Origin of the sequence: Pseudomonas sp. SWRI92 (assembly GCF_014268685.1) — a bacterium.
Taxonomy (GTDB): domain Bacteria; phylum Pseudomonadota; class Gammaproteobacteria; order Pseudomonadales; family Pseudomonadaceae; genus Aquipseudomonas; species Aquipseudomonas marvdashtae.
Genome location: NZ_JABWQY010000003.1, coordinates 286,927 through 341,971 on the forward strand (window position 1 = coordinate 286,927; position 55,045 = coordinate 341,971).

General features: G+C 59.9%; 59 protein-coding genes and 2 tRNA genes (1 of these 61 cut by a window edge). 38 read left to right on the top strand and 23 right to left on the bottom strand.

The features are described from left to right. Positions 1-34 precede the first annotated feature (34 nt). The 6 genes from ispF (at position 35) to rpoS (ending at position 5,163) form a co-directional block, all read left to right on the top strand. A complete protein-coding gene (gene ispF / locus HU762_RS07855; RefSeq protein WP_186611212.1) occupies positions 35-508 on the top strand; it encodes a 2-C-methyl-D-erythritol 2,4-cyclodiphosphate synthase in 474 nt (157 codons plus the stop codon). Beyond that, positions 505-1,563, top strand: a complete 1,059-nt coding sequence (truD, locus tag HU762_RS07860) for a tRNA pseudouridine(13) synthase TruD (RefSeq protein ID WP_186635058.1) — start codon at positions 505-507, stop codon at positions 1,561-1,563. Before ispF ends, truD begins: the two co-directional genes overlap by 4 nt. Next, on the top strand, positions 1,551-2,300 hold the full coding sequence (gene surE / locus HU762_RS07865) for a 5'/3'-nucleotidase SurE (protein WP_186635061.1): 750 nt from the start codon (positions 1,551-1,553) through the stop codon (positions 2,298-2,300). Before truD ends, surE begins: the two co-directional genes overlap by 13 nt. 41 nt (positions 2,301-2,341) lie before the next feature. Next, on the top strand, positions 2,342-2,977 hold the full coding sequence (locus HU762_RS07870) for a protein-L-isoaspartate(D-aspartate) O-methyltransferase (RefSeq protein ID WP_161796107.1): 636 nt from the start codon (positions 2,342-2,344) through the stop codon (positions 2,975-2,977). A 226-nt stretch (positions 2,978-3,203) separates the two neighbouring features. Continuing rightward, complete coding sequence (locus HU762_RS07875) at positions 3,204-4,049, top strand: peptidoglycan DD-metalloendopeptidase family protein (protein WP_186635064.1); 846 nt, start codon at positions 3,204-3,206, stop codon at positions 4,047-4,049. Between the two features lie 106 nt (positions 4,050-4,155). Next, a complete protein-coding gene (gene rpoS, locus HU762_RS07880; protein ID WP_186611216.1) occupies positions 4,156-5,163 on the top strand; it encodes an RNA polymerase sigma factor RpoS in 1,008 nt (335 codons plus the stop codon). A gap of 491 nt (positions 5,164-5,654) precedes the next feature. Here rpoS and fdxA read toward each other — a convergent pair whose 3' ends face one another. From fdxA to HU762_RS07895, 3 genes are all read right to left on the bottom strand, one after another. Then, a complete protein-coding gene (gene fdxA, locus HU762_RS07885) occupies positions 5,655-5,978 on the bottom strand; it encodes a ferredoxin FdxA (protein WP_030139464.1) in 324 nt (107 codons plus the stop codon). A gap of 144 nt (positions 5,979-6,122) precedes the next feature. Beyond that, positions 6,123-8,690 (bottom strand): DNA mismatch repair protein MutS, encoded by a 2,568-nt coding sequence (gene mutS / locus HU762_RS07890; protein ID WP_186635492.1) that lies wholly within the window; start codon positions 8,688-8,690, stop codon positions 6,123-6,125. Between the two features lie 259 nt (positions 8,691-8,949). After that, complete coding sequence (locus HU762_RS07895; protein ID WP_186611217.1) at positions 8,950-9,117, bottom strand: hypothetical protein; 168 nt, start codon at positions 9,115-9,117, stop codon at positions 8,950-8,952. Between the two features lie 568 nt (positions 9,118-9,685). Between HU762_RS07895 and HU762_RS07900 the strand changes: the two genes are divergently transcribed. The 18 genes from HU762_RS07900 (at position 9,686) to HU762_RS07985 (ending at position 23,498) form a co-directional block, all read left to right on the top strand. Then, positions 9,686-10,420, top strand: coding sequence for an XRE family transcriptional regulator (locus tag HU762_RS07900; RefSeq protein WP_186635495.1), 735 nt, complete (start codon positions 9,686-9,688; stop codon positions 10,418-10,420). A 453-nt stretch (positions 10,421-10,873) separates the two neighbouring features. After that, the gene (locus tag HU762_RS07905; protein ID WP_186635067.1) at positions 10,874-11,389 is read left to right on the top strand and encodes a hypothetical protein; all 516 of its coding nucleotides are present in this window, start codon (positions 10,874-10,876) and stop codon (positions 11,387-11,389) included. 130 nt (positions 11,390-11,519) lie between these two features. Then, positions 11,520-11,870 carry a phage holin family protein gene (locus HU762_RS07910; protein ID WP_186611220.1) on the top strand — a complete coding sequence of 117 codons (351 nt, stop codon included), beginning with the start codon at positions 11,520-11,522 and terminating at the stop codon, positions 11,868-11,870. Between the two features lie 36 nt (positions 11,871-11,906). Then, on the top strand, positions 11,907-12,419 hold the full coding sequence (locus tag HU762_RS07915; RefSeq protein WP_186635070.1) for a hypothetical protein: 513 nt from the start codon (positions 11,907-11,909) through the stop codon (positions 12,417-12,419). 3 nt (positions 12,420-12,422) lie between these two features. Next, positions 12,423-13,034: a phage baseplate assembly protein V gene (locus HU762_RS07920; RefSeq protein ID WP_186635073.1), complete on the top strand. Its 612-nt coding sequence runs from the start codon at positions 12,423-12,425 to the stop codon at positions 13,032-13,034. A 10-nt stretch (positions 13,035-13,044) separates the two neighbouring features. Then, positions 13,045-13,377 carry a phage baseplate protein gene (locus HU762_RS07925; protein WP_186635076.1) on the top strand — a complete coding sequence of 111 codons (333 nt, stop codon included), beginning with the start codon at positions 13,045-13,047 and terminating at the stop codon, positions 13,375-13,377. Continuing rightward, entirely contained in the window at positions 13,374-14,369 is a 996-nt protein-coding gene (locus HU762_RS07930) for a baseplate J/gp47 family protein (protein WP_186635079.1), read from the top strand. The genes HU762_RS07925 and HU762_RS07930 overlap by 4 nt, the downstream gene beginning before the upstream one ends. After that, complete coding sequence (locus HU762_RS07935; protein WP_186635082.1) at positions 14,366-15,001, top strand: phage tail protein I; 636 nt, start codon at positions 14,366-14,368, stop codon at positions 14,999-15,001. Before HU762_RS07930 ends, HU762_RS07935 begins: the two co-directional genes overlap by 4 nt. Next, on the top strand, positions 15,002-16,549 hold the full coding sequence (locus tag HU762_RS07940) for a phage tail protein (RefSeq protein WP_186635085.1): 1,548 nt from the start codon (positions 15,002-15,004) through the stop codon (positions 16,547-16,549). A gap of 81 nt (positions 16,550-16,630) precedes the next feature. Beyond that, positions 16,631-17,068 (top strand): phage tail protein, encoded by a 438-nt coding sequence (locus tag HU762_RS07945; protein WP_186635088.1) that lies wholly within the window; start codon positions 16,631-16,633, stop codon positions 17,066-17,068. Positions 17,069-17,167: 99 nt separating this feature from the next. Then, positions 17,168-17,377, top strand: coding sequence for a hypothetical protein (locus HU762_RS07950; RefSeq protein WP_186635090.1), 210 nt, complete (start codon positions 17,168-17,170; stop codon positions 17,375-17,377). Positions 17,378-17,379: 2 nt separating this feature from the next. After that, entirely contained in the window at positions 17,380-18,546 is a 1,167-nt protein-coding gene (locus HU762_RS07955; protein WP_186635093.1) for a phage tail protein, read from the top strand. Beyond that, on the top strand, positions 18,546-19,052 hold the full coding sequence (locus tag HU762_RS07960; RefSeq protein ID WP_186635096.1) for a phage major tail tube protein: 507 nt from the start codon (positions 18,546-18,548) through the stop codon (positions 19,050-19,052). Before HU762_RS07955 ends, HU762_RS07960 begins: the two co-directional genes overlap by 1 nt. 79 nt (positions 19,053-19,131) lie before the next feature. Further along, complete coding sequence (locus tag HU762_RS07965) at positions 19,132-19,707, top strand: phage tail assembly protein (RefSeq protein ID WP_186635099.1); 576 nt, start codon at positions 19,132-19,134, stop codon at positions 19,705-19,707. Between the two features lie 212 nt (positions 19,708-19,919). After that, positions 19,920-21,884 (top strand): phage tail tape measure protein, encoded by a 1,965-nt coding sequence (locus tag HU762_RS07970; RefSeq protein WP_346656846.1) that lies wholly within the window; start codon positions 19,920-19,922, stop codon positions 21,882-21,884. Then, positions 21,884-22,267: a phage tail protein gene (locus tag HU762_RS07975; RefSeq protein WP_186635104.1), complete on the top strand. Its 384-nt coding sequence runs from the start codon at positions 21,884-21,886 to the stop codon at positions 22,265-22,267. The genes HU762_RS07970 and HU762_RS07975 overlap by 1 nt, the downstream gene beginning before the upstream one ends. Continuing rightward, positions 22,260-22,472 (top strand): tail protein X, encoded by a 213-nt coding sequence (locus tag HU762_RS07980; RefSeq protein WP_186635107.1) that lies wholly within the window; start codon positions 22,260-22,262, stop codon positions 22,470-22,472. Before HU762_RS07975 ends, HU762_RS07980 begins: the two co-directional genes overlap by 8 nt. A 9-nt stretch (positions 22,473-22,481) precedes the next feature. Beyond that, positions 22,482-23,498, top strand: coding sequence for a contractile injection system protein, VgrG/Pvc8 family (locus tag HU762_RS07985; protein ID WP_186635110.1), 1,017 nt, complete (start codon positions 22,482-22,484; stop codon positions 23,496-23,498). Between the two features lie 82 nt (positions 23,499-23,580). Here HU762_RS07985 and HU762_RS07990 read toward each other — a convergent pair whose 3' ends face one another. Beyond that, positions 23,581-24,390, bottom strand: a complete 810-nt coding sequence (locus HU762_RS07990) for a lipopolysaccharide biosynthesis protein (RefSeq protein WP_238340367.1) — start codon at positions 24,388-24,390, stop codon at positions 23,581-23,583. Positions 24,391-24,453: 63 nt separating this feature from the next. Between HU762_RS07990 and HU762_RS07995 the strand changes: the two genes are divergently transcribed. The 5 genes from HU762_RS07995 to recX all read left to right on the top strand — a co-directional run bounded on the left by HU762_RS07995 (position 24,454) and on the right by recX (position 27,695). Beyond that, positions 24,454-24,999, top strand: coding sequence for a glycoside hydrolase family 19 protein (locus HU762_RS07995; protein ID WP_186635113.1), 546 nt, complete (start codon positions 24,454-24,456; stop codon positions 24,997-24,999). Then, positions 24,996-25,511 carry a lysis system i-spanin subunit Rz gene (locus tag HU762_RS08000; RefSeq protein ID WP_186635117.1) on the top strand — a complete coding sequence of 172 codons (516 nt, stop codon included), beginning with the start codon at positions 24,996-24,998 and terminating at the stop codon, positions 25,509-25,511. Before HU762_RS07995 ends, HU762_RS08000 begins: the two co-directional genes overlap by 4 nt. Before the next feature lie 71 nt (positions 25,512-25,582). Further along, positions 25,583-26,083, top strand: coding sequence for a CinA family protein (locus tag HU762_RS08005; RefSeq protein WP_186635119.1), 501 nt, complete (start codon positions 25,583-25,585; stop codon positions 26,081-26,083). 83 nt (positions 26,084-26,166) lie between these two features. Beyond that, positions 26,167-27,219, top strand: coding sequence for a recombinase RecA (recA, locus tag HU762_RS08010; protein WP_186635122.1), 1,053 nt, complete (start codon positions 26,167-26,169; stop codon positions 27,217-27,219). An 8-nt stretch (positions 27,220-27,227) separates the two neighbouring features. Then, positions 27,228-27,695, top strand: coding sequence for a recombination regulator RecX (gene recX, locus HU762_RS08015; protein WP_186611241.1), 468 nt, complete (start codon positions 27,228-27,230; stop codon positions 27,693-27,695). Positions 27,696-27,741: 46 nt separating this feature from the next. On the opposite strand, the gene HU762_RS08020 is transcribed toward recX, so the two are convergent. Continuing rightward, positions 27,742-28,860: a TIGR00730 family Rossman fold protein gene (locus tag HU762_RS08020; protein ID WP_186635125.1), complete on the bottom strand. Its 1,119-nt coding sequence runs from the start codon at positions 28,858-28,860 to the stop codon at positions 27,742-27,744. Positions 28,861-29,322: 462 nt separating this feature from the next. Then, positions 29,323-29,745 (bottom strand): quorum-sensing-regulated virulence factor family protein, encoded by a 423-nt coding sequence (locus HU762_RS08025; RefSeq protein ID WP_186611243.1) that lies wholly within the window; start codon positions 29,743-29,745, stop codon positions 29,323-29,325. A 183-nt stretch (positions 29,746-29,928) separates the two neighbouring features. On the opposite strand from HU762_RS08025, the gene HU762_RS08030 reads away from it, so the two are divergent. The 3 genes from HU762_RS08030 to HU762_RS08040 all read left to right on the top strand — a co-directional run bounded on the left by HU762_RS08030 (position 29,929) and on the right by HU762_RS08040 (position 31,975). Beyond that, on the top strand, positions 29,929-30,672 hold the full coding sequence (locus HU762_RS08030) for a tRNA-uridine aminocarboxypropyltransferase (protein WP_186635128.1): 744 nt from the start codon (positions 29,929-29,931) through the stop codon (positions 30,670-30,672). 216 nt (positions 30,673-30,888) lie between these two features. Beyond that, positions 30,889-31,542, top strand: a complete 654-nt coding sequence (gene erdR / locus HU762_RS08035; RefSeq protein ID WP_186635131.1) for a response regulator transcription factor ErdR — start codon at positions 30,889-30,891, stop codon at positions 31,540-31,542. A gap of 70 nt (positions 31,543-31,612) precedes the next feature. Continuing rightward, positions 31,613-31,975: a diacylglycerol kinase gene (locus HU762_RS08040; RefSeq protein WP_186635134.1), complete on the top strand. Its 363-nt coding sequence runs from the start codon at positions 31,613-31,615 to the stop codon at positions 31,973-31,975. A gap of 3 nt (positions 31,976-31,978) precedes the next feature. On the opposite strand, the gene HU762_RS08045 is transcribed toward HU762_RS08040, so the two are convergent. Continuing rightward, a complete protein-coding gene (locus HU762_RS08045; protein WP_053214485.1) occupies positions 31,979-32,905 on the bottom strand; it encodes a LysR family transcriptional regulator in 927 nt (308 codons plus the stop codon). A gap of 122 nt (positions 32,906-33,027) precedes the next feature. On the opposite strand from HU762_RS08045, the gene fpr reads away from it, so the two are divergent. Further along, positions 33,028-33,807: a ferredoxin-NADP reductase gene (gene fpr / locus HU762_RS08050; RefSeq protein WP_003184787.1), complete on the top strand. Its 780-nt coding sequence runs from the start codon at positions 33,028-33,030 to the stop codon at positions 33,805-33,807. Positions 33,808-33,871: 64 nt separating this feature from the next. Here fpr and tsaA read toward each other — a convergent pair whose 3' ends face one another. The 5 genes from tsaA to rimO all read right to left on the bottom strand — a co-directional run bounded on the left by tsaA (position 33,872) and on the right by rimO (position 37,881). Beyond that, positions 33,872-34,570, bottom strand: coding sequence for a tRNA (N6-threonylcarbamoyladenosine(37)-N6)-methyltransferase TrmO (tsaA, locus tag HU762_RS08055; protein ID WP_186635137.1), 699 nt, complete (start codon positions 34,568-34,570; stop codon positions 33,872-33,874). A 20-nt stretch (positions 34,571-34,590) separates the two neighbouring features. Beyond that, positions 34,591-35,052, bottom strand: coding sequence for a DUF1456 family protein (locus HU762_RS08060; protein WP_186635139.1), 462 nt, complete (start codon positions 35,050-35,052; stop codon positions 34,591-34,593). Positions 35,053-35,109: 57 nt separating this feature from the next. Further along, complete coding sequence (locus HU762_RS08065) at positions 35,110-35,820, bottom strand: rRNA pseudouridine synthase (RefSeq protein ID WP_186635142.1); 711 nt, start codon at positions 35,818-35,820, stop codon at positions 35,110-35,112. A gap of 83 nt (positions 35,821-35,903) precedes the next feature. Then, positions 35,904-36,377 carry a GNAT family N-acetyltransferase gene (locus tag HU762_RS08070; RefSeq protein ID WP_186635146.1) on the bottom strand — a complete coding sequence of 158 codons (474 nt, stop codon included), beginning with the start codon at positions 36,375-36,377 and terminating at the stop codon, positions 35,904-35,906. A 163-nt stretch (positions 36,378-36,540) separates the two neighbouring features. Beyond that, positions 36,541-37,881, bottom strand: a complete 1,341-nt coding sequence (gene rimO / locus HU762_RS08075; RefSeq protein ID WP_186611251.1) for a 30S ribosomal protein S12 methylthiotransferase RimO — start codon at positions 37,879-37,881, stop codon at positions 36,541-36,543. A 285-nt stretch (positions 37,882-38,166) separates the two neighbouring features. Between rimO and HU762_RS08080 the strand changes: the two genes are divergently transcribed. Beyond that, positions 38,167-40,068, top strand: a complete 1,902-nt coding sequence (locus HU762_RS08080; RefSeq protein ID WP_186635149.1) for a potassium transporter Kup — start codon at positions 38,167-38,169, stop codon at positions 40,066-40,068. 190 nt (positions 40,069-40,258) lie between these two features. On the opposite strand, the gene HU762_RS08085 is transcribed toward HU762_RS08080, so the two are convergent. The 4 genes from HU762_RS08085 to HU762_RS08100 form a co-directional block, all read right to left on the bottom strand. Beyond that, entirely contained in the window at positions 40,259-41,548 is a 1,290-nt protein-coding gene (locus tag HU762_RS08085) for a virulence factor family protein (protein ID WP_186635152.1), read from the bottom strand. Then, positions 41,548-44,190, bottom strand: a complete 2,643-nt coding sequence (gene mprF, locus HU762_RS08090) for a bifunctional lysylphosphatidylglycerol flippase/synthetase MprF (RefSeq protein WP_186635155.1) — start codon at positions 44,188-44,190, stop codon at positions 41,548-41,550. Before mprF ends, HU762_RS08085 begins: the two co-directional genes overlap by 1 nt. 151 nt (positions 44,191-44,341) lie before the next feature. Further along, a tRNA-Met gene (locus tag HU762_RS08095) sits at positions 44,342-44,418 on the bottom strand. Positions 44,419-44,636: 218 nt separating this feature from the next. Continuing rightward, positions 44,637-44,713 (bottom strand) — tRNA-Met (locus HU762_RS08100). Positions 44,714-44,997: 284 nt separating this feature from the next. Between HU762_RS08100 and dinB the strand changes: the two genes are divergently transcribed. Then, positions 44,998-46,059, top strand: a complete 1,062-nt coding sequence (dinB, locus tag HU762_RS08105; RefSeq protein WP_186635158.1) for a DNA polymerase IV — start codon at positions 44,998-45,000, stop codon at positions 46,057-46,059. A 49-nt stretch (positions 46,060-46,108) separates the two neighbouring features. On the opposite strand, the gene HU762_RS08110 is transcribed toward dinB, so the two are convergent. From HU762_RS08110 to HU762_RS08125, 4 genes are all read right to left on the bottom strand, one after another. Beyond that, on the bottom strand, positions 46,109-47,062 hold the full coding sequence (locus HU762_RS08110) for a hypothetical protein (protein ID WP_186635161.1): 954 nt from the start codon (positions 47,060-47,062) through the stop codon (positions 46,109-46,111). 17 nt (positions 47,063-47,079) lie between these two features. Then, on the bottom strand, positions 47,080-48,795 hold the full coding sequence (locus HU762_RS08115) for a proline--tRNA ligase (protein WP_186635163.1): 1,716 nt from the start codon (positions 48,793-48,795) through the stop codon (positions 47,080-47,082). 130 nt (positions 48,796-48,925) lie between these two features. Next, entirely contained in the window at positions 48,926-50,485 is a 1,560-nt protein-coding gene (locus HU762_RS08120) for an AmpG family muropeptide MFS transporter (RefSeq protein WP_186635166.1), read from the bottom strand. Between the two features lie 44 nt (positions 50,486-50,529). Then, positions 50,530-50,883 carry an MGMT family protein gene (locus HU762_RS08125; RefSeq protein ID WP_186615273.1) on the bottom strand — a complete coding sequence of 118 codons (354 nt, stop codon included), beginning with the start codon at positions 50,881-50,883 and terminating at the stop codon, positions 50,530-50,532. A gap of 156 nt (positions 50,884-51,039) precedes the next feature. On the opposite strand from HU762_RS08125, the gene HU762_RS08130 reads away from it, so the two are divergent. Continuing rightward, positions 51,040-52,047, top strand: coding sequence for a DUF481 domain-containing protein (locus tag HU762_RS08130; protein WP_186635169.1), 1,008 nt, complete (start codon positions 51,040-51,042; stop codon positions 52,045-52,047). 124 nt (positions 52,048-52,171) lie between these two features. Here HU762_RS08130 and HU762_RS08135 read toward each other — a convergent pair whose 3' ends face one another. Continuing rightward, the gene (locus tag HU762_RS08135) at positions 52,172-52,381 is read right to left on the bottom strand and encodes a cold-shock protein (protein WP_002554837.1); all 210 of its coding nucleotides are present in this window, start codon (positions 52,379-52,381) and stop codon (positions 52,172-52,174) included. Positions 52,382-52,732: 351 nt separating this feature from the next. On the opposite strand from HU762_RS08135, the gene dcd reads away from it, so the two are divergent. Together dcd and HU762_RS08145 are read left to right on the top strand one after the other, a co-directional pair. Further along, positions 52,733-53,299: a dCTP deaminase gene (gene dcd / locus HU762_RS08140; protein WP_186615277.1), complete on the top strand. Its 567-nt coding sequence runs from the start codon at positions 52,733-52,735 to the stop codon at positions 53,297-53,299. Positions 53,300-53,402: 103 nt separating this feature from the next. Next, positions 53,403-53,609 (top strand): hypothetical protein, encoded by a 207-nt coding sequence (locus HU762_RS08145; RefSeq protein WP_186635172.1) that lies wholly within the window; start codon positions 53,403-53,405, stop codon positions 53,607-53,609. A gap of 77 nt (positions 53,610-53,686) precedes the next feature. On the opposite strand, the gene pdeM is transcribed toward HU762_RS08145, so the two are convergent. Both pdeM and HU762_RS08155 read right to left on the bottom strand, forming a co-directional pair. Next, positions 53,687-54,343 (bottom strand): ligase-associated DNA damage response endonuclease PdeM, encoded by a 657-nt coding sequence (gene pdeM / locus HU762_RS08150; RefSeq protein WP_186635175.1) that lies wholly within the window; start codon positions 54,341-54,343, stop codon positions 53,687-53,689. Further along, a protein-coding gene (locus tag HU762_RS08155; protein WP_186635178.1) for a ligase-associated DNA damage response DEXH box helicase crosses the window boundary here: on the bottom strand, positions 54,343-55,045 show its end. The gene runs 1,784 nt beyond the window's last position; only the last 703 of its 2,487 coding nucleotides appear in the window; its start codon lies off the right edge, out of view; it ends in the stop codon at positions 54,343-54,345. Before HU762_RS08155 ends, pdeM begins: the two co-directional genes overlap by 1 nt.

The window sequence follows — 55,045 nt, forward strand, 5'->3', positions numbered from 1 at the left end:
AATCACGCCCTGACAAAAATCGGGGCGTTTTTTTATGCGTATTGGCCACGGCTACGATGTTCACCGTTTCGCTGAAGGCGACTTCATTACTCTGGGCGGCGTGCGTATCGCACACGGCTTTGGGCTGCTCGCGCATTCTGACGGTGACGTTTTGCTGCACGCCCTGAGCGATGCATTGCTTGGCGCGGCCGCCTTGGGCGATATCGGCAAACACTTCCCGGACACCGACCCGCAATTCAAGGGCGCCGACAGCCGCGTGTTGCTGCGTCACGTGGTTTCGTTGATCCACGCCAAAGGCTGGAAAATCGGCAACGTCGACAACACGATCGTTGCCCAGGCGCCCAAGATGGCGCCACACATCGAAGCGATGCGCCTGCGGATTGCCGAGGATCTGCAGGTTGAGCTGGACCAGGTGAACGTGAAAGCCACCACCACCGAGAAGCTTGGCTTCGTCGGTCGCGAAGAAGGTATTGCCGTCCATTCCGTTGCGTTGTTGCTGCGCCCATGACCGAACTCGAACTATTGGGCCCGCGGGCCTACGGTGAGTCGCTGGGCAGCGCGGTACTCAAGGCCACGGCGGAAGATTTCCAGGTCGATGAAGTGCTCGATATTCCGTTGAGTGGCGATGGCGAGCATTTGTGGATCTGGGTTGAAAAACGCGGCCTGAACACCGAAGAAGCGGCCCGACGCATTGCCAAGGCTGCCGGGGTACCGTTGCGCACGGTCAGCTATGCCGGGCTCAAGGATCGCCAAGCCCTGACCCGCCAGTGGTTCAGCGTGCAACTGCCAGGCAAGGCCGACCCGGATTTGTCGGCGGCGGAAAATGAAACGCTGAAGATTCTCAAGACCGGTCGCCATCGGCGCAAGCTGCAGCGCGGCGCGCATTCGGCCAATGGTTTCACCCTGCGCCTGACCCAGTTCAAGGGCGACAAAGAGGCTATCGAAGCGCGTCTGCAACAGATTATTCGCCAAGGCATTCCGAACTATTTCGGCGCCCAGCGCTTTGGCCATGACGGTGGCAACGTCGTTGATGCCCGTGCCTGGGCTGCTCGTGGGGCATTGCCGGAGCAGCGCAACGTGCGTTCGCGCCTGCTGTCCACGGCCCGTAGCTTTCTATTTAACAAAGTGCTGGCGGCCCGGGTGGCCGATGGCACCTGGCAAACCGCCCAGGTAGGCGATTTGCTGTCGTTCACTGACAGCCGCAGTTTCTTCCCGGCGGGCGAAGCTGAATGCAGCGATCCGCGCCTGGCAATCCTCGATCTGCACCCGACCGGGCCTCAGTGGGGCGAAGGCCCTTCGCCGACCGCTGGCGCGGTCTTCGAGCTTGAGCAGGCCGTCGCCGAAAGCGAGGCATCGTTGCGAGACTGGTTGATAAACGCGGGAATGAGTCACGAACGTCGCATCCTGCGACTGCCCATCGGCGGGCTGTCGTGGCATTATCCCTCGCCTGACATTCTGCAATTGGAATTCGTCCTGCCGGCCGGATGCTTCGCCACTGTCTTGGTGCGCGAACTCGTCGATCTGGTGCCGGTAGGGCAGACGGACAGCCCATGCGTATTCTGATTTCTAACGACGACGGGGTGACAGCACCCGGCCTTGCCGCGCTTTATGCTGCGCTGGCGGATTTTGCCGAGTGCGTGGTCATCGCCCCGGACCAGGACAAAAGCGGCGCCAGCAGTTCGCTGACGCTCGACCGTCCGCTGCACCCCTGCTATCTGGACAACGGCTTCATCAGTATCAACGGCACGCCGACCGATTGTGTGCACCTGGGCCTTAACGGCCTGTTGGAGCGCGAGCCGGACATGGTGGTCTCAGGTATCAACCTGGGCGCTAATCTTGGCGATGACGTGCTGTATTCCGGTACTGTCGCGGCGGCCCTGGAAGGCCGTTTCCTGAACCATACTTCGTTTGCCTTTTCGTTTGTTTCACGGCAGGTCGATAACTTGCCCACCGCCGCCTACTTCGCCCGTAAACTGGTGCAGGCCCATGGCGAGCTGGACCTGCCGCCGCGCACGGTGCTGAATGTGAACATCCCGAATCTGCCGCTTGACCATATTCGCGGCATCCAACTGACCCGCCTGGGCCATCGCGCCCGCGCCGCCAAACCGATGCACGTCGTCGACCCGCGCGGCAAGGCCGGCTACTGGATCGCAGCCGCCGGCGATGCCGAGGACGGCGGGCCTGGCACGGACTTTCATGCGGTCATGCAAGGCTATGTCTCGATCACGCCCTTGCAGCTCGATCGGACCTTCAACGATGCCTTTCGACATCTCGATGGCTGGCTGGAGGGGCTGCGCTGATGGCTCGCGAACAAGACGATATGCTCCGCCGCGGGATCGGCATGACCTCCCAGCGTACCCGGGAGCGACTGATCCAGCGGCTCTACGAAGAAGGGCTGTCCAACGCCCAGGTGCTGGAAGTGATCCGTCGCACGCCACGGCATCTGTTCGTCGATGAGGCCTTGGCCCATCGTGCCTACGAAGACACCGCGTTGCCGATCGGCCACAACCAGACCATTTCCCAGCCTTATATGGTCGCTCGCATGAGCGAGTTGCTGCTTGAGGCGGGGCCGTTGGACAAGGTGCTGGAGATCGGCACGGGGTCGGGTTACCAGACCGCGGTATTGTCGCAGCTGGTGGAACGGGTATTTTCCGTGGAGCGCATCAAGGTGCTGCAGGATCGCGCCAAGGAACGCCTGGTGGAGTTGAACCTGCGCAACGTGGTGTTTCGCTGGGGCGATGGTTGGGAAGGCTGGCCGGCGCTGGCGCCTTATAACGGCATCATTGTCACGGCCGTTGCCACGGATGTGCCGCAGGCCTTGCTGGATCAACTCGCACCCGGCGGGCGCCTGGTCATTCCGGTAGGCGCGGGCGAAGTCCAGCAACTGATGTTGATCGTTCGCGAAGAGCACGGTTTTTCGCGACACGTCCTCGGGGCAGTGCGTTTTGTGCCGTTGCTCAATGGACCGTTGGCCTGAGCATTTATAAACGAGCGCTGAATTCCATGGCATGGGCTGTGTCTTACGGCTGCACCGGTCAGTCGAGCACTGGCCTGTCAAACAGCGTTCAACAGCGTCGAGCAAACGTGTGCGGCGGCCTTTCGCGCTTCCTTTATAAAGGAGCGGTATCGGTCAGCCACGGGGCAACAGGTCTGCCTGGACAGGCAGCTATCCATTTCTTCAGCCACCACAAAGGGAGCGGCGGGTGAGTCTCACAGTCATTGCGCAGCGTATGGGTATCACGAGCTTTAAGCGCCTGGTGACTGGCCTTCTCTTGAGTACCTTGCTGGTCGGTTGTTCCAGTACGCCATCGGGTAACGTCCGGGTGGTCGATCGCAACAATGCGACGCCACAACGTCCTACAGTGACGACCGGCCAGTATGTAGTCCGTCGCGGCGATACGCTGTTTTCCATCGCTTTTCGCTACGGCTGGGACTACAAAGCCCTCGCGGCTCGTAACAACATTCCTGCGCCTTATACGATCCATCCGGGTCAGACAATTCGCTTTGACGGTCGCAGCGGTTCAACGCCGACCGCGGTCGTCACGCAGTCGGGTTCGACCCCTTCATCCTCGAGCAAAACCACGGTCATTCGTCGTCCGGCCGGTGCTGCAACGGCGACTGTACCGTCCGTCGCGAACAAGCCGGCGCCCGCGCCGATGCCTCCGGCAGGCCCCGCCCCGACCGGCTGGGGGTGGCCTTCTAATGGCGTTCTCATTGGAAAATTCTCTTCAAACGGTAGTTTGAATAAAGGAATTGATATCGCCGGGGATTTGGGACAGCCTGTTTTAGCCGCGTCTGATGGCACGGTTGTGTACGCCGGGAGTGGTTTAAGGGGCTACGGCGAACTCGTGATCATCAAACACAGCGATACCTACGTCAGTGCCTACGGTCACAACCGCAGGCTGTTGGTTCGGGAGGGGCAGCAGGTCAAGGTCGGACAGACAATTGCCGAAATGGGCTCGACGGGTACGGACCGGGTGAAACTTCATTTTGAGATTCGCCGACAAGGTAAGCCCGTAGATCCGCTGCAATTCCTGCCACGTCGTTGATTCAGTTGTCAGCCTGTTCCGTCACGTAGAGGGAACAGGCTCCAGCGTTGCCAAGGATAAAGGCGTCGCTCGAGCTTGAGGTCGAACTCACCAAAGGACTATAACAATGGCTCTCAGTAAAGAAGTGCCGGAGTTTGACATCGACGATGAGGTGCTCCTGATGGACACCGGCATCGCTATGGATTCGATGTCGAATGATGAAGGGGCGACTCCACCTTCCGTTCGTGCCAAATCCAAACACTCCGCTTCACTTAAACAACATAAGTACATCGACTACACCCGGGCGCTGGACGCCACTCAGCTTTACCTCAACGAAATCGGTTTTTCGCCGCTGCTCTCCCCCGAGGAAGAAGTTCATTTTGCGCGCCTGTCGCAAAGCGGCGACCCTGCCGGTCGAAAACGCATGATTGAAAGTAACCTGCGCCTGGTGGTGAAAATCGCCCGACGTTACGTCAATCGTGGGCTTTCGCTGCTGGACCTGATTGAAGAGGGCAACCTGGGGCTGATTCGCGCCGTCGAGAAATTCGATCCTGAGCGCGGCTTCCGTTTCTCGACCTATGCCACTTGGTGGATTCGCCAGACCATTGAACGGGCAATCATGAATCAGACCCGGACCATCCGGTTGCCGATTCATGTGGTCAAGGAGCTGAACGTGTACCTGCGGGCCGCTCGTGAATTGACCCAGAAACTCGACCATGAACCTTCGCCCGAAGAAATCGCCAACCTGCTGGAAAAACCGGTGGGCGAGGTCAAGCGCATGCTGGGTCTCAACGAGCGGGTTTCCTCGGTGGACGTTTCGCTGGGGCCGGATTCGGACAAGACCCTGCTCGATACTCTCACCGATGACCGTCCGACCGACCCGTGCGAATTGCTCCAGGATGATGACCTGTCCCAGAGCATCGACCAGTGGCTCTCGGAACTCACGGACAAGCAACGGGAAGTGGTCATTCGCCGCTTCGGCTTGCGCGGTCATGAGAGCAGCACGCTTGAAGACGTCGGCCTGGAGATTGGTTTGACTCGGGAGCGGGTCAGGCAGATCCAGGTCGAAGGCCTCAAGCGCCTCCGGGAGATCCTGGAGAAAAATGGGTTGTCGAGCGAATCGTTGTTCCAATAACACCTCACGCAAGCACAGTAGAAAAAGCCCCGACTGGTTCGGGGCTTTTGCGTTTTCCGGCGGCAACTTTTCAAGTCCTACCTAATTTGTAGTTTCGGCTTGTAAGCCTTTGCCTAGTGTTACGTAAGTGTTCGGTTTCCCGCCGATAGGATAGATGACTAACAAGGGCGTAGATTTTTTCTATTTCGTTGTTCTATAAGGATTTATTGTTTGTGACTGAGGCGTTACAGCGGGAAAGGGGACGGACGAGCCCGATTGCACTGGCGCGGCAAAATACTAATATCGGTCCTGTGTCGACGGACAGACACACCCACCAAGGACGATGGGCAGGAAGGACATCGCAGGAGCGATTCATCAGGACGATGAAAAGGATTAAAGGGATTAGGGAAAAAATGTGGGCGGGTCAAACCGCCCCTTTTTTTGTCCGCGATTTGCCATGCTCGGAAAAGCAAAAAGGCCCGCAAGGGGCCTTTTCAGTAAACGCTGGATAATCAGCGTTCCAGATCTGCGATCTTGCCAGTCTTGCCATCCCACTCTTCGGCGTCCGGCAGGGCGTCTTTCTTCTCGGTGATGTTCGGCCAGATGTCCGCCAGTTCGGCGTTCAGCTCGATGAAGTTTTCCATGCCGGCTGGCACTTCGTCCTCCGAGAAAATGGCATTTGCCGGGCATTCCGGTTCACACAGGGCGCAGTCGATGCACTCGTCCGGGTGGATGACCAGGAAATTCGGCCCTTCGTAAAAGCAGTCCACCGGACACACTTCTACGCAGTCGGTGTACTTGCACTTGATGCAGTTGTCGGTGACGACGAAGGTCATTTCTAATTCTCTCCTCAGGCGGCTGCAGCGAAGCCCCTTCACGGCGGGGTCGCAAGGTTTAGGAGCGATAATCTGCAAACCCAGGCTAATAAGGTCGCAGCGTCCCAAACCGCGCGAGATTCTAACAGCTTGAAAGCTTGTGCGTTAGATCCGTGTCTTCAATGTATAGAGTAAATCCAGTGCCCGACGCGGGGTCATGTCATCAAGGTCAAGCTTGGCCAGTTCATCGAGCACCGGGTGCGGCAGGCTGGCGAACATGTCGCTTTGCTGCGGCACGGCTGGTTTGCCTTTGGTTGGTCGAGGTACTTCGTGCGGCAGGCTGGTGGTTTCCAGGCGACTCAGGTGCTCGCGGGCACGGGTAATGACGTCGCTTGGTACGCCGGCCAGCTGCGCTACTGCCAAACCGTAGCTCTGGCTGGCCGGGCCCGGCAGTACGTGGTGCAGGAACACGATGCGTTCGTTGTGCTCGGTGGCGTTGAGGTGGACGTTGGCCACCAGCGGCTGGCTCTCCGGCAACACCGTCAGTTCGAAATAATGCGTGGCGAACAACGTGTAGGCCCGCAACTGGGCCAGGCGTTCGGCCGCCGCCCACGCCAGGGACAGGCCGTCGAACGTGCTGGTGCCACGGCCGACTTCGTCCATCAGCACCAAACTGCGCTCGGTGGCGTTGTGCAAGATGTTCGCGGTTTCGCTCATTTCCACCATGAAGGTCGAACGCCCGCCGGCCAAGTCGTCGCTGGAGCCGATCCGGGTGAAGATGCGGTCCACCAGGGACAGTTCGCAGCTCGCCGCCGGCACGAAACTGCCGACATGTGCCAGCAGCACGATCAGCGCGGTCTGGCGCATGTAGGTCGATTTACCGCCCATGTTCGGACCGGTGATCACCAGCATGCGGGTGTTGTCGTCCAGGCTCAGGTCGTTGGCCACGAACGGCGTGGTTAACACCTGCTCGACGACCGGGTGACGTCCCTGGCTGATGCGCATGCACGGCTCGCTGACGAAGCGCGGGCAGTTGAGGTCCAGGTTCAGTGCGCGCTCGGCCAGGTTGCTCAAGACGTCCAGCTCCGCCAGTGCGCCGGCGGTGTCCTGCAACGGTGGGAGCTGGCTGATCAGGTCTTCGAGCAACGCTTCGTAGAGCATCTTCTCGCGGGCAAGGGCGCGACTCTTGGCCGACAGCGCCTTGTCTTCGAAGGCCTTGAGTTCCGGGGTGATGAAACGCTCGGCGCCCTTGAGGGTCTGGCGGCGAATGTAGTCGGCTGGGGCTTGCTCGGCCTGCTTGCTTGGCAGTTCGATGAAATAACCGTGGATGCGGTTGTAGCCGACCTTGAGGTTGGCGAGGCCCGTTCGGGCCTTTTCCCGAGCTTCGAGGTCGATCAGGAACTGGCCGGCGTTTTCGCTCAACGATTGCAGCTCGTCGAGTTCGGCGTCGTAGCCGGTTTTCAGCACGCCACCGTCGCGGATCACCGCCGGCGGGTTGTCGATAATGGCTTTTTCCAGCAGTGCGGCCAGGTCCGGGTAGGTGCTGGTGGTGCGCGCCAGTTGTTGCAGGTGCGGCGCTTCGAGGTCAGTCATTGCCACCTGAAGTTCGGGCAATGCGCCGAGGGCATCGCGCAAGCGCGCCAAATCGCGGGGCCGGGCGTTGCGCAAGCCGATACGGGCGAGGATCCGCTCGATGTCGCCGATTTCCTTGAGCTGCGGTTGCAACTGCTCGAAACGATAGCGGTCGAGCAGGCAGGTGATGGAGGTCTGGCGCGCCAGCAAAACGGTCAGGTCCCGCAGCGGACGGTTCAGCCAGCGGGTCAGCAGGCGGCTGCCCATGGCGGTCTGGCAGCGGTCGACCACCGATTGCAGGGTGTTGTCGCGCCCGCCGGCCAGGTTGGTGTCCAGCTCCAGGTTGCGTCGGCTCGCGCCGTCCAGCACCACCGTGTCATCCAGGCGTTCGTGACGCAGGCTGCGCAAATGGGGCAGGGCGGTACGCTGGGTTTCCTTGGCGTAAGCCAGCAGGCAACCGGCGGCGCCAATGGCCAAGGTCAGATTCTCGCAACCAAAGCCCTTGAGGTCTTGTGTGGAGAATTGCTGGCAGAGACTTTTCAACGCTGAGTCACGCTCAAAATCCCACGGCGCCCGACGACGTACGCCACGGCGTTTTTCCGCCGGCAGGTCTTTGGGCCAATCATCGGGAATCAACAGTTCCACCGGGTTGACCCGCTCCAGCTCCGCCAGGAGGTTTTCCCAGCCCTTGATTTCCAGCACCGAGAAATTGCCGCTGGTGATGTCCAGCACCGCCAGGCCGAACAGGCGCTCATCGCCCAACACCGCAGCGATCAGGTTGTCCCGGCGTTCATCCAGCAAGGCTTCGTCACTGACCGTGCCCGGGGTGATGATCCGCACGACCTGGCGGTCAACAGGGCCTTTGCTGGTGGCCGGGTCGCCGACTTGCTCGCAGATCACCACGGATTCGCCTAGCTTGACCAGCTTCGCCAGATAACCTTCCGCCGCGTGGTAAGGAATCCCACACATCGGAATCGCCATGCCCGCCGATTGCCCACGCGCCGTCAGGGTGATGTCCAACAGCTTGGCGGCTTTCTTCGCGTCCTCGTAGAAGATCTCGTAGAAATCGCCCATGCGGTAGAACATCAGCTGGTCGGGGTGCTGGTTCTTCAGGCGCCAGTACTGTTGCATCATCGGCGTGTGAGAGGACAGGTCGTTCACGGCGGTATTCATGGGTATCAGGGAAGCTCGTTGAAAGGTGTAGGGCAAAAGGAGGGGCATTGGCCCGGCTTTTCCGCGATGGGCGCAAGGTTAACATGGGGGGTGGGGGGCGACCCAGGGATGAGTGCTTCGATAAGGTTAGTGAAACTGGGCTTTTGTCCTCCAAATTTGCCCTACATGTGGCGAAAAAATATCTGTGAAGCACGAACCAGGCAAAAAAAAGCCCGACGCATGATCGGGCTTCGCTTCAGTCTTGAAATCAGGCTCGTTTCGCCTCGGCCTGCATCATGACCAGGTTTTGCTGCTTGGTAGCTTCCGTCAAAACCTCGCTATAAACACGCTTCTTTTGATCCGATTTCGCGTTACGAATAAAATCGGCGAAGGTGCTTTTGGTTCCTTTGGACAAGCCAAGCTTGATCGAAATCATAGATGCTCTCCTGACGGTGCTTCGAGCAAGGCCTCTAGGTCCGCCCGCGTGTGTTGCTCAGGGATATGGTAGTCAATCTTATCGACACCATAGTCTTGGATCCTTAAGTTGGAGCCGCTACCAATCCGCTACTAAACGAGATGGGTGGCAGCTGTACGCAGGTTAGTAGACCGGGGATCCAAGGAACCGGCGCGCCCGAGGGCGCCCTGCGCACAGCTACCATTGAGCACAGGTAAGAAACACCAGGCTGAATGGAGCAGTGAGCACCTTGGAATACCGAGCTACTAAACCCGATCACTGATGGGCAGTGATGGAGTCAAGGTACCGGTGGGGTCCAAGGCGCACAAGCCGGCGGATTCTGGCGTAGTTGTAGGCAGAGGCGCAAGAAAACGTAGCCTTGCGTCACACATTTGAAGGACGGGGGCGGCGCCTTTTCCTAAGGACTTGTAGGGCGATTCCGTGGAGAGGGAGCAAGCTCCCTCGCCACAGTGAATGCAACTGGCTGGAATTGCATATTTATGCGAATCAGCATTTGTCTTCCGCAAAAAGAACAAGCATTATGCGCGTTATGCAAAAACGCAACGTTTCTATCGTATTAAGAGCATTGCTCGATCAGCACGGGATCTCCCCCACGGAGCTTCACCGGCGTACCGGCGTGCCTCAGTCCACCCTCTCGCGGATTCTCAGCGGCAAGATTGTCGATCCTTCGGATAAACATATCTCGAAGATCGCCGAATATTTCGCTGTGAGCACCGACCAGTTGCGCGGGCGCGCCGACATTGCGTCGGCCGGCGGCAGCCGTCGCGAAGAGCCGCATTCCGAACTCAAGGACATAAGCCTGTGGGACGATGACACGCCCGTCGAGGAAGACGAGGTGTCCGTTCCTTTTCTGCGTGAGGTTGAATTGGCTGCTGGATCAGGAAGATTCGTCATCGAGGAAAGCGAGCGCTCCAGCCTGCGCTTCGGCAAGCGCAGCCTGCGCCATAACGGCGTGCAGTTCGACCAGGCCAAGTGCGTGACCGTGCGCGGCAACAGTATGTTGCCGGTGCTGCGCGACGGTGCGACGGTCGGGGTGAATGCGGGCAAGTGTGGGATCGGCGACATCGTCGACGGTGATCTCTACGCCATCAATCACAACGGCCAGTTGCGGGTAAAGCAGCTTTACCGCCTGCCCACCGGCATTCGCCTGCGCAGCTTCAACCGTGATGAACATCCGGACGAGGACTACACGTTCCAGGAGATGCAAGACGAACAAATCGTCATCCTCGGTCACGTCTTCTGGTGGGGCATGTACGCCCGTTAACCCCTGCGCTGTCAGATAAAACCCGCCACCGTGCGGGTTTTTTTTCGCCTCCTGATAACCCGCGACCCGGTATCTGCAAGGGTCTCATGCATTAGCGCATTCAACATGCATAAATAAATGCATTTACGCATTGACTGTATATGCATCCATGCATATTCTGTGTCCAAGCCGCTCGACAAAGCGGCTGGCAACGAAGCTCTTTAGTTCCACCAACAGGCAGCGATGAACCGGCCTTTAACGGTTCAGAGGGTTGGCAACTGACCCGGGTGTGCAGCGTAAAGCACCAGAAGCAGTTATCCGGCGGGCAGGGGCCGCGGTCGGAGGAACAATTTGAATGGATCCGTACCGCGCCAGTCGCGCCGAAAGATCAAGCGCATTACTGAAAAGCCTGGGCAACCGGGCTTTTTGGAATGCCTCTGCCGCAAGGCACTTCGAATAAGTAAGGAGATTTCTATGCGCTCATTTGAAAGGCTCAGGAGGTGTTCAGATAAAACCAGTATCGAGCTCGCCAAACTCAACTCATTTAAAGGAAGAAAACAGATGAAAAAAATAGCCAGCGTATTGATTGCAACAATCCTGGCCACCCAGGCGATCCAAGCCATTGCCGAAACCTCACCTGTCGGTTCCTGGCAATTCGCTTACTACCACGTTCCGGGCGGTGGTTTTTATGCCAACCAAACGATCTGTTTCAAAGCAGACAATACCTGGTACTCAAGTTCGCAGGCCGGCTGGAAGGGTGCATGGTTCCAGAATGGGGACGATCTCCAATGGAATGGGAGTGTGCCAATGCCGGGTGCAGGGAGCGCCAACAATCTCGCGACCATTGCCATGGGTAAGTTAGCTGTCGCTGGTTCGATGTCGGGTAACTACGCGGAATGGGCCGCACCCAGCGCGCTACCGCTGTCTTGGGACAGGCACTACACCTACACCATGACTTACAAAGGCGCGACTTGCGCTGCGCCAAAGTGACGTCAGCTTTCAATGACCTGACAAACGTTTGAACGCCGTCTCTAGCAACTTAATGGGTTGCATCGACCCACATCTCATTCAACTTCAAACAACTTACCCGCCCAATCTTAATCACTCCAGGAAACGAGACATGACAAACGAGCAACAAGCGTTGCTGGACATGCCGATCTGGCTGGTCATCGTGCTCGCCCTGGTGGGCGGGGTGTCCGGCGAGATGTGGCGTGCCGACAAGGAGGGCGCCCGTGGCTGGCCGTTGCTGCGCCGCGTGGTTCTGCGCTCCGGCGCCTGCGTGGTCTGCGGCGTATCGGCAACCATGCTTTTGTACGCCCTCGGGATGTCGATCTGGAGCGCGTGCGCCCTGGGTTGCCTGACCGCCATGGCCGGTGCCGATGTGGCCATCGGTCTTTACGAGCGCTGGGTCGCCAAGCGAATCGGCATCGGCGAAGTCCCCCCGCGGGACGTTCCTCCCGACCACTCGTGAACCCACATCGCTGATCCATAAAAAAGGAGGCGATCTATGGCCGCCCTTATCGAAAAACCATCGCAGCTATTCTTCGCCATTGCCCAGACGCTGCGCATCACCTATCCCACCTTGAAAGTCGGCAGCCCCCAGGAGTTCGATGGCACTGACGACCAACCCTGGGTGCTGATTGCGATTGAGCGCGATGCACCCGGCCACCGTTCCAACAACGGGCGTATCGCCCATGTTCTGACGGTGTCACTGCAAGTGGTCATGGCCGTTCCGGGATGGGACGCCTGCGACTTGGCCGCTGAACTGAAGCACTTGGTCATGGATAACCGTTGGGGCCTGTCAGGCGATCAATGCGACCTGCCCGCAGAGGGCGACTGCCTGCCATCCACCTTCATCAATCCGGCACGGGCCTACACCGCCTGGACCCTTTCATTCACCCAGACCCTGTATCTAGGCCCGATGTTGCTGGAGGACCCGCTGGGCATCCCGAAATTTGCCTGCACCTGGGAAGTGTCGAACATCGACGACCCGGACCAATACACCGCACTCGAGGGTTGAGCCATGTTCGATGCGTTTCTACGGATGCAATTGGGGCCGATCATCGAGCGCCTCGCGCAGATGGAAGCCGAGCTCGAGGACTTGCATCGGCGCGCCGACGGCGTTTGTCGCATCGGTGTCTGCCAGGAAGTCGATGCGGCTAGCAACACCTGCAAGGTCAGCCACGGCGGGCTGCTGACCCCGGCGATCCGCTTTTTCAACCCGAGCGCCGGCGCCCAGAGCGAGTCGCGGATTCCTTCCGTGGGCGAGCAATGCCTGCTGTTGAACCATGGCGGCGGCGATGGCGGCGGGCAGTCTGTGGCGCTGTTCGGCCTTAACGGCGGCCAGTTCCCGCCCGTCTCGACCGAGGCTTCGCTGACGCGTCGCCTCTACCAGGACGGTACGGAAAACGGCTACGACCATGCCAGCCATGTCCTGCATTGGATGAACGGCCCGGCGACGTTCAGCGGTTCCCGTGAATCGCTCCAGTTGAGCGTTGGCCCATCGAGTCTGGTGATGACGCCGCAAACCATCGAACTAAAACTGGGCGCCGTCGGCGTTCGGCTCGACGCCGCTGGTGTGCACCTGAGCGGCCCGGTGGTGGATCACCAGGGGCGCGTCATCAGTACCGCATAAAGGATTTCCCATGATTGGAATCGATCGCAATACCGGCGCGACGGTCGACGACTGGCTGCAATTTGTGCAGCGCGCCACCCGCGCACTTACCACGCCGTTGGGCACTCGCCAGAAGCGGCCTTTGTATGGCTGCGCGTTGACCGAGTTGCTCGGGCAGAACCTCGGCGATGACTTGCTGATTCTTGCCCAGAGCCACGCCGCCCAAGCGTTCTACAACCCGCACAACGGCATCGACGATTTTGAGCCGCAGGTCATCGTCGCCAGCCGGCACGGTGCCGGATTGCTGCTGCGTTTCGCCGGCACCTGGAAAAACCGCAAACAGACTTTCGAGGTGGTGACATGAGCATGTTGATACCCGGCCAGAACCAACTGGCCGAACCAGCCATCGTTACCGTAGAAGCGTTCGAGGACTTGCTCGCAGAGTTCAAGACCTTCGTGGTCGAGTACGTCGCCGCACGCTCTCCTGCAAGCGCCGCCAAACTGGTGGACAGTCTCGAGAACGAAAGCGAACTGCTGACCCTGGCCCTCGAGGCGTTCTGCGTCCGGCTGCAAACCCACGAACGCAAATACAACGCCCGCATCAAGCAGATGCTGGCGTGGTGGGCGACGGGAACCAACCTCGACGCGCGCCTCGCGGACATGGGGCTGGAACGCCAATTGCTCGACCCCGGCGACCCAGCGGCATTTCCGCCCATCCCTCCGATGTACGAAAGCGATGATGATGCGCGGTTGCGCTACTACCTGGCGCCGCACGCCCCGGCGGCCGGTTCGCGCATGCAGTATCGGCGGGAGATTTTTACCTTGGGTGAACGGCCAGTGGTGAACGTCGAAAACGCTTCGGCGGGTGAGGTGACGGTCACCTACACCTTCGCACCGGATGGTCATGCGGCGCAGATCAAGGACGGCAACGGTCGCCGTACGGCGCCCGGCGAAGTCACGGTCACGGTGCTCTCCCGAGAGGGCAATGGCACGCCATCCGAGGCGCTGCTCGACGGCGTCCGCGAGCACTTCGCCCGGCCTGATGTGCGACCGGAAACGGATCGGGTCATCGTGCAGGCCGCGCAGATCAAGAACTACAAAATCCGCGTCGTGGCGAAGATCAATCCCGGCCCTGACTCCGGTCTCACCCAGGCTGCCGCACAGCGGCAATTGCAGGAATACGCCGAGGCGTGCCATCGCTTGGAAGGCCGGGTGGACCCGAGCTGGATCGACTACACGCTGCACAGCGCCGGCGCGGTTCAGTTGCAGATTCTCGAACCGCTTGCGCCGATTGTGACGACGGCTTTCCAGGCGCCGTACTGCACGGGCGTCGAGGTCGAGGTGGATACGTTATGAATGACGATCAACCTCGCTTGAGCCTGTTGCCGGTGAACAGTTCGCCGCTGGAAAGAGCGCTGGACCTGGGCTTCGCCCGGTTGCTCGAGCGCATTGATCCGCCGTTTCCCGAGTTGATGAATCCGCTGGGAACGCCTTTGGGGTTCCTGCCGTATTTGGCGGCGGATCGTGGGGTCAAGGAATGGAGTACCGACGCGGCCGAGGCGGAGAAGCGCCTGACCGTCGAGCTCGCCTGGCCCACCGCGCGACAAGCCGGCACGCGAAAGGCGCTGGAAAACGCCGCCAAGGGTTTGCGACTGACGCCCGAAGTGCGCGCCTGGTATGAGCAAACGCCACCTGGCCCGCCCTACAGTTTTTCGGTCCGGGCGTTTACCGAGCAACCCTACAGCGAAGAAATCGACGCCCGTCTCGACCGGCGCCTGGCCGATGCGAAAAGCGAGCGCGACACCCTGACGGTTTCGGTGGGCTTGAGTGCCTTCGGCCGTCACGTCATCGGCGCCGCGACGCTGTGCGGCGAGCTGACCACGGTTTATCCGATTGTCATCGAAGGGCTGCAAGCCTCGGGCCGGGCCTTCCTGGCTGCCGGGCTCTACAGCGTCGAAACCTCCACTATTTATCCACAGGGGTCCTAAATGGCCGACTACTACACCCTGCTCACCGATGCGGGGATTGCCTACGAAACCGCCTGCAAGGCAGCGGGCCTACCGATCAAGCTATCGCAGATTTCCGTCGGTGACGGCGGCGGCGCCGTCTACAACCCGGCGGCAACCGCCACGGCACTCAAACGCGAAGTCTGGCGCGGGCCGCTCAACGCATTGTTCCAAGATGAAAAGAACCCGAGCTGGCTGCTAGCCGAGGTCACCATCCCGTCCGATGTGGGCGGCTGGTATGTGCGCGAGGCCGGGATCTGGACCGATACCGGCATTCTCTATGCGATTGTCAAATATCCGGAGTCGTTCAAACCGGTGCTGGCGACATCTGGCTCGGGCAAAGAGTTCTACATTCGGTCTATTTTCGAGACCAGCAATGCTGAGCTGGTGACGCTGTTAATTGACGATACGGTGGTCAAGGCAACCCGGGCTTGGGTGACCGGTTACGTGGCTGACGAACTCGCCAAGCTCGACAGGAAGCAGTCGGTGCGAGTGGCGACGACGGCCAACATTGTCTTGAGTGGCGCGCAGGCCATCGATGGTGTTGCGGTGGTTGCCGGAAATCGGGTTCTGGTCAAGTCACAGACTTTGGCGAAAGACAACGGTATCTACGTTGCCGCCAACGGCGCTTGGGTTCGGGCAAAGGATGCCGATGCGAGTGTCGAAGTGACTTCGGGGCTGATTGTCTCGGTGGAGGAGGGGACGACGGTTGCCAACACGATCTGGCAGTTGATTACTGATGGGGCGATTGTACTGGGCACTACGGCGTTGGCGTTTCAGAACATCACGCAGGGGTTCGCGCCGCTCAACTCTCCAGCTCTACAAGGAACACCTACAGCTCAAACAGCGGCTCAGTTTGATAACACGAACAAGCTTGCTACGAATCTGTTCGTGCAACGGGCTTTGGGTAATCTTAGTGCCGCTATAGCTATTACCGATACGACCAGTCTGACGGCTGCGCATTGTGGCTTCCTACTGGTAGGGTCCGTTGGACTTCTTGGCAAAACTGTTACGTTGCCACCCATCAGTGGCCTGCCTACCGGCGCGACGATCCATTTTTCTGCCGGTGTGGCTGATACCACTATTGCGGCGGCAGGGTCCGACATCATAGGTCCGAACGTAGGTGCGACGGGTTCAACCATCACATCGTTTTCAATTGACGCGCTTGATTCAATCACTCTTGTGAACGTCGGGTCGGGTTGGCGGATGGTTGGCGGTTCTCACCTTAACAAACACAGCAGCCAGTTTGGCGCTAGTCTTGTTGCCAATGGCTATCAAAGACTTCCGAGCGGTCTGATCATCCAGTGGGGCACTGCCGGGAATACAAACGGACTCGGAACATGGACTTACCCGATAGCTTTCCCAAACGCAGTTTTTCGTGTGTTTGCCAGTAACGACGCCACGGCCTCTGGTGCCAGCATGTACGCATGTGGTGCCCATCCCTCTGGAACTCCTAAAGTATCAGCCACCATCGCGAGTCAGCTGGCGACTGGGGGGGACGCCATCTTCCTGTTTGCTATCGGTTACTGACATTCAGAATAAGGAACTCCTACCAAAATAGAATTACTTCATCAGTCCCGGATACTGGGACTGTGAATTTGAGGTGAGAAAATGACTCTTTTTTCAAGCAAGACAACGGGTGGTTTCTATGATGATTCCATTCACTCTGCTGCGCAGATCCCCGAAGATGTGGTTGAAATAACCCAAGAGCGACATGCGGAGCTTCTTGAGGGACAGTCCATAGGAAGGCGGATTTCAAGCGGCGAAGACGGTTATCCAATACTTATCGATCCACCTGAGCAGTCGCCTGAGTCTTTCGCGGCGATGGAACGTATATGGCGTGACAGCCAACTTGTCATGACCGATGGCATGGTCGCCCGGCATCGGGACGAGTTGGAGGGGGGCTCAGAGACCACTCTTTCTGTCGAACAATACTTGGAGCTCCAAGGTTATCGGCGAGCGCTACGCAGTTGGCCGGCGGGGAAGGACTTCCCGCTGCTCGATCACCGTCCGATAGCGCCGTCCTGGCTGCTCAAACATCCCCAATAAACGCCCCGCACCGACGGGGCGTTTTCTTTCCCGCAATACATCACAAACCTGACAAAAGCCCCGAACACACGGGGCTTTTTCGTATCCGGAGAAACCCATATGGCACTACGCCAAACCTACACCGTGCTCCTCCCATTCCCCACCGGAGGCGGTCACTGGTCGACCACCGGCCAGGAACTGGACCTGCTCGACGTCGAGGCCAACGCCTTGCGCAGCGCCGGTCGCCTGGCGCTGAAGAAAAACGAAGCCGGCGAACCGGCTTCTGCATCCACCCCGGCCAAAAAGGCCACCACCAAAAAGGCTGAATAACCATGGCTGAGGTTTTGAACTTCGAGCACAACGGCATCACCGTCAACGCTACTGAATCCCCTGAGGCCATGGGTGGCCTGGGCGATAACGTCATCGGGTTGGTCGGCACCGCGCCGAACGCCAACGCGCTGATTCCGAAAAACACCCCATTCCGCATCAACAGCTTCACCACCCACGCCCAGTTGGACCCGACCGGTGCCGAGGCGGGGACGTTGTTCCACGCGGTGTACCAGATTCTCAAAGTGGTCAAGGTGCCGGTCTACGTGGTCATCGTCGAGGAGGGCGCGACGCTGGCCGATACGCAGAACAATGTGATCGGCGGCATCGAGGCGCAAACCGGGCGCAAGCTGGGCTTGGCTGCCCTGAGTGGGGTCGCCGAAGACCTGACCATCATCGGCGCGCCGGGCTTCACCGGCACCAAGGCGGTGGCGAGCGAGTTCGCTTCGTTTGGCAAGCGCATCAAGGCCCGTGTGGTGCTCGACGGCAAGGACGTCTCGGTCGCCGATCAAGTGACTTACAGCCAGGAGCTGGGCGGCGCCGACCTCGGTTTTGACCGTTGCCTGGTGGTGCACAACATGCCGGCGGTGTATTCCAAGGCGGCGAAGAAAAACGTCTTCCTGGCGCCGTCGAGCCTGGCCATCGCTGCCCTCGCCAAGGTCAAGCAGTGGGAGAGCCCGGGCAACCAGGTGACCTACGCCGAAGACGTTTCCCGCACCGTCGAATACAACATCCTCGACACCTCAACCGAGGGCGATCTGCTCAACCGCTACGGCGTCAGCTATTACGCCCGAACCATCCTCGGCGGCTTCTCGCTGCTGGGTAACCGCTCCATCACCGGCAAGTTCATCAGCTACGTCGGCCTTGAAGATGCCATCAGCCGCAAGCTGGTGAAGGCCGGCCAGAAAGCCATGGCCAAGAACCTGACCAAGTCGTTCATGGACCAGGAGGTCAAGCGCATCAACGACTGGCTGCAAACCCTGGTCGCCGACGAAACCATTCCTGGCGGCAGCGTGTACCTGCACCCGGAATTGAACAGCGTCGAGAAGTACAAGAACGGCACCTGGTACGTGGTCATCGACTACGGCCGCTACGCGCCAAACGAACACATGATTTATCAACTCAATGCCCGCGATGAAATCATCGAGCAGTTCCTGGAGGACGTTCTCTAATGTTTACCAACCGCGTAAGACAGGCCATCGCGGCCACCCTGCAAGGCCTGCCATTGTCGGCGACCGTGGAAGAATTCACGCCGCCGAAAATTGAATTCGAAATGGAAGAGATGCGCGGCGGGCGCTTCATTGGCGAGGAAATGGCCAAGAGCGGCAAGGCGCTGACCGCCAAGCTGGTGCTGCAAGGCGTCGGCCCGGAAATCATGCTGGCCCTGGGCGTGAGCGTCGGCGATGACATCCTGCTGAATGTGCGCGAAGCCGGGCAGGATCAGGACGGCAACACGTGGTTTACCTACCACACGGTGGGCGGCAAGTTGAAGTCCCTGGACGAAGCTGCGTTGAAGATGAACGACAAACCCACCACCACCCTCGAGCTGGCCTGCCGCACCTATAACCGTCTGGAAAACGGCATCCCGGTGATCGACATCGATGTGCGCACACAGAAGTTCGTGCTCAACGGCGTCGACATTCTTGGCGATGCCCGCCGTGCGGTATTGCTGCCTTAAGCCAGAAACCTGGCGGCTGACCCGATCTGTGGACGCGTGTTCGTCCACGGGTCGCTCGCCATTCAGCAAGGATTAGATCATGTCCTGGACACCTCCTGTTCACGTCCTGTTGTCGCCGATCACGGGTGACGATGGGACGCAAATCGAACAACTGCAACTCAAGCCGCTGTACTACGCGGCGCAAAAAGACGCCCTGGCCCGTGCCGGCGATGACGAAGACGATCAGTTCTTCGAACTGGCCAAGCTGGCGACCGGCCTGTCCCTCAAGGAGCTGGATCAACTCAAGCGCCCGGACTACGTGAGCATCGCGCAATACGTACACGAAATGTCCACGCGCCCGACCTCCCACTTCTTGGAACAGGTGGATGGCGCCCCCGCCGATCCCGACCAGGTGCAACTGCTGCAACCCCTCGACGTCGCGGGCCGCAGCCTGACCTCGTTGACCCTGGAAATGCCCGTGCTGCGGGCCACCAAGGCGATGAAAAAACTGAAGACGGCCAAGGAACGCGCCGAGTTCATCACGGCCCATTGCACTGGCCTGATGCTTCCCGACCTGGCCTCGCTGACCGTGCCCGACTGGACGCAACTTCAGGTACGCATCGACGATTTTTTAAACAAACCGGCGGACTTCTTTCGGAGCGCGACATCGAATTGATCCTCGATGTGGTGCCGCTCATTTACTCGGTGAGTGAAGCGGAAATCCTGGAGTGGGACGCCGGCAAGGCCTTGCGCCGATACGACATCGCGATCACTCGCCTTGGCGTGAAACAGGAGTAGCGCCCAATGGCGGACGATAGATATTCCCTCAGATACGCAGCCTTCGATAAGAGTGGGTTAGCGGCTCCAAATGCCAGCCCCACGAGCAATTTGATTATTTCCGCCGGCGATCGGCTGCCAGGATTCAACCTGGCGCTGGAAAACCTCGGGCTCAAGCTCGGCCTTCTGACCACGGCGGTCGAGTCGCTGACCTTGAAACTCTCGGTGCAGCGCGCCTTCTTCCAGACGATGGGCGCTGGCGCCAAAGGTGAATCGGCCAATGATCCTAAAGGTAAGGCGGGGCGCGGTATCGAACCGCCGGCGCTGTTGAAACCCGCGATTGAAATGGATTCGGCCATGGCCGACCTCAAACAGGCCGGCCAATTCACGCCTCGCCAGATTGCCGAGATGGCTGAGCCAACCCAGCGTATTGCCAGCGCGCCATTGGTGGCGGCCGGCGGAACCACGGCGGTTGAGCTGGTGAGGATGCAAAGCCTGGCCGCCAGGAATGGAATTGGCAGTGAACTGCCCAATGCCTCGGACCGGCAATTGGCACTGTTGCGGTTTGCCAGTGATGCGGGCGTGACCGCCTCGACGTTCAGAATGTCGGCCATGGACGCCGCCGAGATGCTGCTTGGCTGGCGTAATTCCATGAAGCTCAGCGCAGGGAAAGCGTTCGATCTGGCGGACGCGACCAACCACCTAGGCAAGATTAGCGGTGGTGCAAAAGCGAGTGATATCGGCACCGTGTTGCAACGTGACGGTGCGGCGGCGACTTCGGTAGGCCTGCAGCCAGAGCAAGCCGCGGCGTTGACAGCGGCGATTCTCAATACCGGTACGCAACAAGCTGAAGCTGGCGCGGCGCTTGATAGTTTTACGACTGCGCTGGGCAAGGGCAATCAAGTCTCCGCGACCGAACAAGCGGCCTGGAAGCGACTGGGGCTGGATTCCAAAGAGGTGGCGAGCGGCCTGCGCGACAAGGATGCCGCGCCGGGGACGGTGATGTCCGTGCTTGCAGCGTTGAACGCGCAGCCGGCCGACAAACGCGCGAACCTTGCTTCTTCGCTGTTTGGCACCGGGAATGAGGCGGTGCTGCGCATGGCGCAGAAACTGGACGATGTGAATGCAGCCTTCTGGCAGGTGAAAGCTCCAGGCCAATACGCCACTTCACAACTGGGCAATGACGGCTCGGTGAAGCAGGACGCGCTGGCGCTATCGAATACCCTGCAAGGCCGGTTGAACGTCTTTAACGCCAGCAACGAACGGCTGTCGTTGGCCGCTGGCAATGCCGTGGCGCCTGTCATGGACAGCTCGTTGCAATGGCTCGGTTCGCTTAACGACGGCATGAGCGAGTTGGCCGAAACTTCACCCAAAGCCACCGCTGCCATTGTACTGGTCGGTGCGGCGCTCAAACCGCTGGTAGGCGCGCTGCTTAAAGCCATCACCGATGAGCTGAGCAATCGAGCGGCCAAGCGGATATTGGAGCCCGCGAGCGCTGCGAAAGCCGAGGTTGGCGGGAGCGTCGGTCGTTCCCTGCGAGGCATGAATACTTCAGCGCGCTCGTTGCGCTTCATGCCCGGAGCGCCTGTTCTCGGCGCCGTCCCCCTGTTGGTCGAAGGCGCAGTTAACGGCGACGTCCAGATGATTGGCGCAGGCCTGGGAGCTGCAGGCGGCGGCTGGGCCGGAGCTTCGGCAGGTGCAACTGCGGGCGCCACGATCGGCACCTTTTTCGGTCCGGGTATCGGCACCGCCATAGGTGGAGCCCTCGGCGCGATTGTCGGCGGTCTGGCGGGAAGCTGGATCGGCGGTGAGTCGGGTTCCTGGCTGGGCGAGAAGCTCGCCTCGCCCGTCGACAAACTCCCCCCGGCTGATCAAACCACGAGAGGGCTGCCCCAAGCCCAGGCCGCCACCCAGCAAAACGCCCTGACCGCGAACATCTACATCAATGGCCAAGACCAGGCCAGCGCCGCTCAATTGGCGAACCTGGTGGTGCAACAAATCACCAGCCAATTCCGACTCATGCCTAATTCACTTGCCATGCGCAGTGATGCGGCCCTGACTGACGGAGTGACCTGATGCGTCAGCAAATGGCGTTGGGCAGTTTCATTTTCGGGCTGTCTCGCAATTTCGCCTACCACTCCCTGGTTCGTACCTCGGACGGTGGCTGGAAAAGCATCGACATCCTCACCAGCAAACCCAAGTCCAGCCAGGTCGGCCAAGGCCTGCAAGGGCTGACGATTACCGGCAAGTCCATGTACGCGACCGCCATGGATCGACTCGATGAGCTGCGTGCATTGCAAGCGCTGCGCATCCCTTTGCCACTGGTGGACGGCATCGGCCGCAACTGGGGCTTGTGGCAAATCAACAAGGTCTCGGAAACCCAGACCGAGATCATCGACGACGGCACCGCGATGGTGGTTGGCTGGGTGATTGAATTGACGGAGTTCGCCAATGCGTAGGGCTCGAAGCATCGCCGGCGACTCGGTGAATCTGTTGTTGTATCGCGAGCTCGGACGTTGTGATGACGCCGCCGAAGAAGCGCTCTGGCGGCTGAATCCGGGGCTGGCGGAATGGGGCCCGATATTGCCTGCGGGCGTGTGGGTCGTCCTGCCGGAAGTGGAGCTCAAACCGGTTGCAACCCCATCGGTTTCGGCCTGGGATTAAGGAGGCGACATGTCATTGGGTTTTACACCTGCGGTAGAAATTTATGGCGCGAACGCCGCGCTGCTCAACCAGCGATTGCTCAGTTGGACGCACATCGATGCGGCGGGTATCGAGTCCGATCAACTGACGCTCACGCTCAGCCTGGAAGGGCTCGAGGGACTGCCCAGCCTTGAGGGAAAAATCGGCTTGCGGGTCGGTTACCAAGAGTCCGGGCTCTTGGATAAAGGTGAGTTCGTCGTGACCCGGCGCACACCGACATTGTTTCCCCTGCGCCTGACATTGGTGGCGACGGCGGCGCCGTTCAGCGCGTCGGATCAGACCGGTTTCAAGCAGCGCCGATCTGTCAGTCACGGCCCGACGACTCTGGGGACGTTGTTTCGTCAATTGACCTCGAGGCACGGATTTTCCCCTCGCGTCGCCCCCGAGTTGTCGCTGATCAAGATCGAGCACATCGACCAGTCCAACGAAACCGACATGGGATTCCTGACTCGGCTGGCCCATCGTTACGACGCGGTCGCCAAGCCGATCAACGAGTTGTATGTGCTGGCACGTCGCGGCCAGGCGAAATCGTTATCGGGCAAAATCCTTCCGGACACAAAGCTGTCGGTGACGACGAACAATCGTCCAGGTGACCAAGCCTTTATCTCTGCGGTTCTTGATGAAGCGGCCCGGGCGAAATACCAGGGCTGCAAGACGACCTGGTGGGATGCGGTGGCGGGCACGGCGCGTGTCGAAGAAAGCGGTATCGCGCCATTCAAGACGCTGCGTCAGCGCTTCCAAAGCGCAGACGATGCCCGCGCCGCCGCTGAAGGGGAGGTACGCCGGATGATGCGCGAAGCGCTCAAGGTCACCATTGAATGCCCTGGCAATCCGGCGTTATCCGCAGAAGGCATCGTGCTGCTTGACCCAACCTGGCCGGATTTCATGCGCGGCCGCTGGTCGATCGACAAGGTCACCGCCAGCGGCGACCGGGAAAAAAGCTACCGCTGCAAGATCGAGGCGACTTGTCTGGATGCGAGGGGCTGACATTTGTTACCAGTGCACGTCGATCCAGCTAAAACGAACTGCTCGCGGTGTCTGGAGTAATCAAGTGCCGGCTTGGCGGCGTTCACCTATTAAGCATCCGTCGCGCGTCATCAAGGCTGATCTTCTCAATAATATGTCCCGGAACCTTGGAATCCGCGGACAAGTTATAGACCTGAAAGTCGTCGCTGACGATGTGCTCGGACATCAGTTTCAAGGAAGGCAGAATCCGGGTGCCGTAATGCTGGTCCAGTCCGCAAGGCGAGCGTTTGCTTTCCGATGTTTCATAGAATCGGCCAGCCGCCTGATTCAAGTCGAAGCCGACTAGGAAAACCTTGTTGAAACCCAGATGGTAGGCAGTTTGTAGGGCGAGATACATGACCGTTCGAGCATCGAAGCAGCCAAGGGACATGTCTTTGCTGAAGCCAATGTCCTTGCTTCGCTTGCTCAAGAGAAAACTGTCCCTGACAAGCGATTCCTGCGGGTTGAATAACGTTGTAAACATCGAGGCCCTGGGGGCCTTTTTCAAGCCGAAGGCGTTCCCGTTGGGCTTGGTTTGGACGATGTCGAACTGTTCCTCCCACAACGCAACGTTTTCACTGATTTGCATTGCGGTTGCGAAGAGTTCCGGCTGTTGAAGCGGGAAGTTGGTATCCGAGCATATGTAGAAAAAGGGCTTGGTGCCGGCTTGGCTGAACATGGATATAGCGCCGTTCATGGTAATCATCGGCACGGTTGAAAACTCTTCTATCGCGAAGCCTCTCGCCGAGTTGCCTGAGGCGATGATAAAAACCGGGCCACTTTTTATGTTCTTGCATTCACTGAAACTGGTCTGTTTAAAAGATGCAGCTGTTTCTGCGATGAGCGCTTTGCCCAGATTTTTCGCCCTGCTCATGTACGTCCCATTTTGTTATTCAAATGATCGACGATGCCCTTCAACCTCGTTAAGGAAATCGCCATGCCCATCACGCAAGCCCAACTGCTGCGTATTCTTCCAAACGCCGGCGCCAGTGCCGGCGTTTTTGCACCTGTCCTGAACATCGCCATGGGCCGTTACCAGATTATCGGCCTCAAGCGTGTCGCCGCGTTTATCGCCCAGGTCGGCCATGAGTCCGGCCAGCTACGTTATCTACGGGAGCTGGGCAACGATGTTTATTTATCAAAGTATGACACCGGTCGGCTGGCTTCGTGCCTGGGTAATACGCCTGAAGCGGACGGTGACGGTCAAAGGTACCGGGGGCGTGGGCTGATCCAGATTACCGGTCGGGCGAACTACCAGGCTTGCGGTGAGGCGCTGGGCCTTGATCTGGTCGCGGAACCGGCGCTGCTGGAGCAACCCCAGTGGGCCGCGCTTTCGGCTGCGTGGTTCTGGGCCTCACGGGGGCTTAATCCTCTCGCGGACGCCGGCGATTTCGACGCGATCACCCGGCGAATCAACGGCGGCCAGAACGGCGCCGCGGACCGCCAGGTTTTATATGGGCGAGCGCTGCGGGTGCTGGAATGAACCCGGCCCTGCTGAGGTTTCTGCCTCTCACCGCCGTGGTTTTTTTGCTGCTGACGACCAGCGTGACCTGGAAAATCCAGGATTGGCGTTACGGCAAGACGTTGGCCGAGCTGGCCAATTCCCACGCTGAAACCCTGAGAAAGATGAGCGTTGCAGCGGCCGCCTCGCAGCAAAGAGAAACAGAAAGACGCCTCGCCCTCGAACAGCAACTTTCCGCCAGCGAGCAAATCCACTACCGAGCCTTGAGCGATGCCCAACGTGACCAGGATCGCTTGCGCGATCGCCTTGCTACTGCCGATGTCCGGCTGTCAGTCCTCCTCGACGCCGACGATGTTGCCGCCGGCTGTGCAGTGCCTGCCGCCCCCGGCGCCAGCGGCATGGATCATGGTGCCCCACGCGCCCGACTTGACCCGGCGCATGCTCAACGAATTATCGCCATCACCGACGCGGGTGACCGTGGACTGATTGCGCTGCAGGCTTGCCAGGCTTACGTCAGGGCGCTGGGCCGGTGATCTGCCGAGCCTTGCATGCTTCGGATGGTCGTGTACGGTAGGCCCCAATCGCTTCGAATCAGGAGAGCTTCATGGACGACATTACCGAACTGGCCGCTGAATTGGGCAGGCGCCTGCAGCTGCTCAATGCCCATGTCACCACCGCCGAGTCCTGCACCGGTGGTGGGATTGCCGAGGCGATCACTCGGATCCCGGGGAGTTCGGCCTGGTTCGAGGCAGGGTTTGTCACCTATTCCAATCGTCAGAAAACCCAGCAATTGGGCGTGCCCGACGGGCTGTTCGAGAAGGTCGGCGCGGTCAGCCGCGAGGTGGTGGAAGCCATGGCGCGGGGTGCCCAGCAGAAAAGCCTGGCGCGTTTTTCCGTGGCGGTCAGCGGCGTGGCCGGGCCAGACGGGGGCTCGCCGAGCAAGCCGGTGGGCACCGTATGGCTCGCCTGGGGCGTTGGCGAGGCGCTGTTCAGCGAGCAGCGATTCTTTCCAGGCAACCGCGACGAGGTCCGCCGACAAACGGTGAAGGCCGCCCTAGACGGGCTGTTACAACATGCCGCCGCAGAAATCTCAAATCAGGGGTAGGCGATCCTCAATCGCTGTGGAATAATACTGGCTACTTATACAGGTGTTGGCCGTCAGGCCTTATTGATTACGTGAGGACTTTAATGGACGACAACAAGAAGAAAGCCTTGGCTGCGGCCTTGGGTCAGATCGAACGTCAATTCGGCAAGGGTGCCGTAATGCGTATGGGCGATCAGGACCGCCAGGCTATTCCTTCCATCTCCACCGGCTCCCTGGGCCTGGACATCGCGCTTGGCATCGGCGGCTTGCCAAAAGGTCGTATCGTTGAAATCTACGGTCCTGAATCCTCCGGTAAAACCACGCTGACCCTGTCCGTGATCGCCCAGGCTCAAAAAGCCGGCGCGACCTGCGCCTTCGTCGACGCCGAACACGCCCTGGACCCGGAATACGCCGGCAAGCTGGGCGTCAACGTCGACGACCTGCTGGTTTCCCAGCCGGACACCGGTGAGCAAGCCCTGGAAATCACCGACATGCTGGTGCGCTCCAACGCAGTTGACGTGATCATCGTCGACTCCGTGGCGGCACTGGTACCGAAAGCTGAAATCGAAGGTGAAATGGGCGACATGCACGTGGGCCTCCAGGCTCGCCTGATGTCCCAGGCCCTGCGCAAGATCACCGGTAACATCAAGAACGCCAACTGCCTGGTGATCTTCATCAACCAGATCCGCATGAAGATCGGCGTGATGTTCGGTAGCCCTGAAACGACCACCGGCGGTAACGCACTGAAGTTCTACGCCTCGGTTCGCCTGGACATCCGCCGTACTGGCGCGGTGAAAGAAGGTGATGAGGTTGTCGGCAGCGAAACCCGCGTCAAAGTGGTGAAGAACAAGGTGGCATCGCCGTTCCGTCAGGCTGAATTCCAGATCCTCTACGGCAAGGGCATCTACCTCAACGGCGAGATGATCGACTTGGGTGTGCTGCATGGCTTCGTCGAGAAATCCGGCGCCTGGTATGCCTACAACGGCACCAAGATCGGCCAGGGCAAGGCCAACTCGGCCAAGTTCCTGGCGGATAATCCGGAAGTTGCCGCTGCCCTTGAGAAGCAGTTGCGTGACAAGCTGTTGAGCCCGGTTGCCGACGTCAAGTCCGTGGCTAATCGGGAAACTGCAGAGAATCTGGCTGACGCTGACATCTGATCGATCCGATGACCGCCGTACTCGATACCCTCGTCGCGGTGCGGCGAACCGCAATGGACCTGCTCGCCAGACGTGAGCACGGTCGAGTTGAGCTGACGCGTAAATTACGTCAGCGCGGCGCCCCCGACGAGTTGATCGACACGGCCCTCGACCGTTTGACGGAAGAGGGTCTGCTGTCGGAATCGCGTTACCTCGAAAGCTTTGTCTCTTACCGCGCCCGGTCCGGTTACGGTCCGATGCGGATTCGCGAGGAACTTGGCCAACGCGGCTTACAACGTCCGGATATCGAACTCGCCTTGCGCGAAAGCGGTATCGACTGGCAAGAACAACTGACGGACACCTGGCGGCGCAAGTTTTCAGGGCATCTGCCCATTGATGCACGGGAGCGAGCCAAGCAAGGGCGTTTCCTGGCGTATCGAGGATACTCCATGGAAATGATCAATCGCTTGTTCAGCGGTCGCAGCCTGGATGACTAAACAAACGGCCCGCTATCTCGATAGCGGGCCGTTTTTTTTATGGGGTTTAGGAAACCTTGATCGGATCCCAGGTAAGGGGGTGGACCTCGGTGGCGGGCTGGGCCCAGTTTTCTGACAGGTTGATATAATCCACCAGCTCTCTTAACCGGCCGTGATCACGGGCGTTGAAGGTAAATGCCAGTCGGGTCAGATGGCTGAACGGGGCTTCCTCCGGCTCCTCGCCGCTGTAGGCGTGCTGGTGGAAACAGTCGTTCAGGCACAGATCGGCAAAATCAGCCTGCATCCGCTGCAACGCTTGTTCGTTGAGCGGGTGGTGCATACGGATCACGAACTGATGCTTGAGCCAACGGCTGGAGTGGAAGTTGCGGTAGAACTGGTTGATTTCCTCCACGGCGTCCTCGGCATTGTGCACCAGGCGCATCAGCTTCATGTCGGTCGGCAGGATGTAGCGGTTTTCCTCGAGCTGTTCGCGGATGAAATCCAAGGCGCCTTGCCAGAACTTTCCCCCGGGAGCGTCCAGCAGCACCACCGGTACCAACGGGCTTTTACCCGTCTGCACCAGCGTCAACACTTCCAGGGCCTCGTCAAGGGTGCCAAACCCGCCTGGGCAGAGCACCAGGGCATCGGCTTCCTTGACGAAAAACAGCTTGCGAGTAAAGAAGAAGTGGAACGGCAGCAGGTTCTGCGTACCCTCCACGGTGGGGTTCGCGTGCTGTTCGAAAGGCAGGGTAATGTTGAATCCCAGGCTGTGTTCACGCCCCGCACCTTCATGGGCTGCAGCCATGATGCCGCCGCCCGCGCCGGTGATGACCATCATGTCTGACCGAGCGAGCGCCGCGCCCAGCTCCCGTGCCAAGCCATACAGCGGATGTTCGATGGGAGTCCGGGCCGAGCCGAAGACCGTGACTTTGCGCCGACCCTTGAATTGTTCGAGCGTGCGAAACGCATGTTCCAACTCGCGCAACGCCTGGAGCGTGATCTTGGCGTTCCAGCGATTGTGATCTTCCTGGGCCATGCGCAGCACGGTCAGGATCATGTCTCGATAAATGGGCAGGTTAGGGCTGTTGGGTGATACCAGGTTGAGTTGCTCTTCGACCTTGCGGGTGAGGTCGTGGCCATGGTTTTCAAAATGACGACTGAGCAGGTCATTCGGTTTGTACGGCATTCAGTGTCTCCTTCTGAACAGAACCCCCGGCCCGAACGAGAGATTCGCCAGGGCCACGACACGTCCTGTGTCGTTGTCAGTCCGGGCCTGTGCCCGGGCATCAAACTGGCTAGGCGCGATGTGCAGCAAGGCGAGCAAGCCATCCAGCAGATTCTGTTTTCTTCCCTTGGATGAAAAAAAAACACACGTCGGCATCGGTGAGGGCAGCCTCGTTCTGCCCGTCATAAGGCGATACTTTGAATCTAGTCCCTTGTGTCGATCTTCGCTTTCTCGATCATGACGTTCGAAAGTAAAGGTTTGCAACTGACGAATGCTCAACCGCTGGTCAGGTCACCGACCGGATGAGTCTTGAAGAGGAGTATTGCTACCGATTGGAGGGCAAGGAATGGCGCTCGCGCTTTGCAGGCGCTGGTGGCGGAGTTGCGCGCCGACGATGAACAACGGCGCGCTCGCTCGGGTTGATTATTTCTTGGTCTTGGCCGGTTTCGGGCAGTCCGATTCCTGGAAGCGTTCGGTTGCGACCGGGCGGTTGGTTTTCACCTCGGTGAACTCGTAGCGCATGGTTGCGCCCTTGGCCATCAGCTTGCGGAAACCTGGATTGGTACACACGGTGGAGCCCAGCTGGAAATACACGGCCTTGGGGTCTGCGCGCATTTTCTGGGCATGGCTGCTTTGCACGCTGAGGTGATTGACCAACTCGGTGCCTTCGACGGTATACCCTTGGTCGAGAATGTCTTCGTTGATGGCTCGCGGCGTGCCGACGCTGCTTTGCGTGGCTACGTTTTGCAGCATCTTGTTCAGTTCGAGTTCTTTCAGCGACGCGGCCTGAGCGCTGATGGACGTCGCCAGCAAAACGGCAACGGTAGGGACGATAAGGCGCAGCATGAAACTCTCCTGGTTCAGTAACTGGTGGTTCGACCGGTCACGTGACTGTGCGTTCAGTGGCGGCGATTATAGGGGAGCCTGGGTAGACGGTACAGGTTTGCGCGCTCTGGTAGACTGCCGGTCTTCATTGCCCTGCCGAGTGTTGTTCGTGTCGAGTTTTCCTGTCTGTGGGCGTTGCCCGCGATGAACCATGCCCCTAACGCCGTAGCCCGCTTGCGCGACCAGCGCATCGATGAAGGCATCAAGCCGATTCAGGCCCGGGGCTGGCGCGCGCCTCGTTGCAGCGCATGCCGAGTGATCGTAAGCCATTGCTTGTGCGCCTGGCGCCCGAGCGTCGAGACCCGCTCCGGGGTCTGCCTGATCATGACCAACAAGGAAGTCTTCAAACCGAGCAACACCGGTTGGCTGATTGCCGATGTGGTGCATGACAATCATGCGTTCATCTGGTCGCGCACCGACGTCGATGAGCAACTGTTGGCGCTGCTGGGCGATCCGCAATGGCAACCGTACCTGGTGTTTCCTGGCGAATACGTCGAACCGTCGCGAGTCACCCATACGGTTGATCTCGATCACTCCAAGCGTCCTCTTTTCATTCTTCTGGACGCCACCTGGACGGAAGCGCGGAAGATGTTCCGCAAGAGTCCTTATTTTGACCGTTTGCCTATCTTGAGCCTGTTGCCCGACAAGCTGTCGCGCTATCGCTTGCGGCGCTCCACCCGTAGCGAGCACCTGTGCACTGCCGAAGTTGCTGCGCTGTGCCTGGAGTTGGCGGGAGACAGTGACGCGGCGTCGGCCCTGGACGCCTATTTCGATGTGTTCAGCCAGCATTACCTCGGTGCCAAGTGCCAGCAAGAGGTGAACGTATCGACCCCGGCCCATGCCGAGTTGCAGCCCTTTGTCCGTGCGGCTCACGAGGTGTTGGCCTAATAGTGGCCCATACTCGATACAGCAGTGGCCGTGCTGCTTGACCACCCCGGCTTCGCTGGGCATGCTTGGCGCCGACCAGGGTGCGGCCAAAAGTTTGAAACGCTGTGATTGGCGTTGAACGTGCCCCTGTGGATACCGCTGCGTGGTGGTGTCTTGAGTTGTTTGGCGAGGCACGAATGCATCGGGCCTGCCACTAAAAACAGGATCATTTGAAAAATGGCCACATACGAAATCCTGATTGCCGATGATCACCCGCTTTTTCGCAGCGCGTTGCATCAGGCAGTGACCCTGGGCCTTGGCTCGGATGTCCGGTTGACGGAGGTGGCCAGCATCGCGGAACTGGAAACTCGATTGGCTGAGAAGGCCGACTGGGACCTGGTGCTGCTGGATCTGAACATGCCCGGCGCGTATGGCTTCTCTGGCCTGGTGTTATTGCGCGGACAGTATCCGCAGATCCCCGTGGTAATGGTGTCGGCTCAGGAAGAGGCTTCGGTGATGGTCAAGGCCCGCGAGTTCGGTGCCAGCGGGTTCATTCCCAAATCCAGTTCGCTGGAAATGATTCAGGCGGCCGTAAAGGCCGTCCTCGATGGCGATGTGTCCTGGCCGCCGCAGGCGTTCGAAGCGGTGAGCGTGTCGGCGGAAGCCAAGGCTGCCAGCGAAGGGTTGGCCAGTCTGACGCCGCAGCAGTTCCGAGTGCTGACCATGGTCTGCGAAGGCCTGTTGAACAAGCAGATTGCTTATGAATTGAACGTGTCGGAGGCGACCATCAAGGCTCATGTCACCGCCATCTTTCGCAAACTCAACGTGCGTACCCGAACCCAGGCGGCGTTGTTGTTGCAACAACTTGAGTCAATTTCGCCGCAGTCGTAGCGTGGAATTCACGCTTTTTTGACTGGGTTTACACTAGCTTCTCCACTCCTTTCGATCAGTTGCCTACTCTATGTCATCTTTTAAAGGCCAAACCGGCCTGAAACGCATCCTCAATGCCTCCGGCTATTCCCTGGACGGGCTGCGTGCCGCTTTCGTCGGCGAAGCCGCATTCCGCCAACTGGTCCTGCTCAACGTCATCCTGATTCCGCTGTCGTTCTTCCTGAATGTCAGCCGTGTCGAACAAGCGTTGTTGATCGCGGTCTGCCTGCTGGCCCTGATCGTCGAGCTACTCAATTCAGCAGTGGAGGCGGCGATCGACCGTATTTCCCTCGAGCTGCACCCGCTGTCGAAGAACGCCAAGGACATGGGCAGTGCCGCACAGTTTGTCGCCCTGACGATGATTGCGTTGGTGTGGGGCCTGGTACTGCTTTGAGTCTCAGGCGATGGCCGGCAGGACGATTTCGTCGCTGCGCTGGACCCCTGCGGTAAATGCCCGGCACAACTCGAGAAATTCACGCATGGCCGAGGTCTGGTATTTTTGCTTGTGCCAGATGAAGTAGAACTGCCGCGCCAAATCCATGTCCGGCGTTTCCACGGCCACCAGGCTGCCGCGGCGAAAGGCATCACGCAAAGCCAAGCGTGAGATACAGCCGATCCCCAGGCCGGATTCCACGGCGCGTTTTATCGCTTCGGTGTGCTCCAGCTCCAGTCGAATGTTCAACGCGCTGCGGTGGTGGCGCATGGCCTGATCGAAAGTCAGCCGGGTGCCGGAACCCTGTTCACGCAGGATCCAGGCCTCATGGGTCAATTCCTCCATGGTCGCCTGCCCGCGCTTGGCCAGTGGATGCTGGGGCGCGCAGAACACCACCAACTCATCCTCGACCCAGCTCTGCACCTCGATGTCCGGGTGGCTGCAGTCGCCTTCGATTAGACCCAGATCAATTTCGTAGTGGGCAACCTGGTGCACGATGTTGGCAGTGTTTTGTACGTGCAGCTTCACCTGGCTTTCCGGATGGCGCTGCATGAAACCGCCGATCAGCAGGGTCGCCAGGTAATTGCCAATCGTCAGCGTGGCGCCGACCGCCAGTGAGCCGAAGCCGGACTTGCCGTTGAGCAGGTCTTCGATCTCCTTGGCCTGGTCCAGCAACGCCACGGCCTGTGGCAACAGCTGTTTACCCAAGGCGTTGAGGCTCAGGCGCTTGCCGGCGCGGTCGAAGAGTTGGCAGCTGGATTGGCGCTCCAATTCAGTGATGGAGGTGCTGGCAGCCGACTGCGAAAGATTGAGCAGACCCGCGGCACGGGACACGCTCTCTTGCTGGGCGACGGCGACGAAGACTTGAAGTTGACGTAGAGTAAATCGCATATCTATATAACCGATAACCCTTATCTTAATAATCCATTTAACAGATATTGTCGCCGCCATTAGAATGCGATGCAATTGCGCAGATTATCGGCGCAGGCATCATTTCCAGGAGTCCCCCGTACATGAGCAACATGAACCACGAGCGTGTCCTCAGTGTTCATCACTGGAACGACACTCTGTTCAGCTTCAAGTGCACCCGCGATCCGGGCCTGCGCTTCGAGAACGGTCAGTTCGTGATGATCGGCCTGCAGCAGCCCAACGGCCGCCCGCTTATGCGCGCTTATTCGATTGCCAGCCCGAACTGGGAAGAGCATCTCGAATTCTTCAGCATCAAGGTTCCCGACGGCCCGCTGACTTCCCAGTTGCAGCACCTGAAGGAAGGCGACGAGATCATCATCAGCAAGAAGCCTACCGGCACGCTGGTGCTGGACGACCTCAAGCCAGGCAAGCATTTGTATCTGCTCAGCACCGGTACCGGTCTGGCGCCCTTCATGAGCGTCATCCAGGATCCGGAAACCTACGAGCGTTTCGAAAAAGTGATCCTGTGCCACGGCGTGCGTTACGTCAATGAAGTCGCCTATCGCGAGTTCATCACCGAGCACCTGCCGCAGAACGAATTCTTCGGCGAAGCGCTGCGTGACAAGCTGATCTACTACCCAACCGTGACGCGCGAGCCGTTCGAGAATGAAGGCCGCCTGACCGACCTGATGCGCAGCGGCAAGCTGTTCCGCGACATCGGCCTGCCACCGATCAACCCCCAAGACGACCGTGCGATGCTGTGCGGCAGCCCGAGCATGCTCGACGAGACCAGCGAAGTGCTCAACAGCTTCGGCCTGACCGTTTCGCCGCGTATGCGTGAGCCGGGGGATTACTTGATCGAACGAGCGTTTGTGGAAAAGTAAGTCGCAGTCCATAAAAAGCCCGCGCCGCCTGAATAAGGTCGCGCGGGCTTTTTCGTTTCCAGGCTTATTTGCCCGCCGGAACCACTTCCAGCACGCGAATCACGCCGGGCTCCGGGTAATGCCAGCGTACGTCCAGGTCCCAGAACTGCGCGCCATATTCCCGTTCGGCTGTAGGAATCTGGTACGCCGGGCGGGGGTCCTGCGCCAGGCATTGCTCAACCAACTCCACCAACGGCTCGTCGAGGCGCAAGGCGTGATCGCGGGCTTGAAGCAAGGCTGAGTCCGCCCATTGCACTGGGATCAGGCCAGGCGCAGCGCTGGCGATGTCGTTGGAGGCTGAGCCGATGATGTCGGCATAGGGCACGTAGGGCTTGATGTCCAGCACGGGCGTACCGTCCAGCAAGTCAATGCCCGAGATCCACAGCCGGTCGGCTTCTATCCGATCCAACTTCACCACCGACTGGCCGATTCCATTGGGACGATGGGTGGCGCGGGTGGCGAACACGCCCATGGATTTGTTGCCGCCCAGGCGCGGCGGCCGCACTTTCAAGCGTGGCTTGTCCTCCAGGGCCTGGTGGAACAGAAACAGCAGCCAGACATGACTGACCTGCTCCAGGCCCTGCACCGCGTCGCCCTGATCGAACGGCGCCACCAGCTCCAGCACGCCGCGCGCGGCAGGGGCCAGTTGTGGTTGGCGCGGGATGGCGAACTTCTCCTTGAAACAGGAGCGGACGAAGCCGATGGGGGAGACGTTGTAGGTCATGGGTTGGGATCGAAACGGGGTCAACCGCGAACGCGTAGCGTCAGGCCCTTGAGGAAGTTGCGCAGCAACTGGTCGCCACACGGGCGGTAATTGGTGTGGCCGAACTTGCGAAACAGCGCGCTCAGTTCCGGCTTGGACACTGGGAATTCGGCAGCCTTGAGGATGGCGTGCATGTCGTCTTCCTTCAGCTCGAAGGCGACGCGCAGTTTCTTCAGGATGATGTTGTTGGTCACCGGCACTTCGATTGGCTGCGGCGGACGGCTTTCGTCCTTGCCGCGCTTGAAGATCACCAGGCCATCGAGAAAATGCGCCATGACCTCGTCAGGGCAGAACACGAAGCCTTCTTCCTCGTCTTTCTTGAGGTAGCCGGCGAGGTCTTCCAAGGAAACCTCCAGGCCGCCCAGCTTGATGATCTCGATGACTTTCTTGTCGCTGGTGTCGAGCATGTAGCGCACGCTGCGCAGTACGTCGTTGTGAATCATGTGTGCAGTCCTGATCAATCGACAGTGGGCGCCGCGCTTCGCTGCGGCGCCGGAAAATTAGAATTTCTCTTTGGCAGACAGGTAGCGCCACTGGCCCAGCGGCACCTTGCCGATGGAGACGCCGCCGATGCGGATCCGGCGGATGGCGACGACCTTGAGGCCGACCGCCTGGCAAAACAGCGCGATCACGCCCGGTTGCGGGTTCTTCATGGCGAAGCGCAGGCGGTTCTCGTTCTGCCAGCTCGCCTTGACGGCCGGCAGCTCCTTGCCCTTGTAGGTCAGGCCATGGTTCAAGCGATTGAGGCCATGGGCGACCATTTCGCCTTCCACTTCGACCACGTATTCCTGCTCGATCTTGGCCGCGTCGGCGGTGAGCTTGCGCAGGATCTTCCAGTCCTGGGTGAACACCAGCAGGCCGCTGGCCCCAGCCTGCAAGTCGGCGCTGGCGGTCAGGCGCAGGAAATGCCCCTTGAGCGGGCGCTTGCCGAAGCGATGTTCATCGCTCAGGCTCTGCGGTCCAAGGGAGGCCATCGCGGTGTCTACATCCATGCCCACCGGGGCGTTCAGCAGGAGTGTCACTGGCTCCGGCGCGGTAGCCTTGGCCTCGGGGTCGAGTTCGACCTTCTGGGTCGTCACCTTGAACTGCGGCTCATCGATCACTTCGCCATCCACGGTGACCCAGCCGCCCTCAATGAACAGCTCAGCCTCCCGACGGGAACAGCCGACGAGTTCGATGAGGCGTTTGGAGAGACGAATCGGGTCAGTCATGACGGGGGCCGTAACAAAAAGAGGGTGGGCATTGTACCTGCCTGGCGCCGGTTAATCGCGGGTCCATTTGCCTCATGCAACTATTAGCCGCGTCCAGCCCTCAGGCCAGGCTGTTTGTAGCGCATGTGCAGCAGTGGGTAGGGCTGGTTCATGCCATCTCTTGGCGAGCGCCCGACCACTTCGAAGCCTTGCTTGAGATAAAAGCCCAGCGCCTGCGGATTCTGTTCGTTGACGTCCAGTTGATTGGCGTTCAGATGCTCCATGGCGTAGCGCAGCAACTGTTTGCCCAAGCCCTGGCCGCGGTGTTCAGGACCGATGAAAAGCATCTCGACCTTGCCGGCCGCCACCCCGGCGAAACCGGTGATGCGTTGGCGTTTGTCTCGCGTGCAGATGAGCATCACCGCATCCAGGTAGCGGGTGAGCACCAGGTTCTTCAACAGCTCGATGTAACTGTCCGGCAGGAAGTCATGGGTGGCGCGTACCGACGCTTCCCAGACACGGGTCAATTCCTGATAGTCGCTCGGTTTCGGTGTGTAGATGACCGAATGCTGACGCATGTCCGCCTGTTCCTTGTGGTGGATGTCTCCATACGATAGCCGTAAAAAAGCCCCGCATCTTGTTGCAAGAGCGGGGCTTCAGGATTTTTTTGGGGCTGGCAGGCGGGTGGCTGAAAACAGCCTGTGGCTCCCTCGCCACAGCAGCAGCCCCGCCTTGTCTGGATCAACCGATCTGTTCAGCCCACAAATCGTACTCGTCGGCGTCGGTCACCTTGCACCAGACCTTGTCGCCTGGCTTGAGGTTGCTGCCGTTGTCGATGAACACGTTGCCGTCGATTTCCGGGGCGTCGAAGAAGCAGCGGCCCACGGCGCCTTGTTCGTCGACCTCGTCCACCAGCACTTCGATTTCGCGGCCGATGCGCATTTGCAGGCGTGCCGAGCTGATGGCCTGTTGATGCGCCATGAAACGATCCCAGCGGTCCTGCTTGACGTCGTCCGGCACCACGTCCAGGTCCAGGTCGTTGGCCGGCGCGCCGTCAACCGGCGAATACTGGAAGCAGCCGACGCGGTCGAGTTGGGCTTCGGTCAGCCAATCCAGCAGGTACTGGAAGTCTTCTTCGGTTTCGCCAGGGAAGCCGACAATGAAGGTCGAACGGATGATCAAGTCCGGGCAGATTTCCCGCCAGTTCTTGATGCGCGCCAGGGTCTTGTCTTCGAAGGCCGGGCGCTTCATGGCCTTGAGGACTTTCGGGCTGGCGTGCTGGAACGGGATGTCCAGGTACGGCAGGATCTTGCCGGCGGCCATCAGCGGGATCAGCTCGTCGACATGCGGGTACGGATAGACGTAATGCAGGCGGACCCAGACGCCGAGCGTGCTGAGGGCTTCGCACAGTTCGGTCATGCGGGTTTTCACCGGCGCGCCGTTCCAGAAACCGGTGCGGTACTTGATGTCGACGCCATAGGCGCTGGTGTCCTGGGAAATCACCAGCAGTTCCTTGACGCCGGACTTGACCAGGCGCTGGGCCTCGTCGAGCACATCGCCCACCGGGCGGCTCACCAGTTTGCCGCGCATCGACGGGATGATGCAGAAGCTGCAGCTGTGGTTGCAGCCTTCGGAGATCTTCAGATAGGCGTAGTGACGCGGGGTCAGCTTGATGCCTTGCGGCGGCACCAGGTCGATCAGCGGGTTGTGGTCCTGGCGCGGCGGTACCACGTCGTGCACCGCATTGACCACTTGCTCGTACTGCTGCGGACCGCTCACCGACAACACGCTTGGGTGCACGTTACGGATGTTGCCTTCTTCCACGCCCATGCAGCCGGTGACGATGACCTTGCCGTTTTCCTTGATGGCTTCGCCGATCACTTCCAGGGACTCGGCCTTGGCCGAGTCGATGAAGCCGCACGTGTTGACCACAACCACGTCGGCGTCCTGATAGGTGGACACAACGTCATAGCCTTCCATGCGCAGCTGGGTGAGGATGCGCTCGGAGTCGACCAAAGCCTTCGGGCAACCCAGGGATACGAAGCCAACCTTTGGATTGGCTGACGCGGGAGTGGTGGACATGTCTAACCTCGGTGTAGGGGAGATCGTCTCTTGCCGAGACAGGGCGCCTGACGCGCCTCTGATCAAAAAGTGCGCAATTCTATCCATGGCCGACGCACTTGACCAGCTTTATGCGGGTTTATGCAGGGAAATGCGACGAGTGCTGCGCTATGCTTCGCGCCTTTACTTCTTGAAGAATTCCTACAGTCAATAAAACGTCTGTAACAATGCGTAAAAAAGCCCATGCTGGCTCACACGGCATGGTGCTTCGTTCAAGAAGACGCGTCAGCAAACCAGGAGTATTGGATGGGTCACGCAAGTAGTCAGGCGGCGGACGCCGGGCATTCGGCAGCGAAACCGCTGAGCATGCTGGTCGCGGCGGTTGGAGTGGTTTATGGCGACATCGGCACCAGCCCGTTGTACACCCTCAAGGAAGTGTTTTCCGGTGCCTATGGCGTGCCCGTCAATCACGATGGGGTGCTGGGGATCCTGTCGCTGATCTTCTGGTCGTTGATCTGGGTCGTGTCGATCAAGTACATGATGTTCGTCCTGCGGGCCGACAACCAGGGCGAGGGCGGGATCATGGCACTCACCGCCCTGGCGCGGCGGGCTGCGGCGGGAAGGGCGCGGCTGCGCACGTTGCTGGTGATCTGCGGCTTGATCGGCGCAGCGCTGTTTTACGGCGACAGCATGATCACGCCAGCGATCTCGGTGCTTTCGGCGGTCGAAGGCCTCGGCCTCGCATTCGAAGGCATCGATCATTGGGTGGTGCCGCTGTCGGTGGTGGTGCTCGTCGCACTGTTCCTGATCCAGCGCCACGGCACCGCGCGGATCGGCATTCTGTTCGGCCCGATCATGGTGACCTGGTTCCTGGTGCTCGGCGCCCTCGGCGTCTATGGCATCAGCCAGCATCCGGAAGTGTTGCAGGCTGTGAGCCCGGCCTGGGCCGTGCGGTTCTTTGTTGTCCATCCGGGCATGGGCGTGGCGATTCTCGGCGCCGTGGTGCTGGCGCTGACCGGCGCCGAAGCGCTGTACGCCGATATGGGCCACTTCGGTCGCAAGCCGATTGCTCGTGCCTGGTTCATCCTGGTTCTGCCCGGCCTGATGCTTAATTATTTCGGCCAGGGCGCCTTGCTGCTCGGTGATCCGGAAGCGGCGCGCAACCCGTTCTATCTGCTGGCGCCGAGCTGGGCGTTGCTGCCGCTGGTGGGGCTGTCGACGCTGGCTACGGTGATTGCTTCGCAAGCGGTGATTTCCGGTGCGTTTTCCCTGACTCGCCAGGCGATCCAGCTCGGTTACATCCCGCGCATGTACATCCAGCACACTTCCAGCGCCGAGCAGGGCCAGATCTACATCGGTGCGGTGAACTGGTCGCTGATGGTCGGCGTGGTGCTGCTGGTGCTCGGTTTCGAGTCCTCTGGTGCGTTGGCGTCGGCCTACGGCGTGGCGGTGACCGGGACGATGCTTATGACGACGATCCTGGTGTCCGCCGTGATCCTGCTGCTGTGGAAATGGCCGCCGTTGCTGGCGGTCCCGGTGCTGTTCGGTTTCCTGCTGGTGGACGGGCTGTATTTCGCCGCCAACGTGCCGAAGATCATCCAGGGCGGTGCGTTCCCGGTCATCGCCGGCATTGCCTTGTTCGTGTTGATGACGACATGGAAGCGCGGCAAGCAATTGCTGGTCGATCGCCTCGACGAAGGGGCGTTGCCGCTGCCGGTCTTCATCAGCAGCATCCGCGTACAACCCCCTCACCGGGTACAGGGCACGGCGGTATTCCTGACCGCGCGCTCGGATGCCGTGCCTCACGCGTTGTTGCACAACTTGCTCCACAACCAAGTGCTGCATGAGCAAGTGGTCTTGCTGACAGTGGTCTACGAAGACATTCCCCGCGTACCGCCGCAACGGCGCTTCGAAGTCGATGCCTACGGCGAGGGGTTCTTCCGGGTCATCCTGCATTTCGGCTTTACCGACGAGCCGGACGTGCCCGAGGCCCTGAAATTGTGCCATCTTGACGAGCTGGATTTCAGTCCGATGCGCACCACTTACTTCCTCAGCCGCGAGACGGTCATCGCCTCCAAGCTCGAAGGCATGGCCCGCTGGCGCGAATCGCTGTTCGCTTTCATGCTGAAGAACGCCAACGGTAACCTGCGCTTCTTCAACCTGCCGTTGAACCGGGTGATCGAGCTGGGGACGCAGGTCGAGATGTAGACCGGGAACAACAAGCCCTCGTTGCCTTGCGGCGGCGGGGGCTTTTTTGTGGGCGATGCATATGTTGATGCCAAACCAAAAAACTTGTGGGAGCGGGCTTGCTCGCACAGAGGGTTGTGTATAAGCGGCGATCACAAATAAGCCCCGGCAACTCGAAGGCTGCTGGGGCTTTTGTCAGGCGGGTAGCCGCTTATTGTTCGGCTGTCTTGTTCTGCCGCTTGTTGATTTCATCGATCAACCGCTTGGCCAGGGCCGGGTAGTTTTCGTCGAAGTGGTGTCCGCCAGGTAGCTTGATGGCCTCGCCGACGGCTGTCTTGTCGGTGCAACCGCTTTCGTCGGCTTCTTCAGCACCATAGATGCAGACCACTTTTTCGGCGGGCAGCTTGGCCATTTCCGGGCCGGTGGCGGCTTCGGTGCCAGCGTTGCCGAGCCAGCCTTCCACTTCGATCTCGAAACTGCCAGTGCGGGCGAAGGCGAGCAGGATGATTGCATCGACCCGCTGCTGCTCCGTCGCAGGCAAGCGGTTGTAGATCGCTGGCAGCACATCGGCGCCGAAGGAGTAACCGGTCAGGATGAAGCGCTTGGTGCCCCAGATCTGGCGGTAGTGCTGCATCAACTCGGTCAGGTCGGCCGCGCTTTGCTCCGGGCTCTTGTGCTGCCAGTAATAGCGCAGGGTGTCGATGCCCACCACCGGGTAGCCGATCTTGGCCATTTCATCGGCCACGTCGCGGTCGAGGTCACGCCAGCCGCCGTCTCCGGAAAGGAACAATGTCACGGTATCGCGGGCCTGGCTGGCAGGGATTTCCACGACTGGAATGCTCAGGCCACCCTTGCCCTTCTCGGCGCCCACCAGGATCTTGCGCAGCTCGTTGTTCAGCACCTGCGGCAGATTGATGTCGTAGTCGCTGATGCTGGTTTCGGCGTTGCGTTGATCGCGTACGAAGCCGGCACTGGTGTCGTCGGGGTTATCGTTCCAGGCCACCAGCCAGCGACCGTGTGCCGCGCTTTTCGGCAACAGGTGCGTGCAGCCAGGTTTTTCCAGGGCCAGGTCCACCGAGATGGCCTGGGCCTTGTCGTCTTTCTGTTCGGCCAGCCAGCGCCAGGCCAGCACCGCGCCAGGACCGATGCCGCTGACCAGCGTGGCCGGGCCTTGGAGCTGTCTCAGGCCAGCCTGCAGGGCGCGGCCTTGGAGCATGCAGTCCTTGGGCAGGATCACTTGGACAATCTCGGCCGAGCCGCTGCGGCTGAGGGTGGTCAACTGCGTGTCGCTGAGCTTCTGGTCCTCATTGACCGCCACCAGCACGTGGGCGCGGGACTTGGTGCCGGGCGTGATCCGCGTCATCGGCACGCCGTCGGCGGGTTCCAGTTGTTCCAGGGTTGGTTGCGGGGCCGGACGGTTCCAGTACCAGTAGCCGCTACCGAGAATCACCGCCAGCACCAGCAGGGCGGCCACTACGTATCGCCAGGAGCGTTGCATCATCAGCGTTTCACCAATCCAGTCAGGCCGCCCGCAATCAGGGCGGCGGTATCGGCCAGTGCCACCAGCGGATCGAGTCCGGCGGGCACGGCCATGTAACGAGGTTCCCAGTCAGGCTGGAATTTGTCTTTGAAGCGGCGCAGCCCTTGGAAATTGTAGAGCTGCTCGCCACGGCGAAACACCATCGAACCCAGGCGCTGGGCCAGTGGTGCGCCGCGACGTGGTTGCAGGCCCGAGAGTGGGACCATGCCGAGGCTGAAGCGGGCGTAATCGTGGTTTTTATAATGCTGGATCAAGCCGACCATCATGAATTCCATGGTCAGTTTCGGAGCGTCGGGGTGCGCGCGCATCAGGTCAAGGCTGGCCAGCTCGTGGTTGTGGGTTTCCAACAGATTGGCGAACGCCACCGGGCGACCTTCGAAACGAATCACGGCGATGCGGAAATGCTTGAGATAGTCGTTGCTGAAACGGCCCAGGGAAAAGCCTTTCTCGCGCACATTCTTGCCGGTCAGCCAGGCATCGGAAATGACCTTGAGTTCATCCATCGGCGCCTGGCCTGGCTCATGGATCTCCAGCGACAAGCCATCACGGGTGCCACGGTTCCAGGTGTAGCGCAGGTCCTTCATCTCCTTGCCCTTGGCTTCGAGATCGAAACGCTTGAGATCCACGCGCGCTTCTTCGCCAAGCTTGATCGCGGTCAGGCCGATGTCCATGTAGTACGGCAGGTTCTCGGCGCGCACCTGATAAAACACCGGCCTGGCGTGGTGGATGTCGCACAGGTCACGGAACTGCCAGATCATTTCCGCGCGCTGCAGGCTTGGCCCGATCGGGTCGTACAACGCCACCAGGCTACGGCCACGGCGGGCATACATCAGGAAGGCTTCATCGTTGGGATGAAACAGCAACGCCTTGTCGCCGGTCAGCGCGAGGCCACCGTCGGGCTGCGAAGACGCCATGAGAATCGTCTTGGCCCGCTCCAACTCTTCTGCCGTGGGCAGGTGGATCACCGGTCGCGCGGTACGCAGCAGCCAGGTCAGCGACACCACCACCAGCAGCACCGCGGCGCCCAGCAATGAGCGCAGGCCGCGAGGGGCATCGGCGTCCAAGGTGAACTGCCACCACAGTTGATGGCTGTAGGGGACGTCCTGATAGGCAAACAACAGCAACCAGATCGACGCGCCCAGCACGCATAGGCTGGCGATCAGGAACAGTGGCGAAAACGGCAGCTCGGTCAGGCGACTCGGCCGATAGAAGGACCGCCGGAACACCGCCAGCAGGGCAGCCGTCAGGGTCAGCAGCGTGGCTTCTTCCCAGTCGAAACCCTTGAGCAGCGAGAGCAGGGCACCAACCAGCAGCAGGACGGTGGTCAGCATCCAGGCGGCGGACAGGCGACGGCGCAAGCCTTGGGCCAGCAACAGGCACAGCACGCCCACCAGGCTGGCGCCAAAGTGCGAAGCGTCTACCAGTCGATGGGGGATCAGGAAGCCGATGTGCTCCAAGCGGGTGTCGATCTCGGGCGTCACGCCGGAAAACAGCAGCACCACGCCGGACAGAAACACCAGCACCGCCAGGATCGGCGCGGCGAAACCCGACGTCGCCCGCAGCGTCTGGCGGGTCTGGAACAATCGTTGCGCCTCATTGATCAGCAGCAACACGCACGCCACCAGCATCGGCAGCAGCACGTAGATCAAGCGATACAGCAACAACGCAGCGGCAAGTGGCGCGGCCCCCAGTTTGTCGGCAAACGCGGCCAGCAGGATCGCCTCGAACACCCCGACGCCGCCCGGGACATGACTGAGTACGCCGGCCGCCAACGCCAACAAGTACACCAGCAAGAAGGGACCGAACGGTGGCGCCTCGGGCAGCAACAGGTAAAGGACCGTGGCGGCGGCCGCGACATCCAGAGCGGTGATGACCAATTGCAGGAACGTCAGGCGTCGGCCTGGCAGGCGCAAGGTCCGGCGACCGGCCTTGACCAGGAGGCTGTCCCGCAAAGGTTGCTCCGGCAGGCGACGGCGGTAGATACCAATGGCCAACATGGCGGTCAGCAGCAATACGGCGACAGCGATCGAGCCCAGCAAAGCGGCTGGAAGGTGCAAGGCCGCAGATGCGGCGGGCAGGTTGCTCAAGGTTGCCAGCGCCGCTAACGGCGGCAGCGCGCAGCCCAGGGACAGGCTGGCGAACAAGGTCATGTGGGCAACGTCCGCCGCCCCCAGGCCATGTCGGGCATACAACCGGTAGCGAACCGAACCGCCCGAGAGCAGCGAAAGGCCAATGGCATTGCCGATGGCGAACGCACTGAAACCACCCAGGACCAGGGTCTGTGGCGGCAGCTTCACGCCGGCGTAGCGAGTGGCGGACCACTCATAGCCCAGCAGAATGATGAAACCGGCCACGGTGGCGGCGATCGCACCGAGCAGGGCCGGCCTCGGCACCTCCAGGATAGCGTCGTGAAGGGCGTAGAGGTCGAGTTCGCTGAGGAGATGCCGGCAAGCAATCAAGGCAATCGCGAACAGCAGTAACGTGACAGCGAGGCCGATCGGTTGGCGGTACTGGCTGATCCGATCCAGCCAGCGCAATCGCTCGGCCTTGATCGGTTGTGTCGCAGTAACAGTGTCTTGTGAGTCAGACGAGTGGGCGCGCATCAATCACCTCTTGAGCTATGCGCGACAGGATGGGGGTATCCAGCCAAGTTACCAATCCCTGCGGCGGAAAATAATTACAAAATATTTGTAATGGAGTCTTTTTCGACACACACAAAAAAGGCCACTCTTTCGAGCAGCCTTTCTTGATATTTGGTTGCGGGAGCCGGATTTGAACCGACGACCTTCGGGTTATGAGCCCGACGAGCTACCAGACTGCTCCATCCCGCGTCTGTGTGGCGGCATTCTACAGGCGAACGCCGGAGTGTCAACCGTTAATAAGGCGCTGGGCAAAATAAACGTCCGGTTGGCTAAATACGCGAAAACAAACGGGAAATCGTCCTACAACTTCGACGGCGCGGAGCGGTGATGGAGTTGGGACCCCACCGACGCTGCAAACCAAGCGCACACAAAAAAGGCCACTCTTTCGAGTAGCCTTTCTTGATGTTTGGTTGCGGGAGCCGGATTTGAACCGACGACCTTCGGGTTATGAGCCCGACGAGCTACCAGACTGCTCCATCCCGCGTCTGTGTGTCGGCATTCTACAGAGGATCGACGCTCTGTCAACCCCTTTACTTGAAAAACCTGTTCCGCTTCAAGTGGTTAGCCTCGGGAAAAGCGAATGTTGCAGTGCTGTGACGCAGGCCTGGCAAGGGCTAGCGCTCTATCGAGCGGTCCGCTGCGATTGAAGAAATACATTCATGTAGGCTTTTTCCGCGTCCGCTGAAGGATCTTTCAAACTACTGGTGCTATGTACAGGTTCGAGTGAGATACTGGCGCTCCGATCCATCCCACGTACCGCTTCTTTATATGACGCAACGCAAAATCATCCACGTCGACTGCGACTGCTTCTATGCCGCGATCGAAATGCGCGATGATCCGCAACTGGCCGGCAAACCCCTGGCGGTCGGCGGCTCGGCGGACCGGCGTGGCGTGATCGCAACCTGCAATTACGAGGCGCGGGCCTATGGCGTGCGCTCGGCCATGTCCTCCGGTCACGCCTTGAAACTCTGTCCGGACCTGACCATCGTCAAGCCGCGGATGGATGCCTATCGGGAAGCGTCGAAGGAAATCCATACGATTTTCAGTGATTACACCGACCTTATCGAACCGTTGTCCCTGGACGAGGCCTATCTGGATGTCTCCGCCAGCGCGCATTTCGGAGGCAGCGCCACGCGTATCGCCCAGGACATTCGCCGACGGGTTTCCAATCAGTTGCACATCACTGTGTCTGCCGGCGTCGCGCCGAACAAATTCCTCGCCAAGATTGCCAGTGACTGGAAAAAGCCCAACGGCTTGTTCGTCATCACCCCCGACCAAGTAGAAGATTTCGTATCGGCCTTGCCAGTGAACAAGCTCCACGGTGTCGGCAAGGTCACCGCCGACAAGTTGAACAGGCTCGGTATTGTCGATTGCCGGCATCTGCGCGAGTGGGACAAGCTCGCGCTGGTGCGCGAATTCGGCAGTTTTGGCGAGCGACTCTGGAGCCTCGCCCGTGGCATTGACGACCGCCTGGTGCATAACGACAGTCGGCGTCAGTCCATCAGCGTTGAAAACACCTACGACGTCGATTTGCCCGACCTGCAGAGCTGTCTCGACAAGCTGCCCGAACTGATGGAAACCCTGAGCGGCCGCATCGCGCGGATTGACAGCAGCTACCGTCCGGGCAAGCCGTTCGTCAAAGTCAAATTTCATGACTTCACCCAGACTACCCTGGAACAGGCCGGGGCAGGGCGGGACCTGGGCAGTTATCAGTTGCTGTTGACCCAGGCCTTCAACCGCGGCGGCAAGCCGGTACGGTTGCTGGGAATAGGGGTGCGGCTGGAGGATTTACGGGGTGGGTTTGAGCAGTTGGAGTTGTTTGAGCGGTAAAGCCGCAGCCCAGCGGGAGCAAGCTCCCCCGCCACAGGGGAGCATCCACTCAGCTAGCGCCCGGGTCCGCCACCAGCCGCCCGCCGTCCTTGGTCAGGGCTTTCAGGAATTCGGCCTGCAGTTCCGGATCATTGCGGGTCAGTTCGATCAGGCTCTGCTCCAGCTCGCTGGCTTCTTCTTCAAGGCCCAGCTCCGACAGCCGCTTGACTCGGTGAACCCACTGGCTCACCTCGTCATCTTCCAGGTCGTCATAGATCAACGCATGGGCTTCCACCAATTTGCTGCGCAACGTGCTGCTGATGCTCAGGGACGAGTCGGTATGCACCTCGTCCTGGGCATCGGTGACGCTGATCTGCAATTTGCCGAACTGGCTCAGGTCATGCTCGGCGAACGGGCTTTCCAGCAGGTTCAAGCGCAACACGCCGTTACGGTCGGTGCTCAGCTCGAACGTCTGGCGAGCGGCTTTCACCTGGACCGGGCGCTCGCTCCAGGGCAGGCTCGAATATTCGGTGCGCTTGTCCCGTTGGACTTCGTCGATACCCGCCAGATTCTGTTGCGCCCGGCCGTTGGACGGAACGTTCATGAACGGGTTGAGCCCGGCGAAACCGTAGCTGATCCAGTCGCGGGTCGCCGTGTCGGGCAGGGTGCCCAAGGCGAACACATTGACGACGTTCGCGCCGACACCGGCCACTACCGCCACCGCACCCAGCGGGATCTCATAGACCTCCCGCCAAGGCTGGTAGGGCGTATAGCGGTCGTAATGGCGGGTGACCTCGAACTCGGTCACTTCAAAAGTCTTTTGTTCGTTGATGCGCACGCGACGCTGCGGCAAGTCGAGCACCTTGGGTTCGCCCACATCGATCTGCAGGCTATGGTCAAGCAGTTTGCGCTCGATCCGTTCTTCGTGCTCGGTGCGTTGCGACATCTGGTTGGCGCATCCGCTGACCAGCAGGGCGCCGCACAGTGCGGCGCCCCCCAGCGCTAAGGTGTTTCGCTTGAACATGACGTCTCTATCTGGTCTCAGCGGCGGATACGGGCCTGGAGGAAGGACAGCACGTCGGCGACCGGCAGCGCTTGTGGCTCGGCCTCGGTGCGGCTCTTGTATTCCAGGTTGCCATCGGCCAGTCCGCGGTCACTGACCACGATCCGGTGCGGGATGCCGATCAGTTCCATGTCCGCGAACTTGATGCCTGGGCTGGTTTTCTTGTCGCGGTCGTCCAGCAGCACCTCGAAGCCGGCGGCCGTCAATTGGGCGTAGAGCTTGTCGGTCGCTTCGCGAACCTGTTCGGTTTCATAGCGCAACGGCACCAGGGCAATCTGGAATGGCGCCAGTGTGTCGCTCCAGATGATCCCGTTTTCGTCGTTGTTCTGTTCGATCGCTGCCGCCACTACGCGGGACACGCCAATGCCGTAGCAACCCATTTGCAGGGTGACCGGCTTGCCGTTCTCGCCCAGTACTTCGCACTTCATGGCTTTGCTGTATTTGTCGCCCAGCTGGAAGATGTGCCCGACTTCGATGCCGCGCTTGATTTCCAGGGTGCCCTTGCCGTCCGGGCTCGGGTCGCCGGCAACAACGTTGCGCAGGTCCGCGATGGTTGGAACCGGCAGGTCGCGCTCCCAGTTCACGCCGAAATAGTGCTTGTCATCGATGTTGGCGCCGATGGCGAAGTCGCTCATCAATGCCACCGAACGGTCGATGATGATCGGCAACGACAGGTTCAATGGGCCGAGGGAACCTGCACCGGCACCGATGGCATCACGCAGTTCGGCGTCGGTGGCCATGACCAATGGGCTGGCGACGCCTGGCTGGTTGGCGGCCTTGATTTCGTTCAGCTCATGGTCGCCGCGGACGATCAGGGCAATCAGCTTGCCTTCTTCTTCCGCGCGCACGATCAGGGTCTTGATAGTGCGCTCGATCGGCAGGTTGTAGCCTTCCACCAATTGGGCAATGGTCTTGGTGTTCGGCGTGTCTACCAGGCGCAATTCTTCGGTCGGCGCGGCGCGGGAGGTTTCCCGTGGCACGGCTTCGGCCTTCTCGATGTTCGCGGCGTAGTCGGAGCCGTTGCTGAAGACGATGTCGTCTTCGCCGGACTCGGCCAATACGTGGAATTCATGGGAGCCGGCACCGCCGATGGAACCGTTGTCGGCTTCAACCGGACGGAATTTCAGGCCCAGGCGGGTGAACACGTTGCAGTACGCCTGGTGCATGCGGTCATAAGTGACTTGCAGCGAGGCCAGGTCGGCGTGGAACGAGTACGAATCCTTCATGATGAACTCACGGCCGCGCATCAGGCCGAAGCGTGGACGGATCTCATCGCGGAATTTGGTCTGGATCTGGTACAGGTTGATAGGCAGCTGTTTGTAGCTGCTCAACTCGTTGCGCATCAGATCGGTGATCACTTCTTCGTGGGTCGGGCCCGCACAGAAGTCGCGACCGTGACGGTCTTTGATGCGCAGCAGCTCAGGGCCGTATTCTTCCCAGCGGCCAGATTCCTGCCACAGCTCGGCCGGCTGGGTGCTCGGCATCAACACTTCCAGGGAACCGGCGGCGTCCATTTCTTCGCGGACGATGGCTTCGACCTTGCGCATCACTCGCAAGCCCATCGGCAGCCAGGTGTACAGGCCGGAAGCGAGCTTGCGGATCATGCCAGCACGCAGCATCAGCTGATGGCTGATCACGACGGCGTCGGAAGGCGTTTCTTTCTGTGTGGCGAGCAAAAATTGACTGGTGCGCATGGTTGGCCGTTGTCGGTTGCTGATGACGAGAAGTGACGCAGCATTGTACGGGCGAGATGCCCTGGCGTACAGGCGCGTGGCCTGCCGCCGGATCCAGGCGCCGCTTTCTCCGGCGCCCTGCTGAAATTTCCTACGACTCTTCGGCGGGCCGGGTCGGCGGCGATTCCGGATCGGAGTTCAAGCCTTCGCGGCGGTTTTCCTGGTACCAGTGCAAGGCGATCAGCAGCAGGGTCGGAACGCCGAGCAGGGCGGTGATCAGGAAAAAATCGTGATAACCGAATTTTTCCACCATGACCCCCGAATAGCCGCCGATCAAGCGTGGCAGCAACAGCATGATCGAGCTGAGCAGGGCATATTGAGTGGCGGAGAACTTCAGGTTGGTCAGGCTCGACAGATACGCGACGAAGGCCGAGGTGGCGAGGCCGGAGCTGAAATTGTCCAGGGAAATCGTGACAATCAGCATCTGCAAGTCGGGGCCCATGTCGGCGAGCATCAGGAATAGGATGTTGGTCGCGGCCGAGGACACGCCCCCAATGAACAGGATCGGCAGGATGCCGAAACGCACGATCAACAGGCCGCCCATGCCGGCGCCCACCAGCGTCATGATCAGCCCGAAGATCTTGCTGACGCTGGCAATCTGGTCCTTGGTAAATCCCTGGTCAATGTAGAAAACGTTGGCCATGACGCCCATGACCGTATCGGACATCCGGTAGGTTGCGATCAGCCCCAGCAGCAAGAGCGCCTGCCAGCGGTAACGGAGGATGAAGTCGTTGATGGGCGTCAGTACTGGCGCCAGGCCTCGGCGACCTAGGGATGACAGGCAGATGGCGGTCAGGATGGTATAGAGGATGGCACGCAGGAAGGCGCGGTCTTCGAGCAGCAGGTCGAGCAGGCTGACCCCTTCGAACAGCACGCTGGCGAAGTCGGTGTTATAGAGCTGGGTGAACATCGCCGGCACAGACACCAGCAGCACGATCAGTACGAAAACCGACGCCAGTTGATGGACGAACGTATAGCGCCCGGCCTGCAACTGGGTGCGCAGTGGCACGGGCGGTTCGCGCATGATCAACGAGGTCAGCAACGCCGGCACCATCAATACGCCAAACAGCAGGTACGTACCGGCCCAGGCTGAGTGCTTGTAGCTAAACCCGGTGGAACCAAAACCTTCGGCGAAGAACAGGGCACCGGCGGTGGCCAGCAGGGCGGCGATGCGATAGCCGGACATGTAGCTGGCGGCGAGGGCGGCCTGGCGCGTGTCGTCGACGATTTCCAATCGATAGGCATCGACGGCGATGTCTTGGGTGGCCGAGGCGAAGGCCACTATCACGGCAATCGCGATCAGCCAGGACAGATGTTTTTGCGGATCGCAGAAACCCATGCCGATCAGGCCCAGGATCACCAAGCCTTGAGAGAGCACCAGCCAGGAGCGGCGACGCCCCAGCTTGCCCAGCAATGGCAGGCGCCATTGGTCGAGCAGTGGCGACCAGACCCATTTGAAGGCGTAGGCCAGGCCGATCAGGCTCGCGTAACCGATGGTTTCGCGGGCCACGCCGGCTTCACGCAACCAGACCGACAGCGTGGAGAAGACCAGCATGTAGGGCAAGCCGGCGGCGAAGCCAAGCAGCAACAGCACGAGCGTCGAAGGACTGGCATAGGCGGCGAGGGCGGCGCGCCAGGTTTTACGGGGCATGGGCTGGAGTCTGCCTCAAAAATTGCGAAAACAAAGCGCGCACTCTAACCGCTGTGCTCTACCGGACGCCAGCCATGGCGCTGAATATCAACACGATTGTTCAGGACACTGATCCCTTCCATGCGCAAGCGCGCACGTTGTTCATCCCCCGAGGCGCTGCCCGCCGGCAGGCTGATCCGGCCCCCGGCCGCCAGGACCCGGTGCCACGGCAGCTTCGTGTCGTTCGGCAACTGGCTGAGCGTTCGGCCGACCCAGCGTGCGGCGCGGCCCAGGCCAGCCATCTCGGCGAGCTGGCCATAGGTGACAACCTTGCCGGCCGGCACTTGGGCCAAGGTCAGATAAAGCGTGGTACGGCGAATTTGGGCGGCATTCTCGGTGGCCGCTGGGGCGTCAGTCACGAGTAAGGTTTCCTGAAGGTGTCCGTCTGTAGATTAATTCCTACAGGGCGCGTTGATAAATGAACTCATCCCCCATACGCGGGTCAGTCGTTGCTGAGGTGTCATCCTGGGGGATAATGCCGCCTTTTCAACGCAAACTTGAGCCCATTATCGCTTATGTTGTCCAGAACCCTGCTGTGCCTAGCTGTTACGAGCGCCTCCATGCCCCTGCTTGCCGATACCGTCTGGTTGAAGAACGGCGACAAGCTCAGCGGCAAGATCACCGTTTTCGATGGCGGCAAACTGCTGATCCAGACCGATTACGCCGGTGCAATCCCAATTGACTGGAAACAGGTCAAGACGCTTGAAAGCGACCAGCAATTGCTGGTCAAGCAGGACGCCTATACCGGCGAGAAGGCCAAGGCGTTGCAGGCGGCCGAGGATGGCAAGGTAACCCTGGCCAACGGTGATGCGCCCAAGACCGTCGATCTGGCGAGTATCCAACAGATCCTCAAGCCCAAGCCGGTGGTCGAGGATCTGGTATGGAAGGGCAATATCGATGCCGCGCTGGATTACCAGCGGGCGGAAAACGATACCGACGATTACGACGTCGACTTCAAGACCTCGGCACGCCACGGCAGATGGCGGCATATCGCCGAGGGCGAGTACAACCGTGAATTCCAGGACGACGTGGTGTCGACTGACAACTGGCGATTGGAGTATTCCCTCGACCGCTTCCTCACGGACAAGTGGTTCTGGCAAGGTCGCCTCAACTACAAGCGCGACAAGGTCGAAGACCTGGCTCGCCAGCGCGTGGTGGGTACCGGTCCGGGCTATCAGTTCTGGGATGACGAGCTGGGCGCGTTCTCGCTGGGTTCATTGTTCAACCGCACCGACTATGAATACCGTGATGGCGGCAAGGACAACTTCTATTCCGTGGCCATGAAGTGGGACTACAACCGCTACCTGATTGGCAAGCGCGTCGAGTTCTTCACCAACGGTGAAGTGGGCAAGCCGCTTTCGGGTGTCGCCGAATATGCCTACGACGCGGAGATGGGGCTGCGCTACAAGGTGACCGACTGGGCGTCGCTCAACCTCAAGGCTGAGAAGGATGTCATCGAAGGCACCGAGGATAGCGACCTGAGCAAGACGCGTTATACGGCCGGGTTTGGCGTGACCTGGTAAGTAACCGGTCAAGGCGGAATAATGTGGGGGCTTGCTCCCACATTTTTTTTGCGCTGGATAAAACTGGCAGGCACAAAAAAGCCCCGCTTTTGAGGGCGGGGCCTTTTACTAAAGCAAGGACAAGTTAGATAACTTGAACTTCTTCAGCTTGCATGCCTTTCTGACCGCGGGTAGCGATGAAAGAAACCTGTTGGCCTTCTTTCAGGCTTTTGAAGCCGTCGGATTGGATAGCTTTGAAGTGAACGAACAGATCGTCACCGGATTGTGGGGTGATGAAGCCGAAGCCTTTTTCATCGTTGAACCACTTAACGGTACCGGTTTGGCGATTAGACATGGTGTAACTCCTTGAACAAAGATAACTGCGACACAGGAAGAACCCTGGCCGAGACTGAGTGCAAAGAGCAGGAAAAATTCTTGTAGATGGTTGGATCGAAATTCAACATATCGTGTAGAGATTCTCAGTGACACAAGCAGCACAGTGACGCCACCTTACCCCTTTTTCCGGAACGTGCCAATGGTCTTTGCGAAGGTTTCTCGGTTTTAATGACTGACGGCGCGCACGATGGCCGTCAGGGCCCGGAAATCAGGGTGGATCGCCGAGATTTGCTTCCCGCACTTTGAACCCGCCCCGCGCCCCGGTAAGATGCCGGACAGTTTTTTCCACCTCGCTATTCAGGACACCGCCATGAGCATCAAATCGGACAAGTGGATTCGCCGCATGGCGCAAGAGCACGGCATGATCGAGCCCTTCGTAGAGCGCCAGATGCGTGGCGAAGGCGCCAACCGGCTGATTTCCTTCGGTGTCTCGAGCTACGGCTACGATGTACGCTGCGCCGATGAGTTCAAGGTGTTCACCAACATCAACTCGGCCACCGTCGACCCGAAGAATTTCGACGAGAAGAGCTTCGTCGACGTCAAGAGCGACGTCTGCATCATTCCGCCGAACTCCTTCGCCCTGGCCCGCACCGTGGAATACTTCCGCATCCCGCGCAACGTGCTGACCATTTGCCTGGGCAAGAGCACCTACGCCCGTTGCGGCATTATCGTCAACGTCACGCCGCTGGAGCCGGAGTGGGAAGGCCACGTGACCCTGGAGTTTTCCAACACCACGACCCTGCCGGCGAAGATCTACGCCAACGAGGGCGTGGCGCAGATGTTGTTCCTGGAGTCCGACGAGGAATGTGAAGTTTCCTACAAGGATCGGGGCGGAAAATACCAGGGCCAGCGCGGCGTGACATTGCCGCGTACCTGATTCTGACGAGCTGTTGGAATTCCTGAGCGGGCAGGCACTCTATGAAGTGTACTGCCCGTTTTTTTTGCGTTAACGCAGCGGGCCTTCGCTCAGGAGTTGCTCTATGAAGATCGATCCGCGAATCAGTGCCGAACTGGCAAGGCTTGAGCCCAATCAGATCGGCGTCCTGGCCTGGTCACTGCTGGCCCATCCCGCTGAGGCGGCAGGCGGTGTTCCTGGTGATCCCGATCCTGATCCCAATCCTACGGAACCCACCGAACCCGGCGAGCCGACACTTCCGGACGAGCCGCCTCCCGCGCCTGTAGCATGACGTCAGCTACAAGCGACAAGCTGCAAGTGGGCACGCCTAGCCTTGTTTTGAAGCTTGAAGCTTGAAGCTTGAAGCTTTCAGCCGATCGGCCATATTTCATTGTCGCCGACCACGAAGATCTTGCAGTCCTTGTCCTGTTCGACCCGATAGCCTCCGGTGAATGCACCGAAGGCCGGCAGCAGGCTGATGTCGCTGCCCAATCGAAAGCAGGCCAGGCGCAGGCGCTGCCGGCCCTTGCCGGTCAGGTGATAGACCGGGTGCACGTGCCCGGCCAGCACATGACGGCTGGGGTGTGGATTGGGCTCGTGTTGCACGGCGAAGGGTCCCAGCAGCAAAGGCTCCGGTACCACGCGAATGTTCAGCGTCGATGGCGGGTCGCCGGCGCGTTTGTCGTGGTTGCCGCGAATCAGCGTCATGGCCAGGTGCGGATGTCGCTCACGCCAATCGGAAAGTGCCTTCAAGGTGCCGGGTGCGTGAGAACCGGGCCCATGGAGAAAATCCCCGAGAAAGATCAACTGTCGACACGGCAGGTCGGCCAGCAGTGCATCGAGTGCCGCGATGTTGCTCGCGGTGGTGCCGTGGGGCACCGGTTGACCGAGACTGCGGTAAGCCGCGGCCTTGCCGAAATGTACGTCGGCCACCAGCAAGGTTTCCTGGGCCGGCCAATACACGGCCTTTTGCGGCAGCAGCCAGAGTTCTTCTCCCGCGAGGTTGACCGGATACGGGGCGGGCATCAGGCGCCCCCTCGATCGGCGGTTTTTTCCAGTTCGCTGACCATCCGGCGAATGCGATCGGCAAGCTTCTCCGAGCTCATGCTTTCGCGAAAACGCTCCACCAGCAGCGGGAAGCCCAAGGGCGTGGGGCGCTTGATGAGGTGCAGGTCCAGCGTCAATGTACCGAGGCGTTGCAAGGTCTGCTCCAGTCGACGTATATCCAGTTCTTCGCGCAAGACTTCTTCCCCGGCTTGGGCCAGCAGCAGGTTATCGGCGTCGTATTGTTTGAACACTTGAAAAAACAACCCGCTCGAGGCTTGGACTTGCCGGGTACTTTTCGGCGCGCCGGGGTAGCCGGCGAAGACCAGGCCGGCGATGCGAGCGATTTCGCGAAAGCGGCGCAAGGCCAGCTCCCCGGCATTCAGGCTGGCGAGCACATCGTCCAAGAGGTTTTCAACGCTTAGAAGTGTCGGGTTCAGATGTTTCGACCAATCCACCACCGTAGCGCTGAGCAGTTCCAAGCCGTAGTCGTTGACGGCGATGGAAAAGGTCACCGGCTGTTGCTGGCTGACGCGCCAGGCCAACAGGCTCGCCAGTCCCAGATGGACTTGGCGCCCGGCAAACGGATAGATAAACAGATGCCAGCCTTCCCGCGATTTAAGCGCTTCAGCCAACAAGGTATTTTGCGTGGGTAAGCCGGACCAGCGTAGCTGGGTCGATAAC

Excerpts from the sequence above, each read along its gene's own strand:
- HU762_RS07940 (WP_186635085.1), top strand. The coding sequence starts at position 15,002 with ATGGCCGACTACTACACCCTGCTCACCGATGCGGGGATTGCCTACGAA.
- HU762_RS07895 (WP_186611217.1), bottom strand. The coding sequence starts at position 9,117 with ATGATTTCGATCAAGCTTGGCTTGTCCAAAGGAACCAAAAGCACCTTC.
- recA (WP_186635122.1), top strand. The coding sequence starts at position 26,167 with ATGGACGACAACAAGAAGAAAGCCTTGGCTGCGGCCTTGGGTCAGATC.
- ispF (WP_186611212.1), top strand. The coding sequence starts at position 35 with ATGCGTATTGGCCACGGCTACGATGTTCACCGTTTCGCTGAAGGCGAC.
- erdR (WP_186635131.1), top strand. The coding sequence starts at position 30,889 with ATGGCCACATACGAAATCCTGATTGCCGATGATCACCCGCTTTTTCGC.
- HU762_RS08060 (WP_186635139.1), bottom strand. The coding sequence starts at position 35,052 with ATGATTCACAACGACGTACTGCGCAGCGTGCGCTACATGCTCGACACC.
- rimO (WP_186611251.1), bottom strand. The coding sequence starts at position 37,881 with ATGTCCACCACTCCCGCGTCAGCCAATCCAAAGGTTGGCTTCGTATCC.
- HU762_RS08080 (WP_186635149.1), top strand. The coding sequence starts at position 38,167 with ATGGGTCACGCAAGTAGTCAGGCGGCGGACGCCGGGCATTCGGCAGCG.
- HU762_RS07960 (WP_186635096.1), top strand. The coding sequence starts at position 18,546 with ATGTTTACCAACCGCGTAAGACAGGCCATCGCGGCCACCCTGCAAGGC.
- HU762_RS07950 (WP_186635090.1), top strand. The coding sequence starts at position 17,168 with ATGGCACTACGCCAAACCTACACCGTGCTCCTCCCATTCCCCACCGGA.
- dinB (WP_186635158.1), top strand. The coding sequence starts at position 44,998 with ATGACGCAACGCAAAATCATCCACGTCGACTGCGACTGCTTCTATGCC.
- HU762_RS08065 (WP_186635142.1), bottom strand. The coding sequence starts at position 35,820 with ATGACTGACCCGATTCGTCTCTCCAAACGCCTCATCGAACTCGTCGGC.
- HU762_RS07905 (WP_186635067.1), top strand. The coding sequence starts at position 10,874 with ATGCGCTCATTTGAAAGGCTCAGGAGGTGTTCAGATAAAACCAGTATC.
- HU762_RS07985 (WP_186635110.1), top strand. The coding sequence starts at position 22,482 with ATGTCATTGGGTTTTACACCTGCGGTAGAAATTTATGGCGCGAACGCC.
- HU762_RS08005 (WP_186635119.1), top strand. The coding sequence starts at position 25,583 with ATGGACGACATTACCGAACTGGCCGCTGAATTGGGCAGGCGCCTGCAG.
- HU762_RS07975 (WP_186635104.1), top strand. The coding sequence starts at position 21,884 with ATGCGTCAGCAAATGGCGTTGGGCAGTTTCATTTTCGGGCTGTCTCGC.
- HU762_RS08040 (WP_186635134.1), top strand. The coding sequence starts at position 31,613 with ATGTCATCTTTTAAAGGCCAAACCGGCCTGAAACGCATCCTCAATGCC.
- HU762_RS07920 (WP_186635073.1), top strand. The coding sequence starts at position 12,423 with ATGTTCGATGCGTTTCTACGGATGCAATTGGGGCCGATCATCGAGCGC.
- HU762_RS07965 (WP_186635099.1), top strand. The coding sequence starts at position 19,132 with ATGTCCTGGACACCTCCTGTTCACGTCCTGTTGTCGCCGATCACGGGT.
- tsaA (WP_186635137.1), bottom strand. The coding sequence starts at position 34,570 with ATGACCTACAACGTCTCCCCCATCGGCTTCGTCCGCTCCTGTTTCAAG.
- HU762_RS07995 (WP_186635113.1), top strand. The coding sequence starts at position 24,454 with ATGCCCATCACGCAAGCCCAACTGCTGCGTATTCTTCCAAACGCCGGC.
- mprF (WP_186635155.1), bottom strand. The coding sequence starts at position 44,190 with ATGCGCGCCCACTCGTCTGACTCACAAGACACTGTTACTGCGACACAA.
- pdeM (WP_186635175.1), bottom strand. The coding sequence starts at position 54,343 with ATGCCCGCCCCGTATCCGGTCAACCTCGCGGGAGAAGAACTCTGGCTG.
- HU762_RS07900 (WP_186635495.1), top strand. The coding sequence starts at position 9,686 with ATGCAAAAACGCAACGTTTCTATCGTATTAAGAGCATTGCTCGATCAG.
- HU762_RS08030 (WP_186635128.1), top strand. The coding sequence starts at position 29,929 with ATGAACCATGCCCCTAACGCCGTAGCCCGCTTGCGCGACCAGCGCATC.
- HU762_RS07980 (WP_186635107.1), top strand. The coding sequence starts at position 22,260 with ATGCGTAGGGCTCGAAGCATCGCCGGCGACTCGGTGAATCTGTTGTTG.
- HU762_RS07910 (WP_186611220.1), top strand. The coding sequence starts at position 11,520 with ATGACAAACGAGCAACAAGCGTTGCTGGACATGCCGATCTGGCTGGTC.
- dcd (WP_186615277.1), top strand. The coding sequence starts at position 52,733 with ATGAGCATCAAATCGGACAAGTGGATTCGCCGCATGGCGCAAGAGCAC.
- HU762_RS07990 (WP_238340367.1), bottom strand. The coding sequence starts at position 24,390 with ATGAGCAGGGCGAAAAATCTGGGCAAAGCGCTCATCGCAGAAACAGCT.
- HU762_RS07955 (WP_186635093.1), top strand. The coding sequence starts at position 17,380 with ATGGCTGAGGTTTTGAACTTCGAGCACAACGGCATCACCGTCAACGCT.
- HU762_RS08025 (WP_186611243.1), bottom strand. The coding sequence starts at position 29,745 with ATGCTGCGCCTTATCGTCCCTACCGTTGCCGTTTTGCTGGCGACGTCC.
- HU762_RS08120 (WP_186635166.1), bottom strand. The coding sequence starts at position 50,485 with ATGCCCCGTAAAACCTGGCGCGCCGCCCTCGCCGCCTATGCCAGTCCT.
- rpoS (WP_186611216.1), top strand. The coding sequence starts at position 4,156 with ATGGCTCTCAGTAAAGAAGTGCCGGAGTTTGACATCGACGATGAGGTG.
- HU762_RS08000 (WP_186635117.1), top strand. The coding sequence starts at position 24,996 with ATGAACCCGGCCCTGCTGAGGTTTCTGCCTCTCACCGCCGTGGTTTTT.
- HU762_RS08070 (WP_186635146.1), bottom strand. The coding sequence starts at position 36,377 with ATGCGTCAGCATTCGGTCATCTACACACCGAAACCGAGCGACTATCAG.
- HU762_RS08085 (WP_186635152.1), bottom strand. The coding sequence starts at position 41,548 with ATGATGCAACGCTCCTGGCGATACGTAGTGGCCGCCCTGCTGGTGCTG.
- HU762_RS08020 (WP_186635125.1), bottom strand. The coding sequence starts at position 28,860 with ATGCCGTACAAACCGAATGACCTGCTCAGTCGTCATTTTGAAAACCAT.
- recX (WP_186611241.1), top strand. The coding sequence starts at position 27,228 with ATGACCGCCGTACTCGATACCCTCGTCGCGGTGCGGCGAACCGCAATG.
- truD (WP_186635058.1), top strand. The coding sequence starts at position 505 with ATGACCGAACTCGAACTATTGGGCCCGCGGGCCTACGGTGAGTCGCTG.
- HU762_RS07870 (WP_161796107.1), top strand. The coding sequence starts at position 2,342 with ATGACCTCCCAGCGTACCCGGGAGCGACTGATCCAGCGGCTCTACGAA.
- HU762_RS07935 (WP_186635082.1), top strand. The coding sequence starts at position 14,366 with ATGAATGACGATCAACCTCGCTTGAGCCTGTTGCCGGTGAACAGTTCG.
- HU762_RS08145 (WP_186635172.1), top strand. The coding sequence starts at position 53,403 with ATGAAGATCGATCCGCGAATCAGTGCCGAACTGGCAAGGCTTGAGCCC.
- HU762_RS07915 (WP_186635070.1), top strand. The coding sequence starts at position 11,907 with ATGGCCGCCCTTATCGAAAAACCATCGCAGCTATTCTTCGCCATTGCC.
- HU762_RS08045 (WP_053214485.1), bottom strand. The coding sequence starts at position 32,905 with ATGCGATTTACTCTACGTCAACTTCAAGTCTTCGTCGCCGTCGCCCAG.
- HU762_RS08115 (WP_186635163.1), bottom strand. The coding sequence starts at position 48,795 with ATGCGCACCAGTCAATTTTTGCTCGCCACACAGAAAGAAACGCCTTCC.
- surE (WP_186635061.1), top strand. The coding sequence starts at position 1,551 with ATGCGTATTCTGATTTCTAACGACGACGGGGTGACAGCACCCGGCCTT.
- HU762_RS08110 (WP_186635161.1), bottom strand. The coding sequence starts at position 47,062 with ATGTTCAAGCGAAACACCTTAGCGCTGGGGGGCGCCGCACTGTGCGGC.
- fpr (WP_003184787.1), top strand. The coding sequence starts at position 33,028 with ATGAGCAACATGAACCACGAGCGTGTCCTCAGTGTTCATCACTGGAAC.
- HU762_RS08135 (WP_002554837.1), bottom strand. The coding sequence starts at position 52,381 with ATGTCTAATCGCCAAACCGGTACCGTTAAGTGGTTCAACGATGAAAAA.
- HU762_RS07925 (WP_186635076.1), top strand. The coding sequence starts at position 13,045 with ATGATTGGAATCGATCGCAATACCGGCGCGACGGTCGACGACTGGCTG.
- fdxA (WP_030139464.1), bottom strand. The coding sequence starts at position 5,978 with ATGACCTTCGTCGTCACCGACAACTGCATCAAGTGCAAGTACACCGAC.
- HU762_RS07930 (WP_186635079.1), top strand. The coding sequence starts at position 13,374 with ATGAGCATGTTGATACCCGGCCAGAACCAACTGGCCGAACCAGCCATC.
- HU762_RS08130 (WP_186635169.1), top strand. The coding sequence starts at position 51,040 with ATGTTGTCCAGAACCCTGCTGTGCCTAGCTGTTACGAGCGCCTCCATG.
- HU762_RS07945 (WP_186635088.1), top strand. The coding sequence starts at position 16,631 with ATGACTCTTTTTTCAAGCAAGACAACGGGTGGTTTCTATGATGATTCC.